General features: G+C 39.4%; 54 protein-coding genes (2 of these 54 running past the window's edge). 17 read left to right on the top strand and 37 right to left on the bottom strand.

The features are described from left to right. Nucleotides 1-189, bottom strand: partial view of a helix-turn-helix domain-containing protein gene (locus IW16_RS12770; RefSeq protein WP_034744825.1) — the beginning only. 795 nt of this gene lie to the left of the window's left edge; the window shows 189 of its 984 coding nt (coding positions 1-189); its start codon is at nucleotides 187-189; the stop codon falls past the left edge of the window. A gap of 128 nt (nucleotides 190-317) precedes the next feature. On the opposite strand from IW16_RS12770, the gene IW16_RS12765 reads away from it, so the two are divergent. Both IW16_RS12765 and IW16_RS12760 read left to right on the top strand, forming a co-directional pair. Further along, complete coding sequence (locus IW16_RS12765; protein WP_034744822.1) at nucleotides 318-968, top strand: VOC family protein; 651 nt, start codon at nucleotides 318-320, stop codon at nucleotides 966-968. After that, nucleotides 968-2314 (top strand): MATE family efflux transporter, encoded by a 1347-nt coding sequence (locus IW16_RS12760; protein ID WP_034744819.1) that lies wholly within the window; start codon nucleotides 968-970, stop codon nucleotides 2312-2314. The genes IW16_RS12765 and IW16_RS12760 overlap by 1 nt, the downstream gene beginning before the upstream one ends. A gap of 379 nt (nucleotides 2315-2693) precedes the next feature. On the opposite strand, the gene IW16_RS12755 is transcribed toward IW16_RS12760, so the two are convergent. Further along, on the bottom strand, nucleotides 2694-3476 hold the full coding sequence (locus tag IW16_RS12755; RefSeq protein WP_034744815.1) for a helix-turn-helix domain-containing protein: 783 nt from the start codon (nucleotides 3474-3476) through the stop codon (nucleotides 2694-2696). Between the two features lie 72 nt (nucleotides 3477-3548). On the opposite strand from IW16_RS12755, the gene IW16_RS12750 reads away from it, so the two are divergent. After that, on the top strand, nucleotides 3549-4751 hold the full coding sequence (locus tag IW16_RS12750; protein WP_034744811.1) for a CynX/NimT family MFS transporter: 1203 nt from the start codon (nucleotides 3549-3551) through the stop codon (nucleotides 4749-4751). Nucleotides 4752-4932: 181 nt separating this feature from the next. Here the strand turns inward: IW16_RS12750 and IW16_RS12745 are convergent, their stop codons facing one another. Together IW16_RS12745 and IW16_RS12740 are read right to left on the bottom strand one after the other, a co-directional pair. Then, on the bottom strand, nucleotides 4933-5640 hold the full coding sequence (locus tag IW16_RS12745) for a DUF421 domain-containing protein (protein WP_034744807.1): 708 nt from the start codon (nucleotides 5638-5640) through the stop codon (nucleotides 4933-4935). 84 nt (nucleotides 5641-5724) lie between these two features. Beyond that, a complete protein-coding gene (locus IW16_RS12740) occupies nucleotides 5725-6261 on the bottom strand; it encodes a GNAT family N-acetyltransferase (protein ID WP_034744802.1) in 537 nt (178 codons plus the stop codon). A gap of 79 nt (nucleotides 6262-6340) precedes the next feature. On the opposite strand from IW16_RS12740, the gene IW16_RS27075 reads away from it, so the two are divergent. Further along, nucleotides 6341-6517, top strand: a complete 177-nt coding sequence (locus IW16_RS27075) for a hypothetical protein (protein WP_084694549.1) — start codon at nucleotides 6341-6343, stop codon at nucleotides 6515-6517. On the opposite strand, the gene bioA is transcribed toward IW16_RS27075, so the two are convergent. The 5 genes from bioA to IW16_RS12715 form a co-directional block, all read right to left on the bottom strand. Next, on the bottom strand, nucleotides 6435-7745 hold the full coding sequence (gene bioA, locus IW16_RS12735) for an adenosylmethionine--8-amino-7-oxononanoate transaminase (protein ID WP_051890192.1): 1311 nt from the start codon (nucleotides 7743-7745) through the stop codon (nucleotides 6435-6437). The genes IW16_RS27075 and bioA overlap by 83 nt on opposite strands. Before the next feature lie 129 nt (nucleotides 7746-7874). After that, on the bottom strand, nucleotides 7875-8861 hold the full coding sequence (bioB, locus tag IW16_RS12730; protein ID WP_034744798.1) for a biotin synthase BioB: 987 nt from the start codon (nucleotides 8859-8861) through the stop codon (nucleotides 7875-7877). Nucleotides 8862-8863: 2 nt separating this feature from the next. Further along, on the bottom strand, nucleotides 8864-9478 hold the full coding sequence (bioD, locus tag IW16_RS12725; RefSeq protein ID WP_034745303.1) for a dethiobiotin synthase: 615 nt from the start codon (nucleotides 9476-9478) through the stop codon (nucleotides 8864-8866). Nucleotides 9479-9548: 70 nt separating this feature from the next. Further along, nucleotides 9549-10649, bottom strand: coding sequence for an aminotransferase class I/II-fold pyridoxal phosphate-dependent enzyme (locus IW16_RS12720; protein ID WP_034744795.1), 1101 nt, complete (start codon nucleotides 10647-10649; stop codon nucleotides 9549-9551). Further along, the gene (locus IW16_RS12715) at nucleotides 10642-11265 is read right to left on the bottom strand and encodes a hypothetical protein (protein WP_034744791.1); all 624 of its coding nucleotides are present in this window, start codon (nucleotides 11263-11265) and stop codon (nucleotides 10642-10644) included. The genes IW16_RS12720 and IW16_RS12715 overlap by 8 nt, the downstream gene beginning before the upstream one ends. 179 nt (nucleotides 11266-11444) lie before the next feature. Between IW16_RS12715 and IW16_RS12710 the strand changes: the two genes are divergently transcribed. Beyond that, nucleotides 11445-12932 carry an aminotransferase-like domain-containing protein gene (locus IW16_RS12710; protein ID WP_034744787.1) on the top strand — a complete coding sequence of 496 codons (1488 nt, stop codon included), beginning with the start codon at nucleotides 11445-11447 and terminating at the stop codon, nucleotides 12930-12932. A 104-nt stretch (nucleotides 12933-13036) separates the two neighbouring features. On the opposite strand, the gene IW16_RS12705 is transcribed toward IW16_RS12710, so the two are convergent. Genes IW16_RS12705 through IW16_RS12665 form a run of 9 tightly spaced genes read right to left on the bottom strand, consistent with a single transcriptional unit; the run spans nucleotide 13037 to nucleotide 26764 of the window. Beyond that, complete coding sequence (locus IW16_RS12705; protein WP_034744785.1) at nucleotides 13037-14221, bottom strand: PepSY-associated TM helix domain-containing protein; 1185 nt, start codon at nucleotides 14219-14221, stop codon at nucleotides 13037-13039. A gap of 1 nt (nucleotide 14222) precedes the next feature. Then, entirely contained in the window at nucleotides 14223-16685 is a 2463-nt protein-coding gene (locus tag IW16_RS12700) for a TonB-dependent receptor (RefSeq protein ID WP_083536174.1), read from the bottom strand. After that, a complete protein-coding gene (locus IW16_RS12695) occupies nucleotides 16672-18060 on the bottom strand; it encodes an AMP-binding protein (RefSeq protein WP_034744780.1) in 1389 nt (462 codons plus the stop codon). The genes IW16_RS12700 and IW16_RS12695 overlap by 14 nt, the downstream gene beginning before the upstream one ends. Nucleotides 18061-18064: 4 nt before the next feature. Further along, nucleotides 18065-18310: an acyl carrier protein gene (locus IW16_RS12690; RefSeq protein WP_034744777.1), complete on the bottom strand. Its 246-nt coding sequence runs from the start codon at nucleotides 18308-18310 to the stop codon at nucleotides 18065-18067. 1 nt (nucleotide 18311) lies between these two features. Further along, nucleotides 18312-19715, bottom strand: a complete 1404-nt coding sequence (locus tag IW16_RS12685; RefSeq protein ID WP_034744774.1) for an MATE family efflux transporter — start codon at nucleotides 19713-19715, stop codon at nucleotides 18312-18314. Then, complete coding sequence (locus IW16_RS12680; protein WP_034745299.1) at nucleotides 19712-21526, bottom strand: IucA/IucC family protein; 1815 nt, start codon at nucleotides 21524-21526, stop codon at nucleotides 19712-19714. The genes IW16_RS12685 and IW16_RS12680 overlap by 4 nt, the downstream gene beginning before the upstream one ends. Nucleotides 21527-21533: 7 nt before the next feature. After that, entirely contained in the window at nucleotides 21534-22850 is a 1317-nt protein-coding gene (locus IW16_RS12675) for a lysine N(6)-hydroxylase/L-ornithine N(5)-oxygenase family protein (RefSeq protein WP_051890190.1), read from the bottom strand. After that, nucleotides 22843-25269: a GNAT family N-acetyltransferase gene (locus IW16_RS12670; protein WP_034744768.1), complete on the bottom strand. Its 2427-nt coding sequence runs from the start codon at nucleotides 25267-25269 to the stop codon at nucleotides 22843-22845. Before IW16_RS12670 ends, IW16_RS12675 begins: the two co-directional genes overlap by 8 nt. Then, nucleotides 25241-26764: a pyridoxal phosphate-dependent decarboxylase family protein gene (locus tag IW16_RS12665; RefSeq protein ID WP_034744765.1), complete on the bottom strand. Its 1524-nt coding sequence runs from the start codon at nucleotides 26762-26764 to the stop codon at nucleotides 25241-25243. Before IW16_RS12665 ends, IW16_RS12670 begins: the two co-directional genes overlap by 29 nt. A 217-nt stretch (nucleotides 26765-26981) precedes the next feature. Here IW16_RS12665 and IW16_RS12660 point away from each other — a divergent pair, with 217 nt between their 5' ends. Beyond that, the gene (locus IW16_RS12660; RefSeq protein WP_034744762.1) at nucleotides 26982-28079 is read left to right on the top strand and encodes a Fe(II)-2OG oxygenase family protein; all 1098 of its coding nucleotides are present in this window, start codon (nucleotides 26982-26984) and stop codon (nucleotides 28077-28079) included. 99 nt (nucleotides 28080-28178) lie between these two features. Here the strand turns inward: IW16_RS12660 and IW16_RS12655 are convergent, their stop codons facing one another. The 10 genes from IW16_RS12655 to IW16_RS12610 all read right to left on the bottom strand — a co-directional run bounded on the left by IW16_RS12655 (nucleotide 28179) and on the right by IW16_RS12610 (nucleotide 36054). After that, the gene (locus tag IW16_RS12655) at nucleotides 28179-29057 is read right to left on the bottom strand and encodes an alpha/beta hydrolase family esterase (RefSeq protein WP_034744759.1); all 879 of its coding nucleotides are present in this window, start codon (nucleotides 29055-29057) and stop codon (nucleotides 28179-28181) included. A 13-nt stretch (nucleotides 29058-29070) separates the two neighbouring features. Beyond that, the gene (locus tag IW16_RS12650; protein WP_034744756.1) at nucleotides 29071-29661 is read right to left on the bottom strand and encodes a hypothetical protein; all 591 of its coding nucleotides are present in this window, start codon (nucleotides 29659-29661) and stop codon (nucleotides 29071-29073) included. Further along, entirely contained in the window at nucleotides 29651-30127 is a 477-nt protein-coding gene (locus tag IW16_RS12645) for an RNA polymerase sigma factor (protein WP_034744753.1), read from the bottom strand. The genes IW16_RS12650 and IW16_RS12645 overlap by 11 nt, the downstream gene beginning before the upstream one ends. 239 nt (nucleotides 30128-30366) lie before the next feature. Further along, on the bottom strand, nucleotides 30367-31179 hold the full coding sequence (locus IW16_RS12640; protein ID WP_034744751.1) for an alpha/beta hydrolase: 813 nt from the start codon (nucleotides 31177-31179) through the stop codon (nucleotides 30367-30369). A 141-nt stretch (nucleotides 31180-31320) separates the two neighbouring features. Continuing rightward, entirely contained in the window at nucleotides 31321-31890 is a 570-nt protein-coding gene (locus IW16_RS12635) for a Crp/Fnr family transcriptional regulator (protein ID WP_034744747.1), read from the bottom strand. Nucleotides 31891-31900: 10 nt separating this feature from the next. Then, the gene (locus IW16_RS12630) at nucleotides 31901-32425 is read right to left on the bottom strand and encodes a GNAT family N-acetyltransferase (RefSeq protein ID WP_034744743.1); all 525 of its coding nucleotides are present in this window, start codon (nucleotides 32423-32425) and stop codon (nucleotides 31901-31903) included. 12 nt (nucleotides 32426-32437) lie between these two features. Further along, nucleotides 32438-33016: a 5'-methylthioadenosine/S-adenosylhomocysteine nucleosidase family protein gene (locus tag IW16_RS12625; RefSeq protein WP_034744740.1), complete on the bottom strand. Its 579-nt coding sequence runs from the start codon at nucleotides 33014-33016 to the stop codon at nucleotides 32438-32440. A 152-nt stretch (nucleotides 33017-33168) separates the two neighbouring features. Next, the gene (locus IW16_RS12620) at nucleotides 33169-33870 is read right to left on the bottom strand and encodes a DsbA family oxidoreductase (protein WP_034745298.1); all 702 of its coding nucleotides are present in this window, start codon (nucleotides 33868-33870) and stop codon (nucleotides 33169-33171) included. Nucleotides 33871-33943: 73 nt separating this feature from the next. Continuing rightward, nucleotides 33944-35116 (bottom strand): MFS transporter, encoded by a 1173-nt coding sequence (locus tag IW16_RS12615; RefSeq protein ID WP_034744737.1) that lies wholly within the window; start codon nucleotides 35114-35116, stop codon nucleotides 33944-33946. Nucleotides 35117-35118: 2 nt separating this feature from the next. Then, entirely contained in the window at nucleotides 35119-36054 is a 936-nt protein-coding gene (locus IW16_RS12610; RefSeq protein WP_034744735.1) for an alpha/beta hydrolase, read from the bottom strand. A 158-nt stretch (nucleotides 36055-36212) separates the two neighbouring features. Here IW16_RS12610 and IW16_RS12605 point away from each other — a divergent pair, with 158 nt between their 5' ends. Further along, a complete protein-coding gene (locus IW16_RS12605; protein ID WP_034744733.1) occupies nucleotides 36213-36605 on the top strand; it encodes a winged helix-turn-helix transcriptional regulator in 393 nt (130 codons plus the stop codon). A gap of 2 nt (nucleotides 36606-36607) precedes the next feature. Here the strand turns inward: IW16_RS12605 and IW16_RS12600 are convergent, their stop codons facing one another. Then, nucleotides 36608-37753, bottom strand: coding sequence for an MFS transporter (locus tag IW16_RS12600; RefSeq protein WP_223878165.1), 1146 nt, complete (start codon nucleotides 37751-37753; stop codon nucleotides 36608-36610). A gap of 522 nt (nucleotides 37754-38275) precedes the next feature. Between IW16_RS12600 and IW16_RS12595 the strand changes: the two genes are divergently transcribed. After that, nucleotides 38276-39025 carry an NUDIX hydrolase gene (locus tag IW16_RS12595; RefSeq protein WP_034744727.1) on the top strand — a complete coding sequence of 250 codons (750 nt, stop codon included), beginning with the start codon at nucleotides 38276-38278 and terminating at the stop codon, nucleotides 39023-39025. 75 nt (nucleotides 39026-39100) lie between these two features. Continuing rightward, nucleotides 39101-39832 (top strand): MBL fold metallo-hydrolase, encoded by a 732-nt coding sequence (locus IW16_RS12590; RefSeq protein ID WP_034744724.1) that lies wholly within the window; start codon nucleotides 39101-39103, stop codon nucleotides 39830-39832. A gap of 18 nt (nucleotides 39833-39850) precedes the next feature. Here the strand turns inward: IW16_RS12590 and IW16_RS12585 are convergent, their stop codons facing one another. Beyond that, the gene (locus tag IW16_RS12585; protein ID WP_051890182.1) at nucleotides 39851-40192 is read right to left on the bottom strand and encodes a helix-turn-helix transcriptional regulator; all 342 of its coding nucleotides are present in this window, start codon (nucleotides 40190-40192) and stop codon (nucleotides 39851-39853) included. A 638-nt stretch (nucleotides 40193-40830) separates the two neighbouring features. Here IW16_RS12585 and IW16_RS12580 point away from each other — a divergent pair. Beyond that, nucleotides 40831-41424 carry a Crp/Fnr family transcriptional regulator gene (locus tag IW16_RS12580; protein ID WP_034744719.1) on the top strand — a complete coding sequence of 198 codons (594 nt, stop codon included), beginning with the start codon at nucleotides 40831-40833 and terminating at the stop codon, nucleotides 41422-41424. 92 nt (nucleotides 41425-41516) lie between these two features. Here the strand turns inward: IW16_RS12580 and IW16_RS12575 are convergent, their stop codons facing one another. The 4 genes from IW16_RS12575 to IW16_RS12560 form a co-directional block, all read right to left on the bottom strand. Then, complete coding sequence (locus IW16_RS12575) at nucleotides 41517-43658, bottom strand: DEAD/DEAH box helicase (protein WP_034744716.1); 2142 nt, start codon at nucleotides 43656-43658, stop codon at nucleotides 41517-41519. Then, complete coding sequence (locus IW16_RS12570) at nucleotides 43655-44971, bottom strand: ATP-binding protein (protein ID WP_034744713.1); 1317 nt, start codon at nucleotides 44969-44971, stop codon at nucleotides 43655-43657. Before IW16_RS12570 ends, IW16_RS12575 begins: the two co-directional genes overlap by 4 nt. Beyond that, nucleotides 44964-46496 (bottom strand): tellurite resistance TerB C-terminal domain-containing protein, encoded by a 1533-nt coding sequence (locus IW16_RS12565; RefSeq protein ID WP_051890180.1) that lies wholly within the window; start codon nucleotides 46494-46496, stop codon nucleotides 44964-44966. The genes IW16_RS12570 and IW16_RS12565 overlap by 8 nt, the downstream gene beginning before the upstream one ends. A gap of 262 nt (nucleotides 46497-46758) precedes the next feature. After that, nucleotides 46759-47391, bottom strand: a complete 633-nt coding sequence (locus tag IW16_RS12560; RefSeq protein ID WP_034744711.1) for a chloramphenicol acetyltransferase — start codon at nucleotides 47389-47391, stop codon at nucleotides 46759-46761. A gap of 252 nt (nucleotides 47392-47643) precedes the next feature. Between IW16_RS12560 and IW16_RS12550 the strand changes: the two genes are divergently transcribed. The 4 genes from IW16_RS12550 (at nucleotide 47644) to IW16_RS12535 (ending at nucleotide 50784) form a co-directional block, all read left to right on the top strand. Continuing rightward, the gene (locus IW16_RS12550; protein ID WP_034744705.1) at nucleotides 47644-48489 is read left to right on the top strand and encodes an NAD(P)-dependent oxidoreductase; all 846 of its coding nucleotides are present in this window, start codon (nucleotides 47644-47646) and stop codon (nucleotides 48487-48489) included. Between the two features lie 49 nt (nucleotides 48490-48538). After that, nucleotides 48539-48994: a PPC domain-containing DNA-binding protein gene (locus IW16_RS12545; protein ID WP_034744703.1), complete on the top strand. Its 456-nt coding sequence runs from the start codon at nucleotides 48539-48541 to the stop codon at nucleotides 48992-48994. 48 nt (nucleotides 48995-49042) lie between these two features. Further along, entirely contained in the window at nucleotides 49043-49624 is a 582-nt protein-coding gene (locus IW16_RS12540; protein WP_034744700.1) for a Crp/Fnr family transcriptional regulator, read from the top strand. A gap of 83 nt (nucleotides 49625-49707) precedes the next feature. Beyond that, nucleotides 49708-50784, top strand: a complete 1077-nt coding sequence (locus IW16_RS12535; protein WP_034744697.1) for an SDR family oxidoreductase — start codon at nucleotides 49708-49710, stop codon at nucleotides 50782-50784. A gap of 57 nt (nucleotides 50785-50841) precedes the next feature. Here the strand turns inward: IW16_RS12535 and IW16_RS12530 are convergent, their stop codons facing one another. From IW16_RS12530 to IW16_RS12520, 3 genes are read right to left on the bottom strand one after another with little or no spacing between them, the layout of a single operon-like run. Further along, nucleotides 50842-51648, bottom strand: a complete 807-nt coding sequence (locus IW16_RS12530; protein ID WP_034744693.1) for a helix-turn-helix domain-containing protein — start codon at nucleotides 51646-51648, stop codon at nucleotides 50842-50844. Between the two features lie 18 nt (nucleotides 51649-51666). Then, complete coding sequence (locus tag IW16_RS12525; protein WP_034744690.1) at nucleotides 51667-52068, bottom strand: GlcG/HbpS family heme-binding protein; 402 nt, start codon at nucleotides 52066-52068, stop codon at nucleotides 51667-51669. A gap of 3 nt (nucleotides 52069-52071) precedes the next feature. Then, nucleotides 52072-52863, bottom strand: coding sequence for an SDR family oxidoreductase (locus tag IW16_RS12520; RefSeq protein WP_034744687.1), 792 nt, complete (start codon nucleotides 52861-52863; stop codon nucleotides 52072-52074). A gap of 207 nt (nucleotides 52864-53070) precedes the next feature. On the opposite strand from IW16_RS12520, the gene IW16_RS12515 reads away from it, so the two are divergent. The 3 genes in view from IW16_RS12515 to IW16_RS12505 are tightly spaced (at most 1 nt apart) and all read left to right on the top strand, a layout consistent with a single transcriptional unit that may run on beyond the window. Beyond that, nucleotides 53071-54093 carry a ligase-associated DNA damage response exonuclease gene (locus IW16_RS12515; RefSeq protein WP_034745294.1) on the top strand — a complete coding sequence of 341 codons (1023 nt, stop codon included), beginning with the start codon at nucleotides 53071-53073 and terminating at the stop codon, nucleotides 54091-54093. Next, complete coding sequence (locus IW16_RS12510) at nucleotides 54090-55670, top strand: ATP-dependent DNA ligase (protein WP_034744683.1); 1581 nt, start codon at nucleotides 54090-54092, stop codon at nucleotides 55668-55670. The genes IW16_RS12515 and IW16_RS12510 overlap by 4 nt, the downstream gene beginning before the upstream one ends. A gap of 1 nt (nucleotide 55671) precedes the next feature. Then, nucleotides 55672-57671 carry the 5' portion of a ligase-associated DNA damage response DEXH box helicase gene (locus tag IW16_RS12505; protein ID WP_034744679.1) on the top strand. 451 nt of this gene lie beyond the right edge of the window, so the window shows 2000 of its 2451 coding nt (coding positions 1-2000); its start codon is at nucleotides 55672-55674; the stop codon falls past the right edge of the window.

The following is a 57671-nucleotide window of genomic DNA, read 5'->3' as shown; positions in this document are numbered from 1 at the left end:
AAGGCTGGCTGTTCCATATCCGATATGTATATCTCCAAAATAGATTTCATGATAACTTCCGGTACCGGAAGGCAGATCAAGATGTGTTTCAAATTCTCTGATATCAGGGTACTGTGATGTACCGGTAAGCGGATGATCCCTTTCCATCAGCGGATTTGCAGCATCATCTCCATACAGTTTAAGTGCCATAGCTTTTCTATTTTTCTCCTTTTGACGGACTTTTTATTCCGCGATACAGACCTGAAAGAGTGAGCCTGGGATTTATATTTGCACAAAGTTAATGATTATTTAGAATCATTCTTAATTATAAGATGTAAATGATGCAGTTAAGCCATGTTTTATTCCGTACCGAAAATCTCCATCTTGCTGTACAGCAACTTACAGATGCCGGATTTAAGGTTGAATACGGATCCGCACCTTTAAAAGCCTACAATGCCTTTATATGGTTTGAGGAAGGTGTTTTCATCGAAATTTTCAGAACTCCAGAAATTCCTATGCTATTCAGATGGGTGATGAAAATATTCGGATATACCCCTGTTCTGAACCGGATAAACCGGTGGAATGAGAACTCAGGCTGGTGTGACTGGTCCCTGGAAACGGTAAAAAAAGACCTCCAATATTATCAGTTGCTTTTGGAATATCTGGATATTGACTGTAAAGCATTCAAAAGTACCCGAAAAGATGTTTATGGAAGAAAAATGTCATGGCAGCTTGCTGTTCCCGGTGACACGGATTTTCCTTTTTTAATGTCTGCATATTCTATCAATCCTAGACCTGACAAGATTATACATCCCAATGGTATCCGTAAGATCAGTAAGGTCACAGTTGGGAAAAAAGAGCTTGATACAGTGCTTCTTGATGCGCTTCTGGAGGACCGAACTCCTTTGAATCTGGTAGATGAAAGTAAAGGGCTTCAAACGGTAGCATTCATTAACTCAGACTTAAAAATAGAAGATATACTTATATAATGGAAAAACAGAAACAACTTATTTTAAACGGAAATATGTATCGGGTAATGTGGCAGCTTTCGTGGCCTGCCGTTATTGCGATGGTATTGTATGGAATGAATAATTTTCTGGATGGCATCTTCGTCGGCCATCTGATCAGCACAACAGCTCTTGCAGCAGTAGGCATTGCTTATCCTCTGGCCCAGTTTGCCCAGGGATTCGGTACACTGATCGGTACGGGAATCGGTTCTGCGGTAAGTATCTGGATCGGAGCGGGTGACAAGGATAAACTGGCCCGCTCACTGGGAACGGCCAATTATCTTACTTTACTTTTTTCTATACTGATCACTATCCCGTGCTATCTTTTCGCAAAAGAACTGGTCTATATGATGGGAGGAAGAGGTGAAATCCTGTCGCTGGGCACCGAATATTTCCGGGCAACTATTCTGGGAAGTTTTTTCTGGATACACGGGCTGGCCCTGAATATGATGATCCGCGCAGAAGGCCGTATGAAAACAGCAGCCTGGATGATTGCTGTTGGTCTCGTCGTGGATGTAGCTTTAAAACCTGTTTTCATTGATACTTTTGGATGGGGTGTTGCTGGAGCTGCATGGGCTACCAATCTTTCAATGATCATTTATACAGCTCTTGGAATCTGGTATTATTCATCAGGAAAAGCATCTTTTAAAACTAAATTCTGGTCGCTGAAAAAAGACAATGCTATTATCAAAGAAGCGCTTTCGCTCGGAATGCCCGGATTTATTATGATGATTATGATTGTTATACAGAATATTGTTGTTTTCAATGTACTGACGAGGTATGGAAAAGATTCGGATATTACATTTTTCACCGCTGTGAACAGGTTTTACATTCTTTTGAATACGCCACTATGGGGGTTGATGAGGGCCCTTCAGCCCGTTTCGGGAATGAATTATGGAGCAGGAAAATACAGTAGAAGCATCAATGCATATAAGATTTTTTCTCTGGTAGGATTAATGATTCTGCTGCCGTTCTGGCTGTTTGTGATGTTCTGTCCTTCCGGTGTATTATCGGTCATGATTCCGCATATGGACTTTACCATCATCCAGCTGACTGATTTCAGAATTTATATGAGCATTTTACCGGCACTTCCTTTTGTTTTCATGGCTATGGTATGGTTTCCATCAGTAGATTATGCAAAACCAGCCACAGTAATAAGTATTTTAAGACAGGTCATATTTTATATCCCAGCACTTCTTATTGTACCTGTGTTTTATGGAGTGAGCGGCATATATACTGCAAGCGCGATTATAGACTGGATCATTTTCGGAATCGTGATCTATGCAGTCATAAGAAATTGTAAAAAACTAAAAGAAAGAGAACATTGACAGTACTCCTTATTTTTAACTGGAATTAATAATTTTTTAAAATTTATGCATATATGGTGTTTTGCATAATGTAAATTTTACCTATATTTGTGAATCGAAATAATTTTTTTTCATCATTTGTGTTTTTTTAAGGTCTCCTCCTTTAGGGGACCTTTTTCATTATATGCAGGCGTAATCGTTTATTTGGTGCATATCTGGAAATAAACAAGGGTTCAACCTGTACCATAAGTCTAAATTCGGTACGATCAATTTGGTGTTTTCTAACCAGGCATATCTCTCTTTAAGGTGACAATTTTATGATATTAACCTACTTAAAACATTACGTCCTGTCAAAATTCAAAATCAACATTGCTGAGTCCGACGATTTTATGTTTGCAGATTACTGCGTGGTCTTTATAAAATCTGTTGGCCTGGATTTCATGACGGTCTGGAAACTTCTTGTAAAGGCCTGTACACTCTTATACCCTACTTCATAAGCTGTTTCTGAAATGGTAAGATCGCCCGAACTGAGCAACTCGAGACTTTTAATAATTCTCAGGATCTGCTGGTATTTATTCAGAGTCATTCCGGTTTCTTTTTTAAAAATACGTTCAAGGCTTCGTAAGGAAAGTAAAGAGATTTCACTCAGATCTTCTATTCTCAGATCTTTTTGATAGTGGTTGTGCAGATATTCGATAGGTTTAGCCAGTCTCCTGTCTTCAGGAAGTCGGATATGGAGTTTCAGAGAGTGTTCCACAAAATGGGGAAGCTCATTGAAAAGCGCCTTTAAAAACAGCATGGCATCAGGATCTTTTGACCTGTTTTTTGACCATCTTTCCGAATATTTTATCATTTCCTTTAAAACAGGAGGTACTGAGAAAACATTGATCTCATGATGAAAAATACTGCTCGGTTCTACATCGGCAAACATAATCATCAATTTAATTTTCTCGGAATGTGTATTGGTTTTGTGGATAGAGCCTGGAGGAATCCATGCCGCATGGTTCTGCGGAAGAAGATAGATATTCCCATCAACGGTAATATACTGAAATCCGCTTTCTACATAAACCAGCTGCCCTTTTTCATGGGAGTGAAGGATGTCATCATGCCGCCAGTTTTCTTCAAACCATACAAAGTAAGGTTGATCCAGTTCGTCTACAGCTATGGTATCGTGCGGATTCATGTCGTTTCAAGTTAAAACTTTGGCAAAATTAAACAAAACAACTGAATTAATTTTGCAGTAAATTTTTATGGTATGAAGAATGAAACACGAAAGAATGCTTCTTACGTTCTGATGCTGATCAATGTACTGGTAGTTATCCTTGTGTCCAGTAATCTGAGATCTCCGATTATTTCTGTTTCCCCGGTGCTTACAGATATTCGGGAAGCCCTGAAACTGGACAGTTTCCAGGTCAGCCTGCTTACCTCTATTCCTTTGTTTATGTTTGCGACCTGTTCTGTTCTGGTCAGTAGATTTTCACATCGGTTCAGTATCAGCCGATTCCTGATGTATTCACTGATTATCTTAAGTTTTGGGCTTTTCCTGCGGATTACAGGATCCCTCTGGATGCTTTTTGCAGGATCGGTTTTCATAGGACTTGGAATTTGTATCGGAAATGTTGTAACACCTGGTTATATTAAAAGTAATTTCCCAAAGCAGATCGGCCTCATGACAGGGATTTTTGCAGTTTCTATGAATCTTACCGCTGCGCTGGCTTCAGGTTTCAGCGTGAAAATTGGCGAATGGACGGGATTCGGATGGCGTGGTTCACTGGGAATATGGCTGGTAATTGCCGGACTTGGACTTTTTGTTCTTATTCTCGAACTTATATTCAATAAGAAAAATCCTGATCAGACAAAAGCTGCATTGACTGTTTCTGATTTTAATATGTTCAAATCTGCACAGGCATGGAACATCAGTGTTTTCATGGGTCTGCAGTCTCTGTTTTATTACTGTATGATGGCCTGGCTCCCATCGTTCCTCACAGATTATCATATGGAGGGAGAAAGTACGGGATGGGTTTTGTTTGTAATTCAGATCACTATGATTCCTGTTACATTCTGTGCACCGATCATCGCCGGTAAAATGAAAAACCAGAGAATTCTGATTGTTTTTATCTGTTCTTTAATGTTCGCCAGTACGATGATGTTTGTATGGCTGCAGTCACAGTTTATCTATGTAAATGCTGTTATTATCGGACTTTCAAACGGATTGTCATTTAGTCTGTCTATTCTGTTTTTTTCGACAAGAACAAAGAACAGTGCCAATGCGGTGAAAATATCCGGAATGGCGCAGTCTGTGGGCTATCTGATTGCTGCATTCGGACCTCCGGTCTTCGGAAAACTGCATGACTGGGATATTTCGTGGAAGAGTTCTTTTTACTTTTTAAGCTTTGCGGTCATTGTCATGTTCTATTTTGGAATGAAGGCAGCGAGGAATAAATTGGTGGAAGATTAGAATGACACTGAGTCTGCAATCAAGAGTCAAGAACCGAGAACCGAGAGTCAAGAAGCAAGAGCCAAGAACCAAGAATAAAGACAATAGATTTCAGATATGAGATTTTGGATTAAGGTGAGATAAGGATAACTGTTAATTGCTGACACCATCAATCATTACGGATTGCTGATCATTTATTAGATTAAGTCACTCGTCTTTTGTCGCTGGCTTCCACCCATTCATCTTTTTGGCACTTAGCGCAGTTTCCGGCATTTCCTGCCGTTTTAAATTCTGTATGTCCACAGAATGTACATGAATAATGACCTTCTTTAGTGGTGATTTTCAAGGGATATTCCAATGAATCAGGCATAATCGGAAGTCCGTATTTCACTGCTTGATCCTCATGAAAAAATATACTGATCTCTCCGGAACTCTCTACAATGGCTGTTTCGATCTGTCCCAACTGGGAAACTCCTTTTAATCTGAGCTCAGCAAAGAACTCATCGCTTCCAAGGTTTTCCTTTTTAAAATTATCAATAGCAAATTCCCCATCGCGGATCAGGCAGGCCGAAGTACCTTCCACCAGCTTTTCAAAACTTTTGCTCTTGGCGATAAAAATTGTGATAATGGTGTACAAAAGAATAATAACGATAAAGACCAGGATTGAAGAGACAATTCCTACATCTTTGTTGAACATAGGATCTCCCGCTGCAGAACCCAAGCCTATAATAACGACCAGCTCAAAAATAGACAACTGCTTGACTCCTCTTTTGCCTAAAACCCTTAGTCCAACAATGATAGCCAAAAACATTATGGCAGTCCGGAGTATGATCTCTAAAAGAAAAGACCATTCTTCATGTCCCATCAATAATTCTTTCCAGTTAAGTTCCAAGAGAAATAGGGTAAGCATAGAAATTAATTTAGGAGGTTCATCCAAAAAATGAGCCACAAAGCATTTGATGAAGGTGGTTTCGGGATCCTTAGCTAGATTTTATTATTCCATCCATTCTTCGGCCAGCAAAGCATAAATAACATCATCAACCCATACTCCATTGAGATATAAACTTTTAACAAAATGCCCTTCTTTTCTGAAACCGATCCGCTCCATCAGTTGCTGTGAACTGATATTGCCGGGATCGACTGATGTGGTGATTCTGTGTTTTTTCAGGTCTTTAAACATGAGGTTGATCAATCCTTTAAGCGTTTCAGAAGCATACCCTTTATGATGGTTTTCTTTACTCAGGGTAATTCCAAACTCCACCTGCTGATGGTCACTGCCGATAAAATGAACGCCTGCATCACCGATAATATCCCTGGTATTTTTATCTGTAATCAAAAGCTGATACCATGTTTCAGGCTGATTAAATTCCTTTTTGGAATTTCTGAGAATAAATGCTTCCACTTCCTCAATTTCCGTAGGGATCCAGCTTTGAAACTGATTGGTTTCAGCATCTGAACGGTATCCGAAAATAGCTTCTTTATCATCCATCGTGAGATCTCTGAGGATCAGTCTTTCTGTTTCAAGAGTCATTTTTATTTTTTTTGACTGGCTAAATTATATAAAAAAGCAGAGGGTTTCAAAGAAAGTTCTTTCTGAGCAGCTGAAACAGATGGAGGAAAATCATATCATTCAACAGATTGAAGTCTATAATTTCCCTCCTTATGTCTATGATAAGCTTGCCGATAAAGCCCGGACATCAGAACCTATGTCCGATCAGCTGCATGAATGGGGAATGATCTTTGACTCTCAAAAGTTTCCAGCACTTCCAGAATATTCTGATAAATAAAATTCAGTTCTTCTGTAGTAATGCAGTATGGCGGGACCAGATACATCACATTTCCGAGAGGCCGCATAATGATCCCGCGTTGCAGAAATTCATCATAAAGTACCTTCCCAATATGATTGAAATAAGAAGTATTCTGATCTGTTTTGTACTCAAAAGCCAGAATGGTTCCGGTCTGACGTACATTTTCTACATCCGGATGCTTTGAAAGAATACCCGCAAACTCCGAATGCTCCCTGCTGATTCGTTTAATTGCGGCTAATGTTTCTTCTTTTAGTAAAAGTTCCATGCTCGCCAATGCAGCAGTACAGGCTAAAGGATTTGCAGTAAAGGAATGTCCGTGAAACAGCGTTTTATACTTGTCATCAGATAAAAATGCATTAAAGATTTGCTCTGAGCACGTTGTTATTCCCATAGGCATCGTTCCGCCTGTCAGTCCTTTTGAAAAGCACATAATGTCCGGTATTTCCGTAAGATGATTGGCGGCAAAAAGTTTCCCGGTTCTTCCGAAACCTGTAAATACTTCGTCCTGGATCATCAGAATCTCTCTGCTTCTGCAGAATTTCATCAGTTCATCAAGGTATTCAGCTTCATACATCAGCATTCCTGCAGCACCCTGTACCAAAGGTTCATAAATAAAACATGCCGTCTCTTCTGCCAAGTCTCCAACCTGTAATTTTAAACTTTCGATATTTTCTGCATTAGGGGTATCTATAAAAACCACTTCAAACAGCATGCTTCCGAATGGTTTTGTCCAGACACTTCTGCCACTCACGGACATGGCTCCGAACGTATCACCATGATATGCATTTTTAAAAGCTAAAATTTTCGTTTTTTCTTTCCCTGTATTGTAGGCATACTGGATACACATTTTCAGTGCTGCTTCAACTGCCGTCGAACCATTATCGGTATAAAACACTTTTTTCTGATTCTCCGGAAGCAGTTTTAAAAGATTCTCTGATAACCGTACAGCCGGCTCATGGGTAAAGCCCGCAAAAATAACCTGTTCCAATGTATTCAGCTGCTGAAAAACACATTCTGCAATATAGGGATGGGCATGACCGTGTAAAGTCACCCACCATGATGAAACAGCATCAATATATTTTTTTCCGTCATCATCATATAGATAAACGCCTTTTCCTTTTACAATAGGCACGGCATCTCTGGCCGTTTTCATCTGCGTATAAGGATGCCAGTTGACGGCTTTATCTCTTTCTTTTAAATTGTTCATAATTTTATTTTTAGAAGTTAGAAATTAGAGGTTAGAATCTAAATGCTGGAGGTTGGAATATGGAAACATCTCTGCTTATTGCCATACACCGCAACCATTAACAATCAAGTTCATACCCAGAATCCTCAACTAGCAGCACGTACTTTCTTTCATCTTCATCGGCTTCAGCCCCAGTTTTTCCAGCATCTGCATATCTTCAGAAACGCCTGGATTAGGGGTAACCAAAAGAGTTTCTCTTTCTCCTGTAAAAATAGAATTGGCTCCGGCCATAAAACACCATGCCTGTTCTGTTTCATTCATTTCTATACGTCCGGCACTTAATCTCACCATTGAAGAAGGCATAACAATTCTTGCGGTTGCAATCATTCTGACCATTTCCCAGCTGTCTACCTTTTCGTTATCTTCAAGTGGAGTTCCTGCTACCCTTGCTAACGCATTGATTGGTACAGACTCCGGATGTTTCGGCATCGTTGCTAACGTTAAAAGCATTGAAATCCTATCCCTGTGCGTTTCTCCAAGCCCGATAATTCCTCCTGAACATACTGTTATTCCAGCATTTCTGACGTTATTGATGGTGTTGATTCTGTTGTCGAAAGTTCTGGTCGAAATAATTTCTTCATAATACTGCTCAGAAGTATCCAGATTGTGGTTGTACGCATACAAACCTGCTTCCTGAAGGCGGATGGCCTGTTCTTCCGTGAGCATTCCCAAAGTACAGCATACTTCAAGCCCTAGTTCATTCACTCCTTTTACCATATCGATTACCCTGTCGAAATCACGGTTGTTGCGGACTTCACGCCATGCTGCAGCCATACAGAAACGGGATGATCCGCTGTCTTTTGCTTTTTGAGCATGGGCAATTACCGTTTCCGTTGGAAGTAATGCCTGTACTTTAATATTGGTGTGGTAACGGGCTGCCTGACCACAGTAAGAACAGTCCTCGGGACAACCTCCTGTTTTAATGGATAATAATGTAGAAATCTGTACTTCAGACGGATCATGCCATTCACGGTGTACCGTTGATGCTTTATAAATAAGTTCCAGAAGTGGCTGATGATAAATTTCTTCTATTTCTTCTTTGGTCCAGTTGTTTCTTACGGTTGTTTTTTTGTCCATTATCATAAATTTGTTTTTGTTAATTGTTCTGCAGCAGCTTTAATGCTGGCTTTTGTGGGCTGATCTATTTCAGGAATGTGGATGATCCTGGTTTCTTTTTTAATAAAGCTTGAAATCACCCTTTCAGTATCAGGGGGAAAAGCCCCGTTGAAAATCAGATATTCAAGTTTAAGTTTTCTCTGTTTTAAAGCCATGATGGAAAGTAAGGTGTGGTTAATGCATCCCAGGTAATTTCTGACAACTAAGGCTACCGGAAGATCAAATTTTTCTATCAGATCGATCATGAAAATGTCATCCGAAAGAGGAACCATAAGCCCTCCAGCCCCTTCTACGATCAGATTGTTATCCGTTTCAGGAAGTTGAAAATCATCAAGGCTGATGGTAATATTTTCTTCCTTTGCTGACTGATGTGGTGACGCAGCCAGCTGAAGACGGTGCGTTTCCGGAAGGCAAATTGTATTTTCTGTCCAGGATTCTATTTTATGACTGTCTGTATCATCAAGATCCCCCGACTGTACGGGTTTCCAGTAATCTGCTTTAAAATATTGGGTTAAAATAGCCGAGCATACCGTTTTTCCGATTTCGGTACCTATGCCGGTGATGAATAGTTTGTTCATGAGGGTTACCGGTTTTTGAGGTGCGGGTTCGTTGGGTGATTGGGGTTTGACAGGCAGGTGTTTTTTTTGATTAAATACATGTTTTAATAGTTTCTGTGAGTTCAATAATTTCCTGTTTCGTATTAAAACTGTGAAGGCATATTCTGAGTCTTTCAGTCCCTGTTTTTACTGTAGGACTGTAAACTGCGTACGTTAAAAAACCTTTATCAGATAAAGTTTTCTGAAGATTTTTTAACGGTTGGTTGTCCGGAACCAGTACAGCCTGTATGGGACTTAACTCTGAAGATGTACTTTTAATATTTTGAGTTCTGAAAATTTCAATATTCTGATGAAGCTTTTCTGACAGTTCCGGCCTTTGTTTTAAAAATTCATAGCCTGTTTTAACAGCCATCCATAAAAAATCCTGTGCTGCAGTTGTATAAATAAATGGAGATGCAAAATTTACCAAATAGGATTTTATCGTCTCACCACACAGGATCGCTGCACCATGAGCTCCTAAAGCTTTCCCATAGGTCATGACGACGGCAAAAACATCGTTTTGCAACTGAAACTTTTCGATTAAACCATATCCGAAAACCCCTAAAGCATGAGCTTCATCTACAATCAGCGCAGCATTATATTTTTTCGCCAAAACTGCAGTTTCCTGCAAGGGAGCTAGATCTCCATCCATCGAATACAGGCTTTCTATCGCGATATAACAGGGTCCTGTTTGCTTTTTCAGTATACTTTCCAAATCCTCCAGATCATTATGTCTGAATTTTAATTTTTTAGCATACGACATCCGGCATGCATCATGAACGGAACGGTGAATCTGTTCATCAACGATAATTGTATCATGGCGGTCCGGCAGAGCCGAAAATAAAGCCAGATTTGCATTATAGCCAGAAGAGAAAAGCAGAGCGGCCGGATATTGATGCTGTTCAGCGATATAGTGTTCCGTTTCGTTTACAGTATTACTGTTTCCGCTGATCAGTCTTGAGCCGGAACTCCCTGAGAGAAGCTTTGGATTTTCCTGAACTTGCTGAAGCAATTGTCCCTGAATTTCTTTATTTCCTGCCAAACCAAGATAATCATTGGAGTAAAAATCAATACCTGCAGCCTGTGGTTTTAGAGTCCTTAATATTCCGGATTCTTTTCTTTTGTCAAGAGTTTCCTGAAATTTTTTAAGCATAATCCAACTGAGATACTTCTTCTGCTATAGCCGCAATCCATTGATCATGCAGTTCTTTTTCTATGGTCAGAACATGGTCTGCATGCTGTTTCCAGTCTGCAGAAAACTCATCCAGCTGATTGATCATTTCTTCAAGATGCCCCTCTTCTTCCAGAATAATAGATTTGACCATAATTTTTGAAGACTCTCTGGTCAGAATATCCTGATAAACGGGGTACAATTCATCTGCACGCACTTCTATTGCATAGGTTACAAAAAGATAGGCCGCATATTTCAGTTCTTCATGATTCAGCTTAAATACATTTTGCAGATACCTGCAGGCTTTGATATCTAAAGAATGAAGATACTGTCTGGTGGCTACGGGAGCCAAAAGTTCATTAGGCTCATAGTTTTTGCATAATTCAGGATCTATTTTTCCGATCTGTTTTTTTAAATAGTAGGCGTGACGGTGTTCTTCAGCAGCGTGTTTAAGCTGGATCAAAGTCACTGAAACGGGATGCTCGCACTTAGAAATTTTTCGTGCCCCTGCATTTTCCATGAATGAAAGCGTATTCAGCCATTTGGCATGGGTGACGCCATCCTGTACAATTTTTTCAAGCAGTTGATGAAATTCCATATATTTTTTGTTTTTATTTCAGGGTTGATGGCCAGATATGGGATGTGAGTTTTCGAGTTAACACTAAAAATTTAGCCCCTAAACTGTAAACTCAAACCTCGTATCCCAAGACTTCTTATTTTATTCTGAGTCAAAATTAGTATATTGCCGGACCATTAAAAGGTGCCAGTTTTAATATTATGGATAGTCCGGTTAAAATTCCTTACGAAAGTTTTATAGAAATTGACAGAAATTCAGAAACTTCCATCTTTATGCAGATCGCCAATCAGTTGATCAATGCCATTCAAAGAGGTTTTCTCCCTTACGGAACAAAGCTTCCCGGCACCAGAGCATTCAGTGACATTCTGGATATACACCGGAACACAGCTGTCGCCGTTTATGATGAATTATCTGCGCAGGGATGGGTAGAAAGCCTTCCTAACAAAGGAACTTTCATCATTGGTGAAAATCAGGAAAAACCCGTGAGGGTTAAAGACTTTGAAAAAAACAGCCTTCAGAACTACCCTGAAGCTACAGGTTTCTCATTTAAAACCTCTAATATTTTAGACAATCCTTTTGAGCATTCAGACTGTGAATATGTATTTAATGACGGGGTTCCGGATATCAGACTGACTCAGATCGGGCAGCATTCAAGGTTTTACAGTTCTATTCTTAAACGGAAATCCAACCAGAAAATGCTGGGACACTACAATCACGACGGAAGTGAATTTTTTAAAGAACATCTGTCGCATTATCTTAATCTGTCCCGGGGATTGCCTATTTCCAAAAATAATCTTCTTATCACCCGAAGTACAGAAATGAGTATCTATATTGTTTCTGAAATTTTACTTTCTGCAGGAGATACTGTATTGGTTGGAGCTTTAAGTTATTTTTCCGTGAATATGATCTTCCAGAAATCAGGAGTTCACATTGTATCACTCCCCATAGATGAAGAAGGAATTATTGTGGAACATGTGAGAGAAGCCTGTAAAAAAAGACAGATCCGGATGCTTTATCTTACCCCGCACCACCACTATCCTACTACGGTTGCTCTTAGTGCGCAGCGCAGACTTGAGCTGCTGGACCTTGCTCATGAATATGGATTTATCATTCTTGAGGATGACTACGATTATGAATTTCACTATGATAAAAGTCCGATTCTTCCTTTGGCCAGTGCTGATACAAAAGGAATGGTAATTTACATCGGGTCTTTTGGAAAATCGCTGGCACCGGGATTCAGGACCGGCTTTATTGTAGCCCCTGAAAATCTGATGTCGGAAATGAGGAAATATCTTGGAATTATAGACCGGCAGGGCGATATCCTGATGGAAAGAGCTTTAGGAGAAATGATTGAGGAAGGAGAAATACACCGATACCTGAAAAAATCTTTAAAGGTTTATCAGGAAAGGCGCAACTATTTCGCCGAACTTCTTACAGAAAACTTAGATGAATTTATACAGTTTCAGAAACCTTCAGGCGGTCTTGCTTTCTGGCTGGAATGGAAGGTGCCCGTCAATTTGATGCAGCTCAGCCGGAACTGCGCCCGGAACAATCTGTTTATTCCAAAAACATTGCTTTATCAGACCAAAGATCTTACCGCCATGAGATTGGGTTTTGGAAATCTGAATTTCGAGGAAATGGAAAAAAGTATTGAAATTCTTTCTGATAACGCAAAAAGATTGTTATAGAACATCTCTGCAGATTAAACGGATTAAGCAGATGATTCTCAACAGTATACTTAAAATAAAAAAAGTGTAACAGTTGCGTTACACTTATCTAAATTTTTGTTTTTTTAATTTGGGTGAGCTGCTATCTTCACTTTCTTTTTCTTTGGCTTCTTCTTTTTTCTGTTAACATAAATAATGAAACCCGTGATAGGAAGTGAAGCTGCAATGATACCAGCAAAGAGATATAGAATCCGACCTGTCATTCCAAAGATGCTTCCCGTATGAAGGTCATAATTTCTTTCCCTTAAAGCGGTTCCGTAACCGATATTTTTGTCTTTGTAGGATTGATATTTTAGTATTTTTCCTGAATACTGATCAAAATTAAACTGCTCATTCTGGTATTGCTTATTCCCGAAATTTACCTCAGCATAATAAGTCCCTTCTTCTGTTTTCGGAAAGCTGATGAGCGCTGATTCTTTGTCAGCAAGGCTCTTTTCTACTCTGTCGCCTACAAGATTCAGAATATTTTTTGAATCTGAAGACTCTTCGGAAGGAATAGTACTTTTTGCCTTCTGCTCAGTTTTTGCTTTTCCATTCAGTGTTTTTTTGACCCACTGATCTACATCTTCAAAATTCCATATCAATGCTGCATATGAAATGAGGCATAAAGGAATGACTGCATAAAACCCCAGGACATTGTGCATATCATAATTGACCCTTTTCCATTTGGCAGATGTTTTAATGAAGAACATCCCTTTCAGGGCATTCTTGTTCATTTTGCGTGGAAACCAGATCACCAATCCTGAAAATAACATAATTGCTAATATCAGCGTAGAATATCCGGTAATGGTCTTCCCAATTTTTTCACCCAGCAAAAGCCTGCGGTGAAGATCCATCACGATCTCAAAAAAATCATTTTTGGCATTTTCAACCTCAAGAACTTTTCCGGTGTAAGGATCCACATACACTCTGTAATAATGAATGTAAGAACCCCAATACGTCAAAGCCTCCTTATCCATTTTCAGGGACCGGAATGCATAGCTTCTGGATGGATCTGAGGATATTTCTACCCTGCTTACCTTTAAACTGTCCGGAAGCGCCTGCTCTGCTTTCAGCTTGAGTTCGGAAAACTGCAGTTTTTCCTTTTTTACGGTTTTGACAAAATATTTTTCAGGGTGTATGGCATGTTTCAATTCTTTTTCAAAAGCGAGAATACATCCTGTCACGGCCATTATGACAACTATAAGCCCGGACGTTAGTCCGAGCCATAGATGTAATTGATATGCTATCTTTCTTAGTGTTTTATTCATATTAAAACTTAAGAGTAACCTCCGCCACAAAGTTACGAGGCATTTGGGCAACTATAACACCCTGCCCTGCGAAATACTGCGCATTTCCTAAATTATTCATTTTAAATCCTAATCTGTATCTTTCCTTTTCAAGAGATACGGAAGCATTCACTAAAGTATAGGCAGGAAATATAAACTGTCCGGTAGCTGAGTTGTCTACAGTAATCTGCTCACCTACACGGTTCACTCCAAAACCTAATCCCAGACCCGAAAGTCCTTTGATCGGCAATATATAGCTTACCCATGAATTGAATACATTAGCCGGACCTGAAGACGAAGGACGACGGCCATCTACATTGGCAGCAGCTTTTACAAACTTACTGTCGTTGTAAGAATATCCTGCCATAATGTTCAGACCCTGAATAGGGTTCAGTATGGTTTCAATTTCTATCCCTTTACTTCTCTGCTCTCCGTCCTGGATCGTCACATTATAGGGTGTCCCGTCACGATTCACGATATCTGCTCTTAACATATTGTCAACCAGGATATCATAATATCCTACTGTAAAATTCACTCTGTTTCTCCAAAGATTTCCTTTGAATCCCACTTCCCACTGATTAGACCTCTGCGGTTTAAAATCTCCACTGTAATCTGCAAGCGGCTGTGCAACCGGAACCACATTACTGAAGCCATTCATATAGTTGGCATATGCTGACAAATGTTCTTTGAGGATCTGATAGGATAAACCAAATTTCGGAGACAGTGCATTCTGATTGAATTTTCCTGTATTGGCATTGGTATTTAGATCAACCTGCCCATTGCTTTCATAATGATCAAAACGTAAACTTAGTAAAGCAACCAAACGGTCTGTAACATACACCGCATCAGAAATATAAGCTCCATATATATTGCTTGATGCTGTATTTCTTACGAAGGGATTTTTATTCGCTTTGATCGCAAGTTCAGTAACCTCCTGTATTCTCTTAAGTGCCAGATCTTTGGATATGACTCCATACATCCCTGTCACTTCCCCTCCAATGGGTGCTGTAATATTTGTACCATCAATCTTGTCAAATGCCACAATTGGAGAAAGGTTATTATTCAAAGATTGGTTTAAATAATCTAAACCGATAAGAAGTTTATTTTTGATTTTTCCAATTTTAAATTCCCCATTAAAGTTTTGCTGAAAACTGGTAGAGGCTCCCTCGCCATTCTGCCACTGTACATTACGCTCTAAAATGTTATCCAGTTTTCCTCTCATGAACTGATACTGGTACAATCCTTCTGTTTTCCTGTAATTTCTCGAGATCAAAGTCTGAGAACTCCACTGATCTGAAATTTTGTAATTAACCTCAGCTTTTACGTTGATAGAAGGTGCCTTTAAGCTCATATCATTATTGGAATAAGACCTTTTCCAGTCATATCCAAGTTCATCCGGAGTTCTTGCGATAAACGCTCTGTTTCTTGGTAAAAATATGATGGGCGTGTTCGTTCCTTCATAGGTGTAAATCTGGGCTCCCAAATTAAACTTTAACCGGTCATTCACCTGGTAGCTGAATGTAGGTGCTACAAACATAGATTTTCTGAATTCAGAATCTCTGAATCCGTTCTGGTACTGGTATGCTGCATTCAAACGGAATAAAGTCTTCCTTGAATCCGTAATTGGACCATATACATCAGCCGTCACACGGTTCAGGTTATAACTTCCCAAAAGATAAGAAGCTTCTCCGCCGAAATAATCTTTAGGCTTTTTCGTCACCACATTAATTAATCCCCCAAAAGAATTAACCGCACCCCCATACAAAGTTCCGGAAGGTCCTTTGATCACATCGATACGCTCAATATCAGCCGGATCAATTTCCGAGTTGGTGGTTGCAGGAACACCATCTACCATAGAAACTCTGGTAGGAAAACCTCTCAAATTGTAGTAGAAACTTCCGTCTCCCGCTCTACCTGCACTTCCCTGCATTTTCACAATACCCGGTACGTTTTTTAAGGCGTCAGACATATCATAAACCAACTGTTCTTTCAGAATCTGCTGGTTGATGCTTGTATACATTTGAGGATTTTCAATGTTTCTCAAAGGCATTTTAGAAATTGAAGTACTGTCTCTATCCAGAAATTTGTTTCTGCTTACAGCATATACTGTAATTCCTTCAATGACATTATTTTCTGTTTCAGGATAAATCACCGGAATTTCAAAGACATCTTTTTCAATACGGATATGCTCACGCATTAATTCAATATCATTTAAAACCACCTGAAGCGTATATTCTCCAGACGGCACATTATCAAAATAATATTCTCCTAAACTGTTGGTCTTAGCCTGATACGGCGTATTAACTAATCTTAAAAGCGCATTCTTCACGGGCACTTTTTCAGACAGCATGATCTTTCCGTTGACGCGTTCATTCTGCTGGGCAGAAACAATGAGTGGAAGACCGACAAGAAATAAAAGTAATATAGGGGTTTTAAATATTTTCATGCTGTAAGTTTTGTAACAGTGGATAGTTGATTTTGCCGTTTTGTGATAATGGAAATGATTCTATGTGTTCGGTGCGTACGTACTGCGGATTGATACGCAGCTTATTTTTAATGGTTTCCTTAATGATCTGGGGATCTATTTCGATGTTGTCATACAGGACAATAATCTTTTTGTCATTGCCGTTAAGACAAACCAATGTATTGCCTTCCAGTTCATTTTTAAGAATAAACTCTACCTCATCCAGATTGAGACGGATTCCGAAAAGTTTCATGATCCTCTTGATTCTTCCTGTGATATAATACAGTCCGTTCTGCCCTCTTCTGCCCGTATCTCCTGTATGAAGAAGCTTAGGCTGTTCGTAAGTGGAAAGGTCTTCAAGCCTGTTGGCATAGCCGCCGCTGATGCTTGAATGTAAAAAGAGCAGTTCATCCGTTTCAGGATGGATCTGGAAGCTTCCTCCATGTACAGGTGTTCCTATAGAGGTTTCTTCTTCAAGAAGTCCGTCTGTCGTAAGATAAGCCATTCTTCCGCCTGCCTCGGTCTGTCCGTATTGGGCAAAAAACTGTTTTTCGAACTCAAGGCAGTAATTGAAGATGGTTTTCCTCAATTCAGCATTGATCACTCCTCCTGTGTGGGTCATGTATCTCAGACTGCTGCTGTCTTTTCTGAAGAATCCGATTCTGTTAAGATTTTCGTACAGATAAGGAACGCCTCCCAGTGTGCTGTACGCGTACTCCTCCATTTCGTCCCAGAATGCTTTCTGCATGATATCTTTATCCGTACAGACTATTCTTCCCGCACGCATACAGTTGGTGGTAAAAATAGAAAAACCGTACACGAAATTAACCGGTACGTTGAGAGGTACTACGTCTGTTTTCAGTATGGGCATGTACTGAAGGATGCTCACAGCATTCTGATAAAGGTTTTCATCTGAAAGTTTTACCAGTTTTGGAACTCCGGTGGTTCCGGAAGTACTTAACAGGATTTTGATTTCAGGATGAATGACCACCTCCGGCTGATAATCTTCTTTAGCAAAGATTTTCACGGTTTCTGAAAACTCCTTTAACGAATATCCCTGAACCTCATCACGGGAGGGATCAAAGATATATTTGGGACGGTATTCCGCTTCCAGACGTTCTTTAAACTCAGGATGCAGTTTCTGTCCCAAAACAGCAATGGCATGTGCTGTTCCATAAAAGTTGAGGAGCACCTCAATGCTGGGCAGCTGATTGTCATTGTACAAAAAGATCAACCCTTTTTCCACCGGATTGAGGCCTAAAGACCGGTACAGCGTTCCAATCGGTGTGGTGGCACCGCTGGAAGCATCTGTAAACACCAGGTTTTTGTTGGCAATTACATTTTCTAAAATTTTCATATACTTAGTTTTCTACGACTACGTCGTATTTTTTCATTTTTTCGCGGATCTTTCCGACGGTTCCCATTTCAAGGATGTCGTTAAATTCAAACTTGACACGGTAAAACTGCTCCAGGGCTTCTACAATCAGAAGATGCGACATAGAGTCCCATTCAGGGATTTCCTGATACGTTAGGTTTTCGTCTACCATTTCTTTTTTTACAGCGATTGCTGATGCGATAATTTCATAAAATTCGTCTGTTGTGTGCATTTTAAATTTTTATAGTTTTCCATTTACCATTTTTGAAGATCATTAAGAACAACACAGCCAATACAATTTCCGAGGAAACGATAGCCGTAAATATTCCTTTCAGTTCCCATTGAAGCCTTACCCCAAGCAGGTAGGCTAAAGGAAGCTGAATCACATAGAACATGATCATGTACAGCAGGGTTACCTGCATAATATTACCAGCCGCATTGAGGGCACGGCTGATTACCATTGTAAAGCCTAATAAGAGATAAGCCATAGATACCACATGAATGTACTGAACGGCATAGCGTGCTACCTCAGCTTCTTTCGTGAAGAAGGTCACCACATATTCTGCAGCGAACTGCCAGAATATAGCGACGGCTATCAGATAAGTCATATTAATTCCTCCGGCTCTCCATACCGTTTTTTCTGCGCGGTCCGGGTTTCCGGCTCCCAGATTCTGTCCTGTAAGAACTCCCGCAGCATTGCCAATTCCCCAGGCAGGCATTGTTGCAACAGAGGCAATCCTCTGGGCAATAATATATCCTGCAAGAGCAGTCGTGCCGAAGGTTGCAATAATTTTAACCATGATCAGCCAGCTTGAAGCAGGAATGATATACTGAACCAGCCCGCCAAAAGTAATTTTCAGTATCTTCTTAATTAGAGGCAGGTCAAGATGAAATTTCACCAGGATATTGACGCTGGTTTTGCGTGTAAGAAGAATATAGAACTGATATAAAACCGCCAGTAACCGGGATAATACCGTCGCATAAGCCAATCCCATTAATCCGTAAGCAGGAATAAAACCAAGTCCGAAAACAAGAATTACGGCAAAGACCATACTGGAAATATGACACAGCCAAAGTGACTTCATCGCCAGATCCGCATCCCCTGCTCCCCTGAAGAGACCATTGATGGAAAGACGCAGAATCACCAGACCGATACTCAGAAAGACCAGTTTGGAAAACGGAAGCCCGTTAACTACAATATCTGTATTAAACCCCAGAAAACTGATGATTTCTCCAGCGAAAACAAATGACAGACCGCCGATCAGTAATGCAAAAGCAGCTGCCAGCAATATGATATAATGCGCGGTCCGGCTCATACCTTCCTGATCTTTTTCTCCGGCTCTCCTGGCTGTAAGTGTTGCAGCAGCGATTCCCAATCCGATAGCAATCGCATTGGCAAAATTGATATAGTTATCTGCAATTCCCACAAGGCCAAGCACCTTATCTCCTAATCTTGCAATGATTAAAAGATTGATACTCACAAAAACAGATTCCATCACCAACTCCATCACCATGGGAATGGCAAGACTGAAGATAGAACGGTTGATGCTCCCTGAGGTAAGTTCTACTTTTTTTCCCGCTAAAGCTCCGTACGCAAATACAGAGCCTTCTTTTACAAGATGCAGAAACTTTCTCATACAGCCGCTACAGAGTTTTTATTGGCAATCTGATAAAGAGGATTAGGCAGAGCGCCATCTTTCCTTGGAATAGCAAATGCTTTATTTTCACTGTATCCGTTGTTTTTCAAACGCAGACTGTTGATGTAAAATCTTTTGAATGCAGGAACATACAGATCATACTTTTCATAGCGTTCATTCAGATGAGGATTATGATTTTTGTAATTCTCTATACATTCATGAACAAGAGTCCAGAAGGTTTCCTCCGGAAAATCGGAATGCGTATGCAGAACATTGGATAAATATCTGAAGAACGCATCAAAAACCCCCAAAAGAATAGACAGCGGAACGTTTTCCTTGTTGGAAGACTGGATCAGTCCGTCTGCCAGATGATCTGGAAGTTTCTCCCTTGCTTCTGCAGTCAGCACAATATCATCTACAAAATCTTTGATGACAATTCTCTGCGGCACTCCATTTTTCAGGACTACCATAATGTTTTCTCCGTGAGGCGTTACGCATAGAGAATGAGTATAATAAATGTGAAGGAGCGGTGTAAGGTAGGCATCCAGATAATCTGTGATCCATTGTTGGATGGTAATTCCTGCTTTTTCTGCAAAAGCCTGTACCAAAGGAATTCCATTTTGGTCTACAAAAAGAAGTGAAGCCATGGTAAACATTTCTTCGTCTTCCTGTAAATAACCGGAAGCACTCTCACGCCATAAAGCTCCCAGAAATTCATTATACTGATAAGGAACCCCTGCAATCGCACTGTATTGAGGATGCAGATAAGCAATAGAAGCTTCTTCTCCTAAAAATATCGTTCCTTTTGTCTCCAGATAAGCATCACCTTTGATCAGACCTTTTACCCAGTCTGTAATAGAAGGAGCAATTTTCATTTGCTTAGGCGACAGTCCTCTGATATTTCCTGTACTTAAAATAGAAACTGCGGTTTTCAGGTATCTTTTTTCAGGATGATTGATGTTATACAAAGTTCTGATGCTTTGTTGCGGGCTGTAGACATCATTTCCTTCACCTAACAATATCAGGATATCAGATGCAATATCTCCTGCAAAATGAATTTTCAGTTTATGCTCCCACTGCCATGGATGTACCGGAATGAAATTATAATCTTCAACAGACTTCCCGGTACCGATCAGTTTTTGCTGAAACTCCTGATACAATTCGTCTCCAATTTCAGAGCGGTAAAATTCTTCCTGATCAATATGCTCCAGCGACTGGAAGGCTGATCTGTCCTTATGGGCAGCCAGCCACAAAACTTTTAAACTCTCTCCAGCTTCCGGAGCAAATGTTTCAAGGTCTGTTGGAGAAAATCCCAATCTGCTTTTGTTAACGATCACCCAGGGATGTCCCGTCATCTGATGTTCTACGGTTTGATAATTGCTTGAAGCAAGATCTTTCGAAGACATTACGCCTCTGGATAAGATCAGCGCATCACAATATAAAGTATGCAGCAATTCTTCGGTATATCTCGCCAGCGTGTTGGCATCCAGATCGAACACGGCCTGCATTTCAAGGAAGAACTGTGGAATATGCAGCGCTGAGGTTGGTACGCCATTCTCTATTTTCACAATACTGTCTGTATTAATATGCCAGTAATCCATCATCCTTTCCTGTCCGCAGAAAATATATTCTATATTTTCGATTCCCGTCTCCAGTTTGAAAACAGTAAATCCTGCTTCATCCTGAGTAACGGAAACGGGTTTCAGCCGTTCTTCATGCATTAACTCCGCAATCGTTTTGGCCATAAGATCTCTGTTGGCCTGCAGCCAGATTTCCTGACTGATTGTATTATTATTTAAATTGGTGTTCATTTTTATTTTATATTTTGACCGTTGGCATTGCAGCATGTTTTTCTACATCAAAATCCTGAAAAGCGATTTTCTTTTCAATTTTGTAATGTTCTCTTCCCAAAATATCATTGATGATATAAGAGTTACGGTAAGCAGCCATTCCAAGGTCTGTAGAAATATAGCTATGGGTATGTACTTCTGCATGAAGCACATAGATCTCACCACCGTTATGGTCTATGGAATAATTCCTGTTGACCGCAAATAACCCTGTGGAATCTCTTTTAATTCTCGACTGAATATTTTTCAGAAAAGCAGGTTCATGATAACGGTATCCTGTACCTACCACCAGATAATCAGCTTCCTGCTCATAAGGAACTTCCTGCTCAAGCTGTGTGAATTGAAGGATTAAATGTTCCGGATTGGTATCGTCTACTCTGTCTAGCTGACTGTTTGGAATGATGGTAAGGTTTGGATCAGCATTGTCAATATTCAGATCATAGATGAAATCATAAATCTGGTTGATGAGGTCATAATTAATTCCTTTAAACTGTGCCTGCTGCTTACTTAATATTGATTTTCTTGCCGCTTCATCCCTGCTGTAAAAATAATCTACATAATCAGGAGAAGTAAGTTCCAAAGTCAGCTTTGAATACTCCATCGGAAAGAAACGGTCCGGACGTGAATACCATCCTAAGTGGGTATCTTCGTCACGGCTTTGTAACAGATCATAAAAAACCTCTGCCGCACTCTGTCCTGAACCGATTACCGCAATTTTTTTACCCTGAGCCAGAAGTTCTTCTTTACGGTACAGATAAGAACTCGTATGAAGAATACGTGAATCCTCTTTCGGAATAAACGAAGGTAGGTGTGGCTGTGTACCTGTTCCAAGAATCAGTCTTTCTGTTTTAAAGATTTCTGTTTCATTAGTTTTAGTATCAATGGCTGTAATGATGTATAGTCCATCTTCATACACAATATCTACAACCTTTGTTGAAAAACGGCACTGTGGCAGCTGACTTACCACCCATTGGCAATACCGGTTATATTCTTTACGGGGAATGAAAAAATCTTCCCTGATAAAGAATTTGTACAGCCTGTTGGTTTCTTTCAGATAGTTCAGAAGGCTTAAAGGATTTGTAGGATCTGCCATGGATACACAGTCGCACAGAAAAGGAGTCTGCAGTGTTACATGATCGATCATTAATCCGGGATGCCAGTCGAAGCCGTCTCTCTGATCAAGAAAAAGGGTTTTTAATTCAGAAATCGGATTGGATAAGGCGGCAAGTCCCAAATTAAAGGGGCCGATCCCTATTCCGATCACGTTGTATATGTTTTCATTATTCATGTTCAGTGATTTTTACGGTGAATTGTACATCTTTGTTCTGAGGGAATTTTTCCCAATACCATTCTCTGTAGCAGAAGTTCAGGTTGGCTTTTTTGTGCGGCATTTCAATGACTTTATCTACTTTGAATCCGACATGAGCCTTGTTCATCATAGATGCCAGAGAATCTACAGAGCCTTCACCGACCATTTTTCCAACTTCCGGCTGGCCAAATACATAATCTACCATAGACTGTGTGGAAGGAGAAACATATTTCTTCTTCGGGTCTGTTGGTGCAATAAACTGGTGCGTTCCGTAATCGGTTGGAAGCACATCATAGTAATCTCCCACTATATCTCTGCATGGCCAGTATACCTCAATATTACAGGAAGGCTCACCATTGCTCATCACGATATAGCTGTGTGCCTCATCACCCGGCAGCATCAAACGGTAATATGTTTCCAGCTCGTCGATCGGCCAGTTCATCTGCCAGATTTTGACAGCGTGTTCACGGTTAAACCACTCATGAAGCATTTCAAGATCTTCATCTAGATCCATCGGTCTCATGGTGATGGTCACATCATCCTTCTGGAAATAACGCTTGAAGAAAACCTCTTTTCCTTTTGGATGAATCAATTGATCTGAGAAATAATACTGGTGAAGAAGATTCGGAACTTTAGCATAAGAAATAGCGGCAGCACTTGTGATCCCATCGATTTCATTAGCGACAGCCTTAAAGTTGGTTTTAGTTCCCCAATGACGGTTTTTAAGTGCATATCTGGTGAAATCTGACGGCATTTCGTGATGAATCTGTTCAAATTCGTTATGCAGAATATTGATCAGTGTTTTTTCTTTAATCCATCCCGTTTTTCCTAATGATGCAACCAATGCTGAAAGGTTGCTCACCAAAACATGATAAGAGATTATATCTAAAAGACGTTCATCCCTGATGAAAAGATCTTCAATTTCAGGATAATCCTTTGAAAGATCTGTGTATTGATCCCTTGAGCTTTCTCTCAGTAGATAGCCCTGTGCGTCTCTTACAAAAAGAGTCTGTGGCAGCAGTTGCTCATCCAGTTGAATCAGAAGGTTCTGCTGGTGAGCCTCAGGAGCCATTCCGTATTGGCTGTATAAATGATTTAAAGGAGCAATCAGTAGCTGAACATATTTTGCAAACCAGGTAGTCACAGATTCTTCAAGTCCCGTTCCCAGTTTTTCCGAAACATCTTTAAAGAACTGCTGGATAAAATTCTGTCCGTCTGCAGGCTCGTCCTGACAAAGCCTTGCCAGCAATAATATTTTATCTTCCGGCAAAAATGGATTTTCGCGGATCAGAAGATTAAGACTTTCTTTGTTTTTATCCTGATGATAAACACCTAAGGTCACAGGTTCCAAAAGCAACCTGAACTGATTAAAATCCTTTTCAAACGAATATCCTGCATGCTTACGCCATAAGGCAGATGCATACCCTCTTTTTAAGTCTTTCTCCGTATTGATTCTTATCGATCCCGTTAAAAGAACATTTAAAGAAAACTTAGGCATCCAAGGAATATTTGGACTGTACATACTTCTGATAGAAGATGTTGAATAAAATTCTTCTCCAAAAGCTCCCATATGGATTAAAGTCCGGTCTTTAATCATTGCGGCGCCCTCTTCGACAGACAAAAGATAATTGGCTTCCCAGGGATGACACGGAACAGGATAGAAATCAGAAAGCTTTTCACCTTCGTTAAGGTATTTCTGTTCGATATCTTCAGGTAATGAAACGATACTTTGTAAAAATTCACTGTAAGGCTGATCTAAAACTGAATTTTCAAGAACACAGCTTTTGTGTACCAGGAAATACTCCAGTTGAATCCCTTTATTGAATTCCGGACCGTACAGAAGCTGTTCTTCTCTCGAAAACCCCATTCTGGCTTTTGTAAAAGGATGGAGGTTATGTCCTACCGGAAGATGCTGTTCGGATTCCAGAAAAGAATAGGTTAAAGCATCTTTATCCTGCAAACCTTCTTTCATGATCATTTCAAGGTTTCTTAAGCTGCTGTGAATCCTTTTCGTAAACAGTTCAAAACCTTTTTCATTGAACTGCCCGGAAAGTTCGCGGTAAACCAGTGCGGTCAGCTGATCAACATCCGGTTCGAAAACCTTTTGATTCTGATGATCCACCACCCATAAAGTCTTTCCGTAATCATGGAAAGTACTTTCGGAACGGTAAGCAACGGGAGCAAATAAAAAGATCCCGCTTTTCTTTAATTCAAATCGTATGTGTAATGGATATGTACTGTTTTCCAGTGCCAGAGCAGTAAGAGCGTCATATTTGGGAACTCCCTGATAAAATTTTCCGTTTCCAAGTTCCCGGAGCATTCCATTCAGAAGAATCCGTACTGTGATCTCCTCTGCTTTCTGTGTAAGCTTAGTTTGCTGTACCAAAGTCTTCTCCATGTGCTTTTATTTTATTTAAAATTTGGTGAACATCTTCTGTGGTCGTTATAGGATTAAGGAAAGTAAACTTCAGATAGAAGTTTCCATCCACTTTGGTGCTGGCTACCAAAACTTCTCCACTGTAAAACAGTTTCATCTTGATATATTGATTCAAAGCATTCAGGTCCCCCACATCAGATCGGATATAACGGAAAACCAGAACGCTCAGATCTGTATCGGAAAGCAGTTCGAAATGTGGATTTTCGGCGATCATAGATGCTACATCTTTAGTGAGATCTATGACAGTATCTGTATATTCTGCAAGCTGATCCTTGCCCATCATTCTTAAAGTAAACCACAGTTTCAAAGCATCGAATCTACGCGTACTCTGAATAATGGATTTGTTGATCTGGGCCGGGATTTCCTCTTCATCCATTTCTGCAGGGTTCAAATAGTCTGCATGGTGTTTCAGGATTCTTAATTCTCTTTTATTTTTCACAATAAAAGCACTGCTGCTGATGGGCTGGAAAAAAGATTTGTGATAATCTATCGTTACCGAATCTGCTCTTTCTATACCATTCAGAAGATGACGGTATTTTTCGCTTAATAACAGGGCACATCCGTAAGCTGCGTCTACGTGCATCCAGATATTGTGATGCTCTGCAATATTGGCTATATCTTCCAGTGGATCTACGTTTCCGAAGTCAGTAGTTCCGGCAGTTGCTACAATTCCGATAGGAATATTCCCCAACTGCTCTTCTCTCTTCATGTATTTTTTCAGCAAAGTGATGTCCATACAGAATCTTTCATCGGTAGGAACTTTAACGATACATTTTTCGCCCAACCCCATAATAGAGGCATTCTTTAAGTTACTGAAATGCGATTTATCTGAAACAAAAATTCTGAATCTCCCGGCTTCCGCAGGAAGACCATCCAGTTTAATATTATGGTTGTATCTTTTTTGAGAAAAGCAGTCTCGCATCATTACCAATCCCATCAGGTTGCTCTGAGATCCGCCTGCAGTGAAAACACCGTCGCTATCAGTACCATAACCTATCTGCTCAGCAGTCCAGTCGATGAGTTTCCTTTCCATGAAGGTACCTCCGGCACTCTGATCATAGGTATCCTGAGAAGAATTGATGGCGCTGACAAGGATTTCTCCTGCCAATGCCGGAATAACGATAGGACAGTTAAGGTGTGCCACGTATTGGGGAAGGTGAAAAGCAGTCGCATGCTTTACATATATAGTATCTACCTCTTCAAGTAGCTCCTGATACGAAGATAGTTTTTGATTAAGGTCTATCTGCTGTACCATGCCTTTCATTTCTTTGGCTTCTATTCCGCTGAAGGGTTTGTCGTTTCTGTGAAGAAAGGTTCCTACCAGGTCCAAAGTTTCTTCGACAGCGGAACGGTAATGATCATAATTGTCAGTATGAAAAATATTTCCAAAATTCCCCGAAATGTGAGGTAAGGAAGCGCCCAGGATGTCTCCGGCGGGCATTTGATTGTTGTTCATATGGTATTTGTAAGGTGATTTTTTAAATCAATAAGTTGTGTGAATTCTGTATAGTATATAGGTGTATATACTTGAAAGTCAAGTTTTTATTTTTTGCATTTTCTCAAGTTTTTTTTGGGTGATTGATAAATTATTCATAATTTTGAACAAGCTATTGTTATTTAGAATAATTAAAAACAAATATAAAAATTATATTCACACACCAAATATTTTTTTAATGAATTCGCTAGAAATTTTAGATAACGACAGTATTACTGCGGTAAAACTACTTCCCAGAGTCATTGAGATCACCTCTCAGGAAAGAAGAATGATACAAGATGCAGCGGCGCATCTTCAGAGAAAATATGGCAGCTATGAAAACAGAGACTTCATTACCCACGTTCATCAATTAGCTTCTTACTTTTTACCGGAAAGAATTCTACATATAGCAGCTGACTTTGCCAGCGACTTTTCAAAAGATCAGTACGGTGCCCTTGTATTTAGGGGATTAATGGACATTGATCAGGAAAACATTGGAAATACTCCGGCTAACTGGCAATCTGCAGATTATTCCAAATTCAATATTTACGGTTTTGCCTGTGCACTGATCCACGGCGCACTCCCTTCCAAACCGGTACAATATTATTCCCAGCGTAAAGGAGGCGGACTGATGCATGCGATCATCCCGGACGAGAAAATGAGAGAAACACAGACCGGATCAGGATCTGCAACAGATCTTTATGTACATACCGAAGATGCCTTCCTGAAACATCAGGCTGATTTTTTAAGTTTTATGTATATCCGGAATGAAGAACAGGTACCTTCTACCCTATATTCAATACGTTCTCATGGATCTATCGGGGAAAATTTCAGACCTCTTTTTGAGCGTATGTACAAAATTCCGAAAGATGCCAACCTGGAAACAGATGTAGAGGAAGAAGAAGCATTGGATGCCGTTCTGTATGGAAACTATGAGCTGCCTTTTATGAGGTTTGATGCCGCAGAACAGTTATTCAATCCGAGCATTAAGCAGACTGATGATGCCCACAGCCATCTGACAGAATTTTGGGAAGAAGCAAGAGATCTTATTTATTCAGGTTTCACACCTCAGGCAGGAGATGTCATATTGGTCAATAACCATTTATGTGCTCACGGAAGATCAGCTTTCCGGGCAGGTGTAAGAAATGTTGACGGTGTAGAACACCGTTGCGAAAGGAGAATCATGCTCCGTATGATGAGTAAAGTAAGTCTGATGGAAATGAGAGCTCACACGCTTACAGAAGATCCGTTCTTTGTTATTGAAGAACATTTGGGTAAAAACTTTAAGCATATTTAAAAATTTCAGGTAATATCTGAAAATGATCTATAGTAAATCCTTTTTAAGACTTGTGCTTAAAAAGGATTTTTATTTTTGGATGAAAGTTTTTTTAATAGTTTAAAGTTCCTGCTTATTAAAAAATTCCCACATATATTCATTGAAATCTATTTCTTTAGAAGTCAGTCCTATGGGAAGTCCTATATTAAAATCATCGGCTCCGGGCCAGGTATGACCCCCATTTTCAATAGATATTAAGGTAACGTATTTCTTTCCCGTCTTTGTCTCGATAATTTCAGCACTTGTTTTATCACTTTTATCCGGATCATGTTTGATCGTTTTTTCTCTGCCTATTTTTGAATTCCCTTGTGTCTGCCAGTACTGATAGGATTTCGGAGCAGAAAAATATCCATTATTCTTTCCTGTATAATCTACAACCGCATCGGCTTTGCCATGCACCATCAAAACTCCTATCTCTTTTCTGTCTTTATGATAATAAGCTACAGAATCCGGTACAGAAGCACCTGCTGTAGCAATTGCCGAAAATCTGTGAGGGAGTTCTGCCGCAATACGGTGGCAAAAAAATCCACCTCTGGACAACCCTGCCGCAAACACCTTTTGGGTGTCTATCTTGTAATCTTTTTCAATCTGGTTAAGAAGTGTTTCTATAAAGCCGATATCATCCGTGCCTTTTTTGTAGGACATTCCAAAACCCACATTCCAGTCTTCTTTAATTCCTTTGGGGTAAACTGTAATAAAACCATGACGGTCTGCTGTTTTATTCATTTGAGTATAGAGCATTTGTTCTACCGGGGTCATACCACCGCCGTGGAAATTAAAAACAACGGGATACCTCCGGGAAGCTGCAGATTCATATCCTTTTGGAATATAGACGATGTATTTTCTTTTTACGTCATTGTGCTGTAAGGTTTTAGTTTGTCCCAAAAGGGCATGCGAAAACAGTGCTGTTACAAACAGCAGTACAAAATTTCTTGTCATAATAAGGTATATTTTAGGTATTGATATCCTGAAGAAGCTTTTCAGCAGTCAAAATGAATGAAGCTGTTTTTTCACGGCTCTTCTTTTCATACAAAGGTCTGATCACCATCCAGATCAAAAAATTGATGAATAAAAACAATAGGAAGGTTACTGTGATTGCTGTATTTGATACACTTATTTTCTCAAAAGAATAGATAAAAAGAGCTGTTACAAATAGTGATAAGCTGAAACAGTTTACGATAATTCTTTTTTTATTCTGACCATTCGCTTTGCTTTTCATATGCTGCAGAAACTCCTGACTGCTTAGTAAATATTCACTTTTATGAAATTTGACAGATGTCCAGGAATGATACAGGAGAAAACTGCCTGTAAACAAAAGAATAAATTCTGAGATGCTTTCATAAATGCTGTTCAGTTTGTCGGTATAGATCACGTAAAAGATCATCAGCAGGGCAAATGCACTCACAGAAATATACCAGCGCATCACCTGAGCATTTTTCTTTTTTCTGAGATTTGAAATCTGTTCTTTTACCAGATCAATATCAGGAACCCGGCTTTGCGCAGAAAGCCAGATGTCTTTTATATCTTCAAAACTATTGTTCATCGGTTTTCATTTTTTTTGATAAAACATCTTTGATCCGGTGTATTCTGACCCTTACATTAGAATGATTGATGCCAATGATCTCTCCGATCTTCTCCTGAGCAACATCTTCCAGGTAAAGTCCGATGATCAAACGGTCAATTTCAGAAAGTTCTTTGATACAATTTCTCAGCCTGACCAATTTCTCATCTTCATGAAGTGTTTCGGAAGCTTCGATTTTTGTGAAATTATAATCTGTCACGGTTTGATTCCTTTTTTCATTCTCGATCTGTCTAAGACATTTATTGGTTGCGATCCTGAAGATCCATCCGGGAATATTGCTCGTATTTTTTAAAGATCCCAGGTTTTCAAATACCGTAATGAATGTTTCCTGCGTAATATCTTTAGCCATATCCACATCGTTAAAATATCCATGGCATAACCTGAATATTTTGGGTGAGTACTGCTGATATAAGTTTTCAAAATCCATATACCTTATAAATCCATAAGCTTAAAGAATGTTACAGAAAATTTTATGAAATGTAGAAAATAATTTAGAAAAGGTGAGAACCCAAATACTGCTATAAAAAAAACTTTCCCGGCATACAAGATACTACCAGAAAAGTTTTTGATCGATGAAGGAAAAAAAAGAAATCCACAATAACTTTAACCAACACTACTTAAGTATTTAGTTTAAAGACAAATAAACACATTTAAATAAAGTTGATTTTAATGCTTAAAAAATTGATCAAATAAAGTCAGCTGTTCAGATAGTGATCTGCTCCAGTACTGATCATCATGTGCCCCTAAAGATTCTATATACAGGTGTTGAATTTTAAGATCAGTCAGTTTTTTGTGAAAGTTTCTGTTCATTGCAATCATCTGTGTGTCCTCCGTCCCACAGTCAAAGATATAACGTTGGTCTGCAGATGACATTAATTTAACCTTATTATCTGTCAAAAATTTAGGGTTTAATGAAATCAAAGGTCCCAATACTTTGCCGACCTGGTATTTTATATAGCCTTCGCCGAAGGAGTTAAAATCCAAAGCGCCACATGAACTTCCCACAATACCAAATGTTTTACTGTAGGTGGTGCCAATATTTACTGCGCCATAGCCTCCCATGCTCCAACCCACGATCCCCCGGAATTTTCTGTCATTTTTCACCGGATAGTTTTTATTAATATAGTCCACCAGCTCCTGCCCGATAAAAGTCTGATACTGTGACCCTCTGATCAAGGGACTGTCGGCATACCATGAATCAAAATTTCCATCGGGCAATACATAAATCATCTGAAGTTCCTGTGCCTTCTGAACCAAATCCGGAATATCCTGTTTGATGGTCCTGTCCGGATTTCCGCTGTAGCCATGAAGAATATACACAGATGGATAAGCAGCTCCCTGTTGTATATCAGGCGTGATAACAATGGTCTTGATATTCCTGTTCATTTTGGCACTATACACCTCCTTATGAATGACCTTTTGTGCTGAAAGTTGTGCAGATATCATCAATACACATACAATACTTGCTGAATTTTTCATATGTTCCTGTTTAATTTACGAACCATAGATATCTATAATTTAAGCCATTTTAATCTGCTTCTGATTTGATCTATGTTCATTTTCTGTTGCAAAGATGCGGCCGATACAATCAAAAAGCCTCAACATATGTTGAAGCTTTTATCATTTTATTTCTTTTTTTATTCGGCTTAGCTGAGTGGGCGTAATACCCAGGTAAGAAGCAATATGATGCTGTTTCAGTCTGTTATAAAGCGATTTGTTTTCCAAAAGCTGGAGATAGCGCTGTTTGGCGGTCTCATGTTTTAATGAAATTTCTAACGGTTCTTTTTTTACCACCCAGTTTTTTTCCAGATAACTGATCTGAAACAGTGCCAGATCATGGTATTGAACGATCAGCTCTCTGAAAGCTTTTACAGGATATTTGATAACTGAGCAATCCTCCAGCGCAACAATATTAAAATCACTGAGTTCCCCTTTAATAATTGCAGCGGTGGAAGCCACAAAACTCTTTTCTTCAAAGAAAATCTTGTAAATGGAATCTCCCTGCTCATCAGTAGTATAATACCCTACAAGCCCTGATTTAATGAAATAATAATATCTGGCCACTGCTCCTGCCTCCTGAAGAAGTTCATTTTTTCGAAATCTCTCTTCTGTACATATATTGACCATCGCTCCAACTGTTTCTTCCGACAATGGATAGTAGCTATTGATCTGTTCTAAAAGTTCTCTCAAAACTAGGGGATTAATCTAAAATTTTCTTCATCATCAGATCAGTCTGATCATCATCTCCCAGTCTGAACGTGTGAGTTCCAAACTCTTCAAAACCGTTTTTCCTGTAAAAGTTCAATGCTCTCAGGTTCTTTTCCCATACGCCAAGCCAAAGATAATTTTTGCCAAAACTTTGAGCGCTTTCCAATGCCTGGTCATACAACAATTGCCCTACTTTTTGCCCATGATGACTTTTTTTGACGTAAATACGTTCTATTTCCAGAGATGTATCATCATCCTTCAGTTCGGTTTGTGCTGCTCCGGAATTCAATTTAAGGTAGCCGACAGGATTATCCTCTTCCCATGCGATAAAGAAATGAGAATCGGGATTATTGAGTTCCGACTTTACTTTTTCCGTATTAAAACTTTCTTCCAGATAAGTTTTCATGGCCTCTTCAGAATTACTTTCTGCAAAGGTTTCTGAGAAAGTCTGTCTGCCCAGGCTCTGTATAGTTTCAAAATCTTCAGTTGAAGCTGTATTAATGATAATAGATGCCATTTTTCTTTTTTGTTAAAATAATAATTTTTTAAAAGCTTCAGAAGCCAGATGGACCTGAACTGCCCAGTCATCTGCTGCGTCACTTCCTGCATCATCGGAAATATACTTCAAACAGAGAAAAGGTATATTTTCTTTTTTAGCAATCAGGGCAAGCGGATATGCTTCCATATCTACAATATTATAATCTGTTTCCGAATGATTCATCTCAAAACTGTCCCCGCTTCCGCAGATTCCTACTTCAAGACCGTTCATCTGGAGACCATATTCCAAAACAGGTGGAATTCCCGACAAAGGAGTTTCATAAAGACTGAAACCAAGGCCTCTTACATCCATATCCCGCTGAATAAATTTTGTACAGCACACCACCTCACCTTTGCTGAAGTTTTTACTTCCTGCCGAGCCGAGATTGATGATCAGTTTAGGTTTTCTGAAATGAATTTCCCGGGTAAGTTCTATAGCTGCATTTACTTTTCCTATGCCTGTCACCAATTTATTTTTGTCATCGAAAGCTTTCCCGGCTTCTGAATCTAAGGCAAAGACAAACAGGGTTTCTGAAACAGGATAATGAGCTTCGGCGTTGATTTTTATCATTGAGCGTAAATATTTAAACAAAAATAAGCATTGAACAGATAAAACATACTTTTTTATGAAACCTTTTAACGATAAAAACACCCCGTTTTGAGGTGTTTTATATCGAATATGCTAATTCTCTTTTTTAACTTAAAAAATGAAATTAAAATTATTTAAATACTGCATCCATCAGTATCGCATGAAGCGCCTCCTTCCTGAGAAAGATTTTTAAACGGACTTACTGTTTCTTGGTAAGTCTGCTGAAGAGCATCGGCAAAGACTTCAGAAGGCTGTGCTCCTGATACTGCATATTTTCCATTCAAAACAAAGAAAGGAACACTGGAAATACCATTGTTTTTGGCTTCCTGAATATCCTGATTGATGTCATAATCAAACTGATCCGTTGTAAGAACTTCTCTTGCTTCATCTTTATCAATACCTGAATTTCCGGCAAGGGAAACAAGTTCTTCGATATCTCCTACATTTTTCCCTTCGGTAAAATGGGCTTTAAAAAGTGCATCTTCCATTTCATCCGATTTACCGTATTTTTTGGCAAGATGAAGTAATTTATGGGCAGCAAAAGTATTGATGATCAAAGCTTTTTCAAAATTAAAATCGATTCCTGCTCCTTTTCCAACCTGCGCTACCTGACCAATCATTTGGGACGCCTGATCTGCAGGAAGTCCTTTTTTCTGTCTAAAATACTCGATGGTATTCTGAGGTTTTGCAGCATCTAAGGTGGGATCTAACTGGAAACTCTTCCACTCCACCTCTATTTCATTTTTGAACGGAAGTTTTTCAAGAGCCTGTTCAAAATTATGTTTTCCTATATAGCAGAACGGACACATAACATCCGACCATATTTCTATTTTCATTGTACTGATTTTAATTATTGATGTCATCAAAATTAAGGCTTTTCGCCAATGTAACAAAATTTGTTACACTATATCAGTGATAGGGAATAACTATATTTGGTTTTTCAGTCTTTTTCTCCAAAAAACTTCTCCATACAATCATGATAAAAGCCAATAAGCCAAATACAAGGCCAATCCATGGATTGTAAGCAGCTCCTTTAGCCACAATCATCCATCCACCCAATGTAGTTCCAAGCGTTACCCCTAAGTTCCCGAAAGAGGTCGCCAAACTGTTGGCAAACTCCAGAGAATTCGGTACAGAAGAGATCATATAGGTAGATGCATTCTGGAAACTTGGAGAATACAGGAATCCCCATACGGCTATACTGATGATATTTGCCGGCAGACTGTCTCCTGAGAAATACAGGAGAAATGGCATAATTACAGTACCTGAAAGAAAGAGAGCGGTTGTTTTGGCTACATTCCAGCTCAGCATTTTTCCTGCGATCCAGTTGGCAAAAACACCAATGATCCCAAACAGAAAAAGCATATAGCTTACCATAGTTCCATCCATTCCTTTCGCTTTATTCAGATAATCTGCAAAATAGCTGTAGGTAGAAAACCAGGCTGTTATCATGAAAAAATTCATGGCCGTGCTGATGATAAAAGTCGGCTTCGTTAAAATGGTGAGCTGACTTTTGTAAGATTTTTTTTCTTTCACGGGCATTGCTGGAAGGAGGAAATAGATAGCAGCCAAAGCTATCGTGCTGACCACTCCCTGAATGATGAATGATGATTCCCATATCCATAAACTGGCCAGCCAGGTTGCAAAAGGTACTGTAGTAACCATTGCAAGGGCCACTCCCATAAAGACAATTCCCATCAGCCCGTTCGCATCTTTTTTATCTGAACCGGATACAGCAACAGATAAAGCTGTTGCAATATATACCGGCTGTAAAAATGCAGGAAGTATTCTTACCAGCATCAAAAGCCAGAAAGGTGGAGACATCGCAGAAACAACAGCCGTAAACAGAAATATGGCAATGGCTGCCAACATGACTTTCTTCCTGTCAAATCCGGACATAAACAAGGTCATGAAAGGTCCTGTCAACGCAATGATCAATGCAAAAGCACTGAGCAGCCAGCCGGCTTTGTCGATTCCAATCTGATAATGCTCAGCAATCTGGGGCAGGATTCCTATCACTCCAAATTCCGTAGTAATTACTGCAATGAATCCCAAACATCCTATATATGCGTACTTCTTCATCCCTATTTTTCGACCGTTTCAAGATGTTGCTGGGCAAAAGCAGCTATTTCATTGACAGCGTACTGTACTTCGCTCAGAACCTCTCCCATATGCATAAAGCCATGAACCATATCTTTATAAAAGCTGGTACTAACAGGAACTCCTGCGTCTTTCATATGCTGCACCAACTCTTCTCCTTCATCTCTTAAAGCATCATGTTCTGCGATGAGAACCAATGTAGTTGGTGTATTTTTAAAATCTTTTATCAGAATCGGAGCCGCCAAAGGATTGGGATTAGTATCGCCTTCAGGATGATACCATTTCCAAGCCTGAATACCGCCTTCTTTGTTTAAAACAGGTTCGTTTTCATAGGTTTCCCATGATTTTGTATTAAGCCTGTTATCTGCTGCAGGATAGATCAGCACCTGAAATTGAAGAAACTCTCCTACCTGTGTTGAAACACCTGTTGCAAGGGCTCCTCCCGCGCTATCGCCTATAATTCCGATCTGATCCGGATCAATTCCAAGAGATTCTGCATTTTCAACAGTCCATTTTACGATGTCGATGCAGTCATTTAATCCTGCAGGAAAAGGATGTTCCGGGGCCAGTCGATAATCTGCGAAGATGACAGCTGATCCTGTAGTATTGGCTAATTTCCTTACGACAGCATCATGGGTTTCGAAACCTCCGGCTATAAACCATCCTCCATGGATGTAAATAATAGCTGATGATTTTTGAATATTCTTCCCTTTCGGACGGTAGATACGGATTGGAATCTGATGATTTTCCAACGGAACATTCAATTCTTCTATCACGGAAACGGATTCTTTTTTACCGCTAAGCTGAAGCGACATGGCTTCAAGATATTTTCTGGTATCATCTAAAGGATTCTGTGCGTTGAATGACTGTATTTTTCCTAAATGACTGACAATTTGGTTTATTGATGATGTTAGTTCCATAACTTTTTATTTTTTCTGTTACTCTTTGTACAGGGAACGTGAGCGCTATTGTTCCCGAACTGATCTTTCTTTTCAGTTTCTGAGGACAAAATTAAATTTCAAACCTTACATTTGCACTGTATACAACGAATTGTATGGTACTAACAAATTTGTAAGCTATGGGGAAAATAAAGGAAAATTCAACGAATAACATCAATAAAAAGTACATACAGGAATGTGACCTTTCTTATGCAGTCTGTAAGATTGGCGGAAGATGGAAACTATTGATATTAAATAGATTAAAAGATGGAAAACTGCGTTTCAGTGAAGTCCGTGACAGGATCTGTGGAATCACTGAAAGAATGCTAACCCTCCAGCTGAGAGAGCTTGAAAAAGAAGGTCTCGTCAAAAGAACTGTGCATGCAGAAGTTCCGCCAAGAGTAGATTATGAACTCACCAATATAGCCAGAGAGCTGATCCCAATATGGGAAGAGCTCGAAAAATGGGGAAATAAGCACAAGGAATTAGTTCAGGGAAATAACGGAACAGCTCAATCTAGCAAAGAAAATTAAAGTTAAGATTGAGAGGCGTTATTTACTTTATTGCAGAACAGTACGTGCGCAATAATTGCAAGTATTCCGAAAGATGCTCCTACAAAACATACACCAGACCACTGTGCATACTGCCAGGCCAGAGAAGCCAGCCAGGTTCCGAGCGATCCTCCAATGAAGTAAGATACCATATACACGGTATTTAACCGGTTTACAGCATTGGATTTAATCAGGAAATAATTGGTCTGGTTCATAATATGGCTGGATTGAACCCCAAGATCAACCAGAATAACACCGACGATTAATCCCCAGTAGGTTTCGCCAGCAAAATAGGTAAAAGCCCAGCTTCCTACCACAATAAAAAGTGAATACAGTATGATGCGGTTGATATCCAGATATTTCTGAAGTTTCCCTACTTTCGCTGCAGCCAATGCTCCTACCGCACCAGCCAGTCCAAAACTTCCCACTACGGAAGAACCTGCATTAAAAGGAGGTTTTTCCATATGAAATACCAGGGTCGTAAATAAAGCACACATAGATCCAAATGCCATCGCCCCACGGAATGAAGCGAGCTGTAATATGGGCTGTGTTTTAGCCAGATGAGCGACAGAACGCATCAATTCTTTGTATGTTCCCTTAAAATTAGGCTGCATCTCGGGAAGCATTTTGTATACCGCCAGCCACACCAGGATCATCAGCCCTGCTGCAATTCCGAACATGGCTCTCCAACCCCACACATCACCTACTATTCCTCCTATAAATCTGGATAAAAGAATCCCTAATAATAACCCGGACATCACTGTTCCGATATTGGAAGATTTTTCCTTATCAGAGGATAGCTCAGCAGCAATAGGTATAAATAGCTGAGGGATTACTGAAGTGACCCCAATCAGTAAACTTGCGGCATATAGCATCCACAGCTGGGTAGCAAAAGTCATCCACAATAATGAACCAAAAACCAAAAACAGATCGATGAGAATTAATTTCTTACGGAAGAATTTATCTCCCAAAGGGACAATTAACAGCAATCCTAAAGCATATCCTATCTGTGTAAGTACAGAAATTTTGCTTGCTGCACTTTCAGAAACATTCAGATCTTTCGAAATAAGCCCCAATAAAGGTTGGTTATAATAATTGTTGGCGACCACAAGACCCGAAATCACAGCCATGAGCCAAATTACAGTACGAGAAATGCCAGGGGATGAGCTTACCTGCATGATTCAATGAGATTTATTTAAATTTTACTTATAGAATAAAGAATTTCAGATGACAACCGGTAATGTGTTATGATTGGTAAAAATACCGGATCTGGATAAACTATCTACGTCCAGATCTTCAACACTGCTGCCAAATACTACGTCCTTCTTACAAGCGTCAAAGGTAATCATTTTAAAAAAAAGAGGCCGTCCATTTTGGACGGCCTCTTTCAATCAACTATGGCATTTAATCTTAAAATTATTTATCAACAGTAAGTGGGAGCTGATTCTTTTCTTCAATGACAGCCTGCAGAATGCCAGCCATCTGTTTTGTGTTCATTTCTAACGTAAAAATATCTGTTAATATTTCATGAGAATCTTTTTTTTCTTTATTCTTTTACTCAGAATCAATATAAGTGGCTATAGGAAGGATTTTTGGTGAAGTTTCATTTTTTTTTAGCACATTTGTACTAACACACTTATCACACTTGTTCCATGAATCCTAAACAACAGCTATTACAGCAATCAATTGCAGCAAAAGAAGTTTTTCTGCCTCATATTTCAGCCGATCCCGTTATTTTTGGATTTGAGCACAACGAACTTAAAGTGCTTCTTCTTAAAACCAACTACCGAAAAAAATGGCTTCTTCCCGGTGGTTATGTAAGAAAAGACGAAGATTTGGATGAAGCGGTAAAAAGGATACTTAAAGAAAGATCCGGTATAACGGATGTTTATCTTGAAGAATTTGGAGTATTTGGAAAGAAAAACAGAAGTGAGTTTCATTTTGAGGATTTCGATGAAACACTATTCCAGAAACAGCGCTTTATTACAGTAGGATATTATGCATTATACAGTCCTTCGAGATTCCATCTGATCCCTGATGAATTCAGTGAGACCTGTGAATGGGTCTTTTTGAGCCAGCTGCCGGAGATTGAATTTGGCATGGATCATCATGAAATTATACAAAAGGCTCTCTTTACCCTAAGGCAAAAAATATCTACAAAGCCTATCGGACGAAATCTTCTCCCCGAAAAATTCACACTTCCGGAGCTTCAGAAATTATATGAAGCTGTTCTGGGAAAAGAACTGAACCGTGGAAATTTTTACAGGAAAATAAAGAACCTTGGAATTCTCAGGAAGCTTGAAGAACAAAGACGGGGCGGTGCCCATAAAGCTCCTGACCTCTACTCTTTTGATGAAGAGCATTACGCTAAGGCGATGGAAAACGGACTGAACAGCTGGTAATCTGATCGTTTTTTCCGATCGGTCCTATTGAAAAAAAGGTTTTCAGGTTTTAGAAATAATCGGGAAATTTGCAGAATGAAAATTATTCCGCTTAAAGAAGGCAATTTCTCCGCCAGCAGAACGAAAGATTTTACGCTTTTAACAGATGAAAATTTTGATACGGTTAAAGGAATTAAAATGTCTGTCCAGCCTTTTCTGATTGTTACTGATAAGGATTACATTCTCCTTGATGCAGGTATCGGATGGAAAAATACGGATGGAAAAACTGTTATTTCTGAGCTGTTGGAAAAAGAAAATATCAAGCCTGAGCAGATTACGAAACTCCTCCTTTCCCATCTCCATAAAGATCATATTGACGGAAGTATACAAACAACTGAAGATGGTTTTGCACCTACGTTTCCTAACGCGGAAATTTATATTCAGAAGCGAGAACTGGCTTTTGCGATGGAAAACAAAGGAAATCCTTCTTTTGATTTTGACACGCTGGAAAAGCTTATCAGCCTCCCCAATATTGTGTGGATGGATGAAGACTCGGGAAAAATAAATGAAGAGATTTCTTTTGAGGTAGCAGGCGGACATACGCCTTTTATGCAGGTATTCTGGATCAGAGAAAATAATGAAACCGTTTTTTACGGAGCCGATGATCTCCCTCAGGAATCTTACCTGAAATACCATCTGGCCTATAAAAGTGATTTTGACGGAAGGAAAGCTATGGAACTAAGACTGGAATGGCAGAAAAAAGCGGCAGAAGATCAATGGAAAATACTGCTTTATCACGATCTGGATAAAGCAGTGATCCAAATATAATCTGATATCAATATCAGTTTAGAGGTCGTTAAACCATTTGTAGATATCCAAATCAGAAGGAATAGTAAGCTTTTTGCGGATTCTGTTTTTTCTGTTCTGAATGGCTTTCGGGGTTACGAAAGTATAGGTTGCAATTTCCTTTGTGGTAAAGTTGAGTTTTAGGTAAATGCAAAAAATCAGTTCAGAATTTTTGAGATTGGAGTGCACCTTTGTGATCTTATCAAAAAAATCAGGGTAAACCAATCTGAATTTATTCAGCAGTCGTGGTGAATTTTCTTTAGCTAATGCTATTATCTCGTCCTGCACTAAAATCTTCTGGTTCAAATCTTCTAAATTAGATTGTGGTTTTTCGTTTTTCATAATATTTTTCTCATCTCTACTGATTTCTGATGCTTTTCCATATGTGCAGCATCAGTACAAACTCCTCTTCTCCAGCTATATGAATAACTGTTCTATAGTAAGGCTTTGCTGTAATTGATATACTTAAACTTCATAGCTCTGGTTCAATGGCAGAGTTCAATAGGTATTCAGCTTGTCCTGTTATCTTAAAATCCTCCGGCTGAAGGCATTTTTTCCAATTATTTTTAAATGAAACAAAGAAAGAAAAAATGATTAAAATTTTACAGAATTAAAATACCACATACATACCACGCCATGCCCATAAACAGTGTATTTGTTATATTTTGAACCAGGTTTTGAAATCAAGCGATCCATTTATTTATTTTAAACAAATGTAGAAAATTGCGAATCTTATTTTTTATGATCGTAATCAATGTTTTTAAGGATTTTATTCCCTATCCATGATCAATCGGGAACTTATTTTGAAACTCATACTTCCAGAGCCTATGGTACCTATATGGTATGTTCTTTTGAGGAAACTGATTAAAATTGACCGTTCTTTACATTATTGAAATTTAGGGCTGTCCTGTTTATTGCATAATGAAAGACATCAATGGTTAAACATATGTTTAAAATTTTAATTAAGAACCTATTAAACTATGATCGTTGAAGATTTATTAATTTCATTTGGAGCAAAAGCTAAAGAATATAAAGCAGGAGATATTATTTTCCGTGAAGGCGAATTTTCACTGTTCTATCACCAGATTGAAAAAGGGCAGGTGAAACTCAATAATTACACTGAGGACGGAAAGGAATTTATTCAGAATATATTTTCCGCAGGACACAGCTTTGCAGAATCCCTGCTGTTTGTAGACCGTCCCTATCCGATGAATGCGGTTGCTATAGAAGACTGTCATATTTTCAGACTCCCAAAATCGAACTTTCTGAACCTCATCAAGGAAAATCAGGAAGTATCATTAAATGTCTATCAATGCATGGCAGAACGAATGTACTACAAATACATCATGCTCTATAATCTCTCGTTTCAGAATCCGATGCTGAAACTGAAACAGCTGATGGATTATTTTAAAAGCTACAGTGAAGATAAAAGCCCCTATTCTTTTCAAATTCCTCTGACAAGGCAGCAATTGGCTTCACTCACAGGGCTTCGTGTAGAAACCGTTATAAGAGCGATCAAAACGATGGAAAAAGATAAGATTTTAAAAATAGAGAAAAGGAAGATTATGTATTAGAATTTGAAAGCAAAATGAGAGCTCCCGTTAGGGTCTAGTTCACATTCCAGAGGACTTCAGGAACTCCCTTCTCTTTTTATTAAATTCTTTTTTTACTGATTTTCTACAAAGTTTAGATTCTGGAGAAATACATTGCAGCCTTCAAAATCAAAATAGCGGTGTCTCAGCAGCTGAGCCTGAAAAGATACAGGGAGGTAAATTCCCCATTTGGAAAAACTCAAAACCTCAGGAGAGGTCTCTATCAATTCAGCTAAGGCATGATCAAAATTCACGTTATTTAAATTCACATCTTTGAACACGGACATGAAGTCTGATTTCTGTGAAAACTCAAGTTCAAACTCACTTTCGTTTTCGAATAATTCGTTCTTAATGCCCATTCTCTTTAGAATAAAGCTTAAGGTCCTGTTCACTCTTGATCCAGTAAATGAGTAAAAGGTGAGCTTATCATTGCCTGAAAACAGAGGTCTGTCCGTTTGATGAGATTTAAGATCGTAAACAGAGAACTTCTTTCGCATCTGTCTGACGGCTTCCTGCCCGGCTTCATCCAGAAAATCATATTGTTCAACAGACATAAGGATTTCCAGCATTGTCTCACGAATCTTAGGAGCTATATCTGCAGCATCTCCGAAAAAACGGGGTTTATTTCCGTCTTTGGCTGCCATTACTTCTATTTTTTTGGATTCATAATCAATATCTGTAATTTTCCAGATCCTGGCTGATAGATAAATATTCTCATCCGTTCTTATCTGAGGGGATAGCGGAAGTTCTCCTATTTTTACTCCCTGGCTTGAAACCCTGAAAAATACCGGGGTATGGAAAAGCGTATAAAAATCTTTTGTGTTGACCACTTTTTCGCCTTCAATCCCAATAATATATTCTTGCCCAAGCTTTTCCAAAAAATCTATTGCTGTAAGATGAGCGATGATCTCAATGGTTTCTTCAACGGTAATATTTTTAAAGGCTGCGTTCCCACTGATCTCTTCTGAAAGTTTGCTGAGGGTGATTCCTGATGATCCTTTTACTATTGAAAGAAGCTGGTGAACGAGGACGTCGTAAGGTTTACTGTTGATGGAAACCGGCTCAATATAATGTTCTTTAAAAAGCAGCCAGCATGCCGCCGACTGCAGAAGACTCCATTGATTGGTAGCATATAAAAACAGACTGCTGGACTTTCCTTCTCTCCGCCCGCTTCTTCCAACCCTCTGAATCAGCGAAGCGATACTGTGGGTAGCATCTATTTGCGCAACTTCATCTACATTTCCGATATCAATCCCCAATTCCAAGGTCGATGTACAGGATATGCAGAAATTTTCATGGGTACTTTTTTTCGCAAAAAACTCTACATATTCACGAACTTCCTTATCCACAGAAGAATGATGGGAAAAATAATTGGTATGTCCGCCTACTTTTTCCGAAAGTTTCTTAAGTTTTACAGCAACTTCTTCTACCCTACCCCTTGCGTTGGGAAAGACAAGTATTTTACGGTCGCGTGTTCTGATATAAAGATCCTTTAGAAGATCTAACGGAAGTTCTTCTACTGATCCTTCAAAATATTTAAAAACAGCTGTAATAGGCTTGGGATCTATATCCCTGATTACTTTGGTTTTGGCGGGATCTCCCAGAAAATCTTTTAGTTCTGCGTATTTATGTTCATCACTCACCGTTGCCGAAAGTGCCACAGTACTGAATGTATTCTTATTGACTTTCTGAAGCCGCTGCAGCAGAGACTGAAGATGGATACCTCTGTCTGAACCCAGAAACGAATGAATTTCATCAATTACCACATAGTCCAGTGTTGAGAACAGATGATGGATATTGTACGGTTTATTGACGAACATCGCTTCCAGTGATTCCGGAGTGATCAGCACAATCCCTTCAGGAGCTTTAATCAATCGGTCTTTGGCTCCTTTGGAAGCTTCTCCGTGCCATTTGGTGACCGGAACATCCAAATATGCACAAAGCTTCTCCACCCGCGTAAACTGATCATTGATTAATGCGATCAGCGGAGAAATATACAGAACTTTTACGCCCTGCTCCTTAAAATTTACTTTTGAAAGGATGGGCAGAAAAGCAGCCTCAGTTTTACCCGAAGCTGTTCTTGATATTAAAACATAGTTGTTATCAGTAGCAATGATCCGTTGAATTGCTGCTTCCTGGATAGGTCTCAGGCTTTCCCATTTTTGATCACGGATGTATTTTCTGATCGGTTCGGAAAGCAGATTGAAAGCCGTCATATTTCTTCAATACTGTCTAATAGAACAATATCATTCGGTCTTTCGTCGGAAATCTCAATTTCCCCGAAAAGCTGTTTTTTATCCACACCAGGATTCTGACGGATGATATTCAGAATATTGAGGAAATCCCTGATCACCTCTCTTGGTGTCAGAAATTCTGAAGCTCCCGGCTTATTGAACATTTCTTCCATAAAACCAAAAATTTCATCATCGCTGATATTGAGTTCTGTTTTATAATTAAAATCAAAAATAAGCTTCAGTTTTTTCAGCAAAACAAAGATTTCGTTATGATCCAGTGGTGTTAATTTAATCACAGGCTGTGCAAAATCCCTGATTTCAAGGGTTTCGAACTTATTCGTTTCCAGCCTTGACTTTAAAGCCTGATAACTGAACAGTCCTCTTCTTTCGTTTTCCAGAAACTCCTTTGTTCCTGCAAAATTGATGAACAGATTCGAAATTTTACCCTGAAAACAATCGTTGTAAATAGATAGAATCTTTTCATAATTCTTTTCACGGGCAGCTGATGTAGATATTTTATAAAGATTAATCGCTTCATCAAGATTGATCATAAATCCGCTGTATCCCATACTCACAAAGAATTTACAGAAATTCTTAAGCATATCGTAAAAATTGGAATCGTTGATGACTTCTCTTACCCCAAGATCCTGTCTTGCCTCTGTCTTGGTTTTATATTCTCCCTTCAGCCACTTCAATGCATTTCTGCGGAGCATTTCATCTCCTTTGATGTACCCTTCATAGTATTTTACAATCACAGAACCAAAATCAAAACCACCTACTTCTGTAATGTCGTTCACTGTTTTCATAATAGAATTCTGAATCAGTGCAAGGTATTGATCATTTCTGATATCAGTAAGTGAAATATGATTGTCTTCTGCTGTTTTTGTAATCACCTGCTCGATCCATTTTTCCAGTAATGTCTGCAATGCGCCTCCTTCAGGTTTGGTCTGGATCGCAATATTGTCCATGATCGCTGAATATAAGATCACACTTTTCCCATCATTGGAATACAGCCTGTTATCCGGTGTAAAATCTGCATTGGAAACGACAAATTTCTGTTTCAAAGCAACGGTATTCAGTAAGTGAAGCATAAAAGATTTCCCACTTCCAAAATCACCGATCCAGAACTTGGCCATGCTGTGACCGTTTTTCACATCCTCTAAGGCAGTGATAAAAGCATTAATCTCTTCTGATCTTCCTACAGTGATATGCTGCACTCCTATTTTCGGTACCACACCGCTTACCAGCGAATTGATGATAGAAGTTGCTTCTTTGGGTTTAATATTGTCAATCATTGTTTAAAAGTTTTTTATAATAATCAGTATTAATCGTAAAATATTCGTCCTCTTCTTCAATAAGAACATCGTCTAAAGTTTCGAAACAGACATCATTGATCGAATCAATAGTAGAGCCCAAAAACAGATTTTTTGCCTGCAGATACACCGCCATTTCCTCTTGAGCAATATTAAAGCTCTGCTTTTCAAATAAGTCCAGAATTTCCTGCTGAATCTCTGATAAATTCAGTTCCGGAAGATATTTCTGTATATGAATCTCTGGAGTTTGTTGGATGATATTGATCGTCAGTTCTTCCTCGTTATTAGAAGGTATCACTGCGTTTGCAGAAGAATCTCCCTCTTCACCATCCTCTCTGAGGTATTCTTCCAGCAGCGCTACCGTTCCGGAATGCTGTCGCTGCACATCTTCCACTGCATTTCTGTCGATGATGATTTTTTTTCTTTTCGGAAGATACAATCGCACAGCTTTTTCTATGGCTGCATCAAGATTTCTGGTGGCTACGAATTCATTCAGGATCTGTTCGAAATCAGTAAGCTGTTCCGTTGTAGTGAACAGACTTTTCTGAATATTTTTCGTCAGCTGTTTCCTGTCCAGTTTTGACGTGTTCATATCCTTTTCAAAATAATGCAGGTAAAGCTTTAAAGCACAAATTTTATCGTGTTTGGCTGCAAATTTTGAAGCCTCAAAAAATATAGTATCCTGTGAAGGATTTTTAGTGTTAACCTCTGCCAGCCGGAAAATTTCTCTTTCAAATGCTAAGGGATTCGAGTAATCCTCTTTGATGGTATCAAATTTTGTTTTCCAGCGTCCGGTATTGTTTTCATTCAGAATAATATTGGTTCTGTAGTCGGCATCTAGGATCTGATGCTGATTTTCTGTCAGGAAAATTTCAAGTTTTGATACTATTTTTCTGCTGTACTGATGCTGAATATCCGGGTGCGTGTAATTGAAATCTGTATTTATTTTTCTTTTAATGCCATAAACTTCCCTGACATTATTTTCGCATAATTTCAAAATATGATTGAAAATTTCAGTTTGTACAGCATCATAGGTGTAGCGGTAATTCAGACTTTCTTTTCTGTAATTATACTGCAGACAGACAATAATCTCAGACAGTTCCTCAATAACGGTGGAATAAGATTTATTAACCGGAATGCATTGCGTCTGAAGAAATTCTACAGCCCTTAAAAACTGCTTAAGGATCTGTATCCTGCAGTATTCAATTTCGTTGAAAACATTGTCTGCAAACCACAGCCTGTTGAGAACAGCAGTCTGGTCGTCATTCAGGCTAAGCTTTCTAAGGTACTTTTTTCCTATTTTCCAGCTTTCAGGGTCATACTGCGGCTGCGGAATATTTTCCTGAACAGGTTCTTTGTCTGAAAGATCTGTTCCGAAACTGATCGGAATGTCTGACCTTCCGGAAATATCGATGATAGAGTCGTCATCATGCTTATTCTGCATCGTTTCATCCATAGTTATAGTGGAAGTAACAATCTGTAAGTCCGGATTTTCAAAATTAGTCATCTTAATTAAATTGAGTTGTATTGGTTGATTAGTTTGTGCCAATGATAAAATCAGCGTTCTAATATAGCCATATTATCCATTCAAAAATATTGAGAATTAAAAAAAATCCCTTACGGTTTTCCGTAAAAGAAGAAGTTAGAAGATGGGAGATCGAAGCTCTGTACGACAGCATCCGGAAACTCATCTATCAATCCATTACTGGTAATTTATACCTTTGAACTCTGCAACTTTAAAAAACCACATCTCGCATCCCGAAACAACGCTATTCCCCGCCGTTAAGCTGCTTCTGAAACTCTTCCAGATATTTTGCAATGTGAATTCCGTCTGCCAATCCATGATGGGCTTCCACAGAAACCGGAAGATACTTTTTGCTGTCACGTACATTAAACTTTCCGAAGGTAATTTTAGGAACAGATTCCGAATTATTAAAACTGGTAGGATGCAGCAATGCACTGAAAGAATTCCATGGAATTGTTGAATGCCTGATGAGATCTTTTCCAAGTTCACCGTTATTCATCCTGATCCCCGATGTCCGCTGTACATCTTCGATCTCTTCCTGCATCACTTTATTAAAAACATTAAAATCTTTGGAAAAAGGAATAAATGCAAATCCGAAAGTGCCGTCTGCCCTGCCGATTGTAGTGCCTGCGTGAATCGCTTCATATAAAACCACCTGATCATCTACAATTCTAAGTTTCAGTTCATCTACAGCATTCACAGCAACCATTGACCGATGAAGATATGTTGCAAAAAAAGAATGTCCGTTATCCTTTGCATAAGCATAAGCGCTGGTACAGTCCACCTCGGTGGTAAACCCAAAATACGGACTTGCCATTTTTGAGAAAAATTCAAAATGTTCTTTACGGTTCCAGTTTTCGATATCTATGATCTTCATTGATTTTATTTGGTGCAAATTTCCGTAAGTTTTCCCGGTTTTAAAAGCTTATCAGAAAAAAAGATTGCAAAAAAACTTTCCCAAATGATAATGAAACCTTTAACTGCGAAGGTGGTCTTTGGTCGGTTTTTTGATGCAGACAGAAGAGGTTTACCTATAACTATCTTATTTTTACAGGATAGAAGGGAGACTTAGATTCTTCGGGCTTTACGATACTCAAAGCCATTAATAAATTTAATTGAAAAATAAAAAATGGGGACAGAAAAAATAGGATTTATCGGATTGGGAAATATGGGACATCCAATGGCTAAAAACCTTGAAAAAGCAGGATTCGCTCTTTCAGTCTATAACAGATCTACAGAAAAGGCTGAAGATTTTAAAGCAAAATCGACGGTTTACACTCAGGTTAGGGATCTTGTACAGAACAGCAGTATCATATTCACCATGCTTACGGATGATCAAGCAGCAAAAGCTGTTTACGAGGAGATTCTAAAATCTGATATCAGTGGAAAACTCTTTATAGATATGAGTACTATTTCTCCGCAAGCCAGTAGTGAGCTTTCCGGGGCAGTCAGGATAAAAGAAGCCTCTTTCATTGATGCTCCGGTTGCAGGAAGTACGGTACCGGCGGCAGAAGGAACACTGATCATTATGGCCGGTGGAGAAGAAAAAGATCTGCAAAGAGCCATGCCCTATCTTAACAAACTGGGAAAAGCGGTCAAACATTTGGGGGAAAATGGAAAAGGAATTGCAGGAAAACTGTCCATCAACTATTTTCTTTCTGCAATCTATCAGGGACTCGCAGAAACGGTTCTGTTTGCAGATCAATTGGGAATTGAGCGCAGTGCGATGCTTGAAATCATCAATGAAAGTGCCAGCGGAAGCGGTGCTACAAAAGTAAAAACTCCTATGCTGATAAATAATACCTATGACCCCGCTTTTGCATTGGATCTCATGCTGAAAGATATTATGCTGGCTAAAAATGCAGGTGCCGATTTCCCATTGTCAAAAGTCTTAGGTGAAACTTATCAGTCTGCACATGATGCAGGTTTTGGGAAAGATGATGTGATCGGTATTATCAATTATCTTAAAAAGTAAACGGAAAATAAGGGTATCATTTTAACAACAATATTTAAAGGTAAATGCTATGGAAATCCAAAATTTCAAAGGAAATAACTGGTCCGCGAGAAAAGTGAACCATATCTATATGGTCAGTGTGAGAGACCGATCCAGTATTGTTGATGCTTTGACTGATTTTATTAATAGTCAGAATATAACAGCCGGAGAAGTCACCGGTATTGGAGCGGTAGATGAAGCTACCCTGCGCTTTTTCAAACCTTCAGATAAAAAGTATGTCGATAAGACCTTTAAAGAACAGATGGAAGTCACTCATATTTCGGGAAATGTTTCCGAGATTGAAGGTAAACGTGCGCTTCATCTTCATATCACTTTAGGAAGAGAGGATTATACCGCTTTAGCAGGACATCTGCTTGATGCTACAATCCGTGGTGCGGGAGAATTTATTTTCTATCCGCTGCATACCAGGGTCGTGAAAGTTAAAAATGAAGAAGCCGGAATTAATTTCTATGATTTTGATCTATGAAATGGGATAATGTTTTGAAAGTAGTATTTTTGAATAAATATTTTCCTGATGTTTGACATCCTTATTTCCCATATTCAAAACAAAGTTGATCTTCCTGAAGAGCATAAAAAAAAGATACAGTCATTTTTCACTCCGAAAAAACTGCGCAAAAAGCAGTACCTGCTGCAGGAAGGTGAGATCTGCAAATGTCTCTCCTTCGTAAGTAAAGGGTTGCTAAAATCCTATGCTCTGGATGAAAAAGGAAGCGAAAGGATCAATATGTTTGCATTCGAAGGATGGTGGATATCTGATTTCAACAGTTTTATTCATCAGGAAAAAGCGGTTCTGAACATCGATGCCGTAGAAGAAACCGAAGTTCTGATGATCAGCCTTGAAGATTATGAAAGAATGATGCTTGAAATTCCTGTGATGGACCGATATTTCAGAATTTTATACCAAAACAGCCTGGTGACAAAAGATTACAGATTAATGGTTTCCAACAGTTTTACAGCAGAAGAAAAATACATGCAGCTTGCCCGGAGAAATCCAGAGATCATCAAGAGAGTTCCGCATAACCTTATTGCCTCTTATCTGGGGCTTGCTCCTGAAACCGTAAGCAGAATACGTAAAAAATGGTCTCTTAACACTTGATCTGGATCAACAGAAACAGATGACACAGATCAAGTGTTCCAGCCTATATACCGATGTAATTTTGTAAAAGAAATTTTACGAATATGGACAATGGAAAAAATATAGCGCTGGTTGTAGGTGCCACAGGAATTACGGGCAGCAATTTGGCTGAAGAACTCATTTCACAGGGATGGACTGTCTATGGACTGTCCAGAACCCCTAACAATAATATTCCAAAACTTCTTCCAGTAAAGGCAGATCTGCTTGATACAGCCAGTTTACATACAGTTTTAGACGGGATCTCTCCCACTCATGTATATTTCACGACCTGGATGCGAAACGATACGGAAGAAGACAATATCCGCGTCAACAGTGCTTTGGTCAGAAACCTGCTGGATGTATTGGCTCTAAAAAAGTCGGTTAAGCATGTTGCTCTGGTTACAGGGCTTAAACATTATTTAGGGCCTTTTGAAGCTTATGCCAAAGAAGGAAAACTACCTGAAACACCTGTCAGAGAAGAACATCCGAGACTTCCTCTCCCCAATTTTTATTACGCACAGGAAGATGAAGTATATAAAGCTTCGGAAAGAGATGGATTTACCTGGAGTATTCACAGGCCTCATACAGTAATTGGCTATGCAGTGGGCAATCTGATGAATATGGGAACCACCCTGGCTGTGTATGCAAGTATCTGCAAAGAAACCGGAAGGCCAATGATCTGGCCGGGATCAGCAGAACAATGGAACGGTGTTTCAGATGTGACGGATGCCAGAATTTTAGCCAAACAGCTTGTGTGGGCTTCTACTACGGAATCTGCAAAAAATCAGGCATTCAATATCGCCAATGGAGATGTATTCCGATGGAAGTGGCTTTGGAAAAGACTGGCAGACTGGTTCGGAGTTGAAGCCGTTGATTTTGACGGAACCATGAGACCACTTGACAACAAATTGAGTAATGAAGGAGAAACCTGGAAAGCCATAGCTGAAAAATACAGCTTAAAAGAAAATAATCTTGACAGGTTGGCCTCTGCATGGCATACAGACCTTGATCTTGGAAGACCTCTCGAAGTCATGTGTGATATGTCGAAAAGCAGAAAACTCGGATTTACAGCCTATCAGAATACGGAAGACTCCTTTAAAGAACTCTTCGGAAAACTGAAAGCTGAGAAATTAATCCCTTAAAACAAAAGGAGCAGCGATCAGCTGCTCCTTTCTTATTATTGATGTGTTTTTTTATGATTAAATTTCACCTGTTGTCATTCCGAACTTCTGTTTGAACGAATAATAGAAGTGGGAAAGATTTTCAAATCCCAGGTCAAGATAAATATCTGACGGTTTTTTATTTTTATGACGAATCAGATAGTATGCTTCATCCAATCTTTTTTCTTTCAGCCACAGTTTGGGAGTCTTGTTAAAAGCTTTGCTGAAATCGCGCTTAAAACCTGACAGGCTCCGTCCTGTAAGTCTGGCAAAAGTTTCTACGGGTACATTGAACATGAAGTTCTTATTCATAAATTCCCTGATATCAATTTTGTAGGGCTCCGAAAAATCAAAGAGCAGATTTTTAAAATCCGGATTGCTCTGGAGAATCAACTCAATTGCTTCTTTAATCTTTAAAACAATCAACCTTGAAGTTGCTGCCTTTGTTTTGTTGATATAAGGCAGAAGGGAAACAAAATAGCCGCTGAAAAATTCATCAGATTCAAAGAAGAGTTTTTGTTCAGTATCAGCAAATTTTTCATCTGCAGTAATTTTATTCTCTGCAGAATACTGCCTAAGCGTTTCCTGATCAAGAGTGATGGATATAAACTGATATTTGTTGTCTTTTGAAGGATGCTTAACCGTTCGTATCAGTTGATTTTTTCTAACCAGAATCACTGTATTTTCTTTAATAACAGTTTTTCCTTTATCGTGAAAAGCATGGGTTTCACCGGACAGCTGAAAGCCCAGAAAATAATCCGGAATAAATTCTTCATCGCCTCTGTATGTTTCAAAGGCACATGAATACACCAGTTTATCGAATATGATCTGAGAAGTACGCTCCATGATACAAATATCTGAAATTTAACCCATAACAGCAGCACCTGCTCCTGCAATTGCTTTGTCCTGTTCGGGAGTCCCTCCGGAAGACGCTACCGCACCGATGATTTTCCCTTCAGTATCTTTAATCACTACTCCACCTGCAATCGTCAGAAGCCCTTCATTGGAATTCAGCATTCCATATCCATGAATATCCGCTCCTGCAATGATGGTTCCCATGATATCACTGTCGATACCGAACATCACCGCAGTTCTGGCTTTTTTAACAGCAAAGTCAATAACACCATACACGCTGTCAAGTCTTGCTAATGCCATCAGATGTCCACCCATGTCCACTACAGCAATGCTTACGGGGATGTTGATGGATTCAGCTTTTTCTACCGCTGCCTGAAGTGCTTTTGAAGCCTGTTTATAGGTTATACTCATTGTTTAGCTTTTTGCGGTCCATGCATCTGCCTGAATCTGTTTCACAAAATCTTCGGTTTCTTTAGGATGTACATTCCTGAAATTGGAATGATCATCCAGTGCCACATCAACGATCACGTCCGCCATAGACTGAGGATCCAACTGATGAGCAAGGGAATCGGCCACACCATCAAAAGCAGATTCCGGAGTGAAATTTGTTTTAGGATCATACCACCGGAAGATCGAATCTACTCCTCTGTCATTGAATCCTGTTCCAAAAACTCCCGGATTGCAGGTCGCAATCTTGATATTGAATGGAGCAAGTTCTGTTTTTAAACCTTCTGCAATAGATTCCATGGCATGCTTTGAAGCACAATATGCAGCCACATAGGGTACCGTCCATAAACCGCCCATTGAAGTCGTAAATACAATTTTCCCCGGCTTTTTTTGCTCAATGAATTTCTTAACAAATCCCTGAGCAAGCTCTAACCCACCAAAAACATTAACATCAAACATGGAACGGATGAACTCTAATGGCTGCTCTGCTATCGGTCCGCCTTCCATGATACCGGCATTGCTGATCAGGATATCAATATCATACTTTTGATGAATATAAGCGATATCTCTGGAATTAGTTACATCCAGTTTATCCACCGTCAGTTCTACTCCCTGTTCTTTCGCTTCACGAATTAAATCACTCATCTGTGGATACACCTGTGTTGTTGCAATCACTTTATGCCCTTTTCTGGCCAGATCAAATGCGGCTATTTTTCCGAAACCGCTTGCTGCACCTGTAATTAAAATAGTTTTACTCATTTTGTTTCTTATTGTTACAGATACAAATTTCAAGGATTTCAAAAGCAGACCTATTGGTGAGAGGTTCAATGTTTTATTGGTGAGAAGTTCACGGCGGTATGCTGTATTCTGATACAGATTTATTAGATACCATACTTTATGATAAAATTGACAGACCGTCCCAATTTGGTGGGATTTTTGAATGTAAAATATAAACCAATCACACCATTGAAATTAATAACATTCACAAAAAAGGGGATTTACTGTCCACAGGGTCAATTTTATATCGATCCCTGGAGACCCGTTGATTTAGCTGTCATCACACACGGACATGCTGACCATGCCCGCTGGGGAATGAAAAAATACCTTTGTCATCACTATACCAAACCCATACTTTATCAGAGAATCGGACCGGACATCGAATGTCAGAGTGTGGAATATGGCGAAACCATTACCCTCAATGGGGTAAAAATTTCACTGCATCCGGCCGGACATATTATTGGTTCAGCGCAGATTAGATTGGAATACAAAGGATATGTCACCGTTATTTCCGGAGACTATAAAGTACAGGAAGACGGGCTCAGCACACCTTTTGAACTGGTTCAATGTAATGAGTTTGTAACGGAGAGTACTTTCGGATTGCCTATTTACAACTGGCTGGAAGTTCCGGAACTTAATCAGAAACTGCAGAGCTGGGTGCTTAAGAATAAGGAAAATTCGAAAACATCTGTCTTTATAGGATATTCGCTGGGAAAAGCACAGCGTATCATGAAAGCTGTAGAAGGTCTGGGAAAAATATATGTACACAATTCCATCGGAAAACTGAATGAAGCCTTTGAATCTGCAGGTATTAACCTTCCGGACTACAAAACTGCTGATTTCAAAGAGAATCCCAAAGAGGTACAACATGAAATTGTGATTGTTCCACCAGCTTTACTGGACAGCAATATCATCAGAAAAATACCGGATGCAGCAACGGCGATCTGTTCAGGATGGATGCAGGTACGTGGTGCCCGAAGGTGGCGCAGTGCTGATGCAGGATTTGCCATGAGCGATCACGCGGACTGGAAAGGACTTTTGCAAGCCGTGAAAGCTACAGAAGCAGAAATTGTACACGTCACCCACGGACAGACCGAAATTTTCTCCAAATATTTAAATGAAATCGGAATCAAAGCTGATGTCGTGCAAACTCAGTTTGGAGAGGACGAAGAAGAATCCGAAAAAGAAATCATTGAAAATCCTGAGCCATGAAACATTTCGCAGATTTGATCAATGCCTTGGAAACAACCAATAAAACCAATGCTAAAATAGATGCTATTATTGACTATCTGGAACGCGCTCCTGATGAAGATAAAGTATGGTTCATCGCGCTCTTTACCGGCAAAAGACCCAAAAGGAATGTGAACACCAATTATATGAAAGAATGGGCACTGGAAATCACAAAACTGCCATTTTGGCTTTTTCAGGAAAGCTATTCTTCTGTGGGAGACCTTGGAGAAACGATCTCTCTTATCCTACCTCCTCCCTCGGAAAAGATTGACCGTACACTTTCTCAATGGATGCTCGATATCGTTAGTTTAAAAGATCAGTCGGAGACCGAAAAAAAAGAATTTGTCCTGAAATCATGGAATGGACTCGATTATACAGAACGTCTGATCTTTAATAAATTACTGGGCGGAAGTTTCAGAATCGGAGTTTCAGATAAAACACTGATCAATGCCCTTACCAAATTCTCTTCCCAGGAATCCAGTACTTTGATGCACAGCCTGATGGGAAAATGGGTACCGGGTGAGGTTTCATTTCAGGAGCTTATTTCAGCTGAAAATATCAATCCGGATAATTCAAAACCCTATCCTTTCTGCCTGGCTTACCCATTGGAAAAAGAACTGCAAGAACTTGGAAATCCGGAAGACTGGCAGATCGAATACAAATGGGATGGAATCCGTGGTCAGATCATCAGAAGGAATGATGAAGTATTTATCTGGTCGAGAGGTGAAGAACTGGTAACAGATCAGTTTCCGGAAATTAAGGAAACTGTTTTGGCTATGAAGGGCAATTTTGTTTTAGATGGAGAAATACTTGCGGTAAAGGATTCTAACGTTTTAAATTTTAACGAATTACAGAAGCGATTAAACAGAAAAACTTTAACTAAAAAAATGTTGACCGACATTCCGATTGAAGTCTTTGTTTATGATCTGCTGGAACTTGAAGGAAACGATCTGCGCGAAAAATCTATGGCTGCAAGAAGGGCGATGCTTGAAGAATTACTTTTAAATGAAGCCCCGCAAAACATCAAACTTTCACAAGTCATCAGCTTTGAAGAATGGCAAGATTTGAACAGCATCAGAGAAGGATCAAGGGATATCAACAGTGAAGGGCTCATGCTGAAACAGAAAAACTCAGCTTACCATGCCGGAAGGAAAAAGGGCGATTGGTGGAAGTGGAAAGTAAGTCCGCTCACCATTGACGCCGTTTTAATCTACGCCCAGAAAGGAAGTGGCAGAAGGAGCGCCTATTACACGGATTATACATTTGCCGTAAAAAACGGAGATACATTGGTAACTATAGCGAAAGCCTATTCAGGACTGACCGATAAGGAAATTATGGAAGTCAGCAGATTTGTCAATAAAAATGCCATCGAAAAATTTGGTCCTGTCCGTACCGTAAAAGCAGAACTTGTCTTTGAAATCGCCTTTGAAGGCATCGGTTTCAGCAGCAGGCATAAAAGCGGCGTTGCTCTTAGGTTCCCAAGAATTGTAAGATGGCGTAAAGATAAAACAGTGAATGAAATTGATGAGCTTGAAGAAATAAAAAAACTGATCCAATAATTTGAAAACATTTGAAAATAGCGACGGGTTCAAAGTCATACAGCAATGGATGGCGGATAAAGGCATTGCTCCTTTCAAATTTCAGACCGATACATGGCAGAAATTTGGAAGCGGATACAGCGGAATGGTGATTGCACCTACAGGATTCGGAAAGACATTTTCTGTTTTTCTGGCTCTCGTTTCAGATTTTATGAATCATCCCCAACACTACAAAAAGGGACTGAAGATGATCTGGATCACTCCCCTTCGTTCTTTATCTAAGGATATTGCCAAGGCGATGCAGGAAGCCATGAATGAAATCGGGCTCGACTGGACGGTGGGGGTCAGGAACGGAGATACTGATCAGAAGGTAAAACAGCAGCAGGTCAGAAATATGCCGGAAATCCTTGTGGTAACTCCGGAAAGTCTCCACCTGCTTTTGGGCCAGAAAAATCACATGCGCTTTTTTCAGGATACGAAATGTATTGCTGTCGACGAATGGCATGAATTATTAGGCTCAAAAAGGGGTGTCATGGTAGAACTCGGAATTTCTCAACTGAGAAAATATGTTCCGAAAATAAAGATCTGGGGAATTACAGCAACGATCGGAAACCTGGATGAAGCCATGGATGTTCTCATTCCATATGACATCAAAAAAACAAAGATCACCGCAAAAGAGCATAAAAAAATAGATATTCTACCGGTTATTCCTGATGAACTTGACATTCTACCCTGGGCCGGACATTTAGGAGCTAAATTAGCGGATAAGATTGTACCCATTATTCTCGGTTCAAAATCAACCATTGTATTTACCAATACGCGAAGCCAAAGCGAAATGTGGTATCAGTTGCTGCTGGATGCTTATCCCGATTTTGCAGGCCAGATTGCGATCCACCACAGCTCCATTGATGCTCATCTCAGAATCTGGATCGAAGAAAATTTAAGTGCCGGAAAACTGAAAGCTGTGGTCTCCACCTCATCTTTAGATCTTGGGATCGACTTTAAGCCCGTAGATACGGTAATCCAGATTGGTTCGGCAAAAGGAGTCGCAAGATTTCTGCAACGGGCCGGACGAAGTGGACACTCCCCTTTTGAAACCTCTAAAATCTACTGCGTTCCAACCCATTCTCTGGAACTGATTGAAGTAGCAGCTCTGAAAGAGGCTGTAAAACAGAAAGTCATAGAACCCCGCGAACCACAGGTTTTATGCTTCGATGTACTGGTTCAGTTTCTGATGACTCTGGCAGTCGGTGATGGATTCTATCCGGAAGAAACCTACGAAAGGATTAAAAAAGTTTTTGCTTTTCAGGAAATGACCACAGAGGAATGGAAAAGTATTCTGGAATTTCTGACCATTGGCGGAAGTGTTTTAAAAAGTTATGAAGAATTTCATAAGATTGTTATCATGGAAGATGGTCTTTATAAAGTGACCTCGCGGAAGATCGCTATGCTCCACCGTATGAATATGGGCGTTATCGTAAGTGATGCCATGCTTAAAGTAAAATTTATTTCCGGCGGCTATATCGGAATGGTAGAAGAATATTTTATTTCAAAATTAAAAAAAGAAGAGAAATTTATTTTGGCCGGGCGGACGTTAGAAGTGGCTATGATTAAAGATATGACGGTTTATGTACGCGCGGCAAAAGGAAGGGCAATAGCACCGAGTTATTTGGGAGGGAGACTGCCTTTAAGCTCTAATTTGGGACATTTTTTAAGAGAAAAATTATCGCATGCCTTAAACCCGAAAGCCTCAGAAAAAGAATTGAAATTTCTACATCCGTTATTAACCAGTCAGGAAAAAAATTCCCACATTCCCAAAGAAGATGAATTTCTTACAGAACTCATTAAAAACCGGGAAGGTTATCATCTCTTTATGTACCCATTCGAAGGCCGTTTGGTACACGAGGTAATGGCCGCACTTATCGCTTACCGCATTTCAAAACTGGCTCCCATCTCGTTTTCAATGGCGATGAATGACTATGGCTTTGAACTGTTCAGCGATAAAGAAATTCCATTGAACGA

Source organism: Chryseobacterium vrystaatense, assembly GCF_000737765.1.
Classification (GTDB): domain Bacteria; phylum Bacteroidota; class Bacteroidia; order Flavobacteriales; family Weeksellaceae; genus Chryseobacterium; species Chryseobacterium vrystaatense.
This window is presented reverse-complemented; position numbering and strand designations above follow the sequence as displayed.

Coding starts and splice junctions, on each gene's coding strand:
- IW16_RS12765 (WP_034744822.1), top strand. CDS start 318: ATGATGCAGTTAAGCCATGTTTTATTCCGTACCGAAAATCTCCATCTT.
- IW16_RS12760 (WP_034744819.1), top strand. CDS start 968: ATGGAAAAACAGAAACAACTTATTTTAAACGGAAATATGTATCGGGTA.
- IW16_RS12755 (WP_034744815.1), bottom strand. CDS start 3,476: ATGAATCCGCACGATACCATAGCTGTAGACGAACTGGATCAACCTTAC.
- IW16_RS12750 (WP_034744811.1), top strand. CDS start 3,549: ATGAAGAATGAAACACGAAAGAATGCTTCTTACGTTCTGATGCTGATC.
- IW16_RS12745 (WP_034744807.1), bottom strand. CDS start 5,640: ATGCTTACCCTATTTCTCTTGGAACTTAACTGGAAAGAATTATTGATG.
- IW16_RS12740 (WP_034744802.1), bottom strand. CDS start 6,261: ATGACTCTTGAAACAGAAAGACTGATCCTCAGAGATCTCACGATGGAT.
- IW16_RS27075 (WP_084694549.1), top strand. CDS start 6,341: ATGGAGGAAAATCATATCATTCAACAGATTGAAGTCTATAATTTCCCT.
- bioA (WP_051890192.1), bottom strand. CDS start 7,745: ATGAACAATTTAAAAGAAAGAGATAAAGCCGTCAACTGGCATCCTTAT.
- bioB (WP_034744798.1), bottom strand. CDS start 8,861: ATGGACAAAAAAACAACCGTAAGAAACAACTGGACCAAAGAAGAAATA.
- bioD (WP_034745303.1), bottom strand. CDS start 9,478: ATGAACAAACTATTCATCACCGGCATAGGTACCGAAATCGGAAAAACG.
- IW16_RS12720 (WP_034744795.1), bottom strand. CDS start 10,649: ATGCTTAAAAAATTTCAGGAAACTCTTGACAAAAGAAAAGAATCCGGA.
- IW16_RS12715 (WP_034744791.1), bottom strand. CDS start 11,265: ATGGAATTTCATCAACTGCTTGAAAAAATTGTACAGGATGGCGTCACC.
- IW16_RS12710 (WP_034744787.1), top strand. CDS start 11,445: ATGGATAGTCCGGTTAAAATTCCTTACGAAAGTTTTATAGAAATTGAC.
- IW16_RS12705 (WP_034744785.1), bottom strand. CDS start 14,221: ATGAATAAAACACTAAGAAAGATAGCATATCAATTACATCTATGGCTC.
- IW16_RS12700 (WP_083536174.1), bottom strand. CDS start 16,685: ATGAAAATATTTAAAACCCCTATATTACTTTTATTTCTTGTCGGTCTT.
- IW16_RS12695 (WP_034744780.1), bottom strand. CDS start 18,060: ATGAAAATTTTAGAAAATGTAATTGCCAACAAAAACCTGGTGTTTACA.
- IW16_RS12690 (WP_034744777.1), bottom strand. CDS start 18,310: ATGCACACAACAGACGAATTTTATGAAATTATCGCATCAGCAATCGCT.
- IW16_RS12685 (WP_034744774.1), bottom strand. CDS start 19,715: ATGAGAAAGTTTCTGCATCTTGTAAAAGAAGGCTCTGTATTTGCGTAC.
- IW16_RS12680 (WP_034745299.1), bottom strand. CDS start 21,526: ATGAACACCAATTTAAATAATAATACAATCAGTCAGGAAATCTGGCTG.
- IW16_RS12675 (WP_051890190.1), bottom strand. CDS start 22,850: ATGAATAATGAAAACATATACAACGTGATCGGAATAGGGATCGGCCCC.
- IW16_RS12670 (WP_034744768.1), bottom strand. CDS start 25,269: ATGGAGAAGACTTTGGTACAGCAAACTAAGCTTACACAGAAAGCAGAG.
- IW16_RS12665 (WP_034744765.1), bottom strand. CDS start 26,764: ATGAACAACAATCAAATGCCCGCCGGAGACATCCTGGGCGCTTCCTTA.
- IW16_RS12660 (WP_034744762.1), top strand. CDS start 26,982: ATGAATTCGCTAGAAATTTTAGATAACGACAGTATTACTGCGGTAAAA.
- IW16_RS12655 (WP_034744759.1), bottom strand. CDS start 29,057: ATGACAAGAAATTTTGTACTGCTGTTTGTAACAGCACTGTTTTCGCAT.
- IW16_RS12650 (WP_034744756.1), bottom strand. CDS start 29,661: ATGAACAATAGTTTTGAAGATATAAAAGACATCTGGCTTTCTGCGCAA.
- IW16_RS12645 (WP_034744753.1), bottom strand. CDS start 30,127: ATGGATTTTGAAAACTTATATCAGCAGTACTCACCCAAAATATTCAGG.
- IW16_RS12640 (WP_034744751.1), bottom strand. CDS start 31,179: ATGAAAAATTCAGCAAGTATTGTATGTGTATTGATGATATCTGCACAA.
- IW16_RS12630 (WP_034744743.1), bottom strand. CDS start 32,425: ATGGCATCTATTATCATTAATACAGCTTCAACTGAAGATTTTGAAACT.
- IW16_RS12625 (WP_034744740.1), bottom strand. CDS start 33,016: ATGATAAAAATCAACGCCGAAGCTCATTATCCTGTTTCAGAAACCCTG.
- IW16_RS12620 (WP_034745298.1), bottom strand. CDS start 33,870: ATGAAAATAGAAATATGGTCGGATGTTATGTGTCCGTTCTGCTATATA.
- IW16_RS12615 (WP_034744737.1), bottom strand. CDS start 35,116: ATGAAGAAGTACGCATATATAGGATGTTTGGGATTCATTGCAGTAATT.
- IW16_RS12610 (WP_034744735.1), bottom strand. CDS start 36,054: ATGGAACTAACATCATCAATAAACCAAATTGTCAGTCATTTAGGAAAA.
- IW16_RS12605 (WP_034744733.1), top strand. CDS start 36,213: ATGGGGAAAATAAAGGAAAATTCAACGAATAACATCAATAAAAAGTAC.
- IW16_RS12600 (WP_223878165.1), bottom strand. CDS start 37,753: ATGGCTGTGATTTCGGGTCTTGTGGTCGCCAACAATTATTATAACCAA.
- IW16_RS12595 (WP_034744727.1), top strand. CDS start 38,276: ATGAATCCTAAACAACAGCTATTACAGCAATCAATTGCAGCAAAAGAA.
- IW16_RS12590 (WP_034744724.1), top strand. CDS start 39,101: ATGAAAATTATTCCGCTTAAAGAAGGCAATTTCTCCGCCAGCAGAACG.
- IW16_RS12585 (WP_051890182.1), bottom strand. CDS start 40,192: ATGAAAAACGAAAAACCACAATCTAATTTAGAAGATTTGAACCAGAAG.
- IW16_RS12580 (WP_034744719.1), top strand. CDS start 40,831: ATGATCGTTGAAGATTTATTAATTTCATTTGGAGCAAAAGCTAAAGAA.
- IW16_RS12575 (WP_034744716.1), bottom strand. CDS start 43,658: ATGACGGCTTTCAATCTGCTTTCCGAACCGATCAGAAAATACATCCGT.
- IW16_RS12570 (WP_034744713.1), bottom strand. CDS start 44,971: ATGATTGACAATATTAAACCCAAAGAAGCAACTTCTATCATCAATTCG.
- IW16_RS12565 (WP_051890180.1), bottom strand. CDS start 46,496: ATGACTAATTTTGAAAATCCGGACTTACAGATTGTTACTTCCACTATA.
- IW16_RS12560 (WP_034744711.1), bottom strand. CDS start 47,391: ATGAAGATCATAGATATCGAAAACTGGAACCGTAAAGAACATTTTGAA.
- IW16_RS12550 (WP_034744705.1), top strand. CDS start 47,644: ATGGGGACAGAAAAAATAGGATTTATCGGATTGGGAAATATGGGACAT.
- IW16_RS12545 (WP_034744703.1), top strand. CDS start 48,539: ATGGAAATCCAAAATTTCAAAGGAAATAACTGGTCCGCGAGAAAAGTG.
- IW16_RS12540 (WP_034744700.1), top strand. CDS start 49,043: ATGTTTGACATCCTTATTTCCCATATTCAAAACAAAGTTGATCTTCCT.
- IW16_RS12535 (WP_034744697.1), top strand. CDS start 49,708: ATGGACAATGGAAAAAATATAGCGCTGGTTGTAGGTGCCACAGGAATT.
- IW16_RS12530 (WP_034744693.1), bottom strand. CDS start 51,648: ATGGAGCGTACTTCTCAGATCATATTCGATAAACTGGTGTATTCATGT.
- IW16_RS12525 (WP_034744690.1), bottom strand. CDS start 52,068: ATGAGTATAACCTATAAACAGGCTTCAAAAGCACTTCAGGCAGCGGTA.
- IW16_RS12520 (WP_034744687.1), bottom strand. CDS start 52,863: ATGAGTAAAACTATTTTAATTACAGGTGCAGCAAGCGGTTTCGGAAAA.
- IW16_RS12510 (WP_034744683.1), top strand. CDS start 54,090: ATGAAACATTTCGCAGATTTGATCAATGCCTTGGAAACAACCAATAAA.